This window comes from Novosphingobium sp. KCTC 2891 (assembly GCF_025938155.1).
Taxonomy (GTDB): domain Bacteria; phylum Pseudomonadota; class Alphaproteobacteria; order Sphingomonadales; family Sphingomonadaceae; genus Novosphingobium.
Window position 1 is genome coordinate 1 of sequence record NZ_JAPCZG010000017.1, and the last position, 52,957, is coordinate 52,957.

Here is a 52,957-nt window from a genome sequence, read left to right on the forward strand (position 1 = left end):
AATAACGCCATGTCCAACACTCCATGACCCCTCGCTCATCAAAGCAAGGGGCGAGTTCAACATGGGTCACTTCTCAGTGGAAATTTGTGCCCCTCCCGGGTCACTTCTCAGCGGCAATCAACATGATCGGCACATAGAGGTAGCGGAAGCGTCCGGCGGGTCCGCCCAGATCGGAATAGTCATGCCAGCGCAGGTCATAACTACCCGACACGATCAGCGGTTCGGCGCGTCCTTTTTGTTGTGCCCGCCCCTGCTGCCGCCCGCCCAGCCTCGGGTGCCAGTCAGATTGCTGAGATCCGACAAATCGAACGCGACATCGATCGTGTCCGCCCGGCGCCAGTTCGACCAGTACGCGGGCTCGTTGGTCAGAACCTGAACCGCGGCAGGTGCGCCGAACCGCGCGCAGGGCACGAGAAAGAACTGACGCCAACCTTGGGAGGCAACACCGATGAATTTGGACGATCCCCGCGCGCTGCTCGCCCGCGCACGAAAGCACTTTGCCGAGTTGAACGCATTGCTTCATCCGCAAGATGGGCCGCGTCTGTGGCAGACGCGCGAGCGGCGTGACCCGCAAACCGGCGAATGGTTCTACTGCCTTCACTTGGACCGGCAGCGGCTGATCGAGGCGAAACCAATCATCGCCGACAGCGCGACCAACATCGCGTCCGCTTTAGATCATGTCGCGGCCGCTATCGCTAAAGCCAACGGACATGACCGGTTGAAAACACTCTATTTCCCGTGGGGCCTCACCGACGAAGATTTCGACAAGAAGTTGAGAAAGGTCGAAGACGTGCTTGGGGCGGAGATGTCCGGTGTGCTTGCCGCCGCCCGTACGAGGCACCGCCACGAAGTTCACCACGTCGAGGCGGCCAAGCAGATATCCAATTCGGGGAAACATTGGGAATTGATGGCGTCGGATGGGACCGCGCATGGCATTGCCTTAAACGTGCCCGGTAGGCAGCGGATATTCCAAATCCCCGCCGACGCCTTCGCTGAGGCCGATGCTTTCGAGTTTCACCGCGGAGCAGTGCGTCTGCCCAGCGTTCCGATCAGCATTGTGATCGGTCAGGCGATTGACGGCCTAGACGAAGGGCTGCCGAGGTCACCGGATTCGATCCTTGAGTGTTCCTTCCGGTTTGTTGAGGGGGTGATCGCCGCCGTCGCGGAGGCCGCTGCCTAAGCGAGATCGACGGTCAGGACACCATCGAGCCGGTCCACGAGGGAGCCGACCGTCAGCAGGAAGTCGTCCGCCGTCAGCAATCGACCAAAATGGCGATATTTGCTTCAGCCACGCGCACGTCCGACCTTGAGAATTGCTGTCATTCGAGTCGAGGGGGTCTGTGAATGCTGGAGCCGCTGACGTAGCGGATCTCCTACCCCGCATGCGGGTGAGAGCGCAGATCGACTATCTTCCACCCTCCTACAAAGGCTTGGACCCAACCCCACGACGCGCGCTCGCAGTGTGAAGGTCAGTGTCGCTCCCCATCGGTCAAATCCCCAGCTGCTGCCAGATTGGCATCGGCAGGCGGACAACTGGCGTAAACGGCGGCACCTACCTTTCTCCAGCAGAATGCGGCTGACCAGAAAAAAGAAATCTTGTTCATTTACGGCTGATCTTGCCGCCACTCACATGCTCCCGATAAGGCGGTGACTCAGCAACCGAGAAACGGGATTATGCAATGAGATTACAGTTCAACAGAACTCACCTCTCGGTGACAAGCTTTCCCACAATAGAGTTGCCCGGCTTCGCCGTGATCACCGGACCGAACGGAGCCGGAAAGAGTCACCTTCTTCAAGCGATCACCAACGGCTCGATCCAAACGGACGTCGCACAGGCCAACACGCCAACCCAAGAGATTAGAATGTTCGATTGGAACACGCTGGTGCCCCAGGACACTGGCGCGTTCTCCAGCGAACATCTTCGCAATGAACGCGAACAAGCGCGGAACAATTTCCTCGGGTTGCGGCAGCACCCCGAGGCAATGGAGCCGCTACGTGCAATTGGGCGGCAGTGGAACTTGCCAAGCGACTACATTGACAATCCGACCAAGTTGCTTGGGCTTCCATCTGAGGTTCTAGCGACAATGGTACCCGCTGGAATGGACGTCGTTGTGGTCGAAGAGCAAATCGCCGCTGCTGCAAATGCCTCTAGCAACTGGATCCTCCAGCATACGGACGACAACACCAAGGCCACCCTGATAGCGATGAGCACAGCCGCCAAGCGTCCGATTATCGCAATGAACGATAAGCACCTTGACACATCGGGGATCCCGAACTGGGGAAGATCAGACCTCTTCCAGCAATCGTTTGCACGGCTGTTCGTTGCATATCGAGACGCAAAAGTTGCGAACCTACTGGCCGAACTGCAGGCCAGTAAGGGTCAGACGGGCGTAGAGTTCCTGTCCGAAGAGGAATTTTCGAAGGAGAATGGGCCCCCGCCTTGGGATTTCGTGAATCAAACGGTTAAGTCTGCCGGTCTTGATTTCGAGATAAATAGCCCAAGTCTGTACGATTTTTCACCGTACACGCCGCAATTGACCAAGAATTCCAGCGGTTCCGTAGTGAATTTTTCCAGTCTTTCTTCAGGTGAGAAGATCCTTATGTCTTTTGCATTTTGCGTATATTACGCGAATGACAGGCGGCAGCTGGCAGTTTACCCTAAGTTGATATTGTTGGACGAGATCGACGCCCCGTTGCACCCTGCAATGACAAAAAGTCTGGTTGACACCATCACCGGCACGCTCGTGGGGGAGTTCGGGATCAACGTTCTGGCCACCACCCACTCGCCTTCCACGGTTGCTATGTCGCCGGAAGATTCATTGTTTATGATGCGGCCAGGACGTCCGGGCCTAACGCAGGTGAAGAAGGCAGAGGCGCTCAACATACTAACTGTCGGTGTGCCCACGTTGGCAATCTCCTTTGACGGGCGCAGGCAGGTGTTTGTTGAAAGCCCCGCCGATGCAAAAACCTACGACGCTCTTTACAAGTTGTTGAAGCCGAGAATCGTCTCGGAACGATCGCTTGAATTTGTGTCAACCGGTGGGCAAACCAACGTTGGGTGTGACGTCGTAAAGCGACTCGTTGAGAGCCTTGTTGGGGCAGGAAACCAGTCCGTCTTTGGGCTGATCGATCACGATGGTCACCACCAAGGCTCGGCGCGCATCGCAGTCCTTGGTGACGGCAAGCGCAATGGTCTCGAGAATTTTATTTTCGATCCTTTACTTATCGCCGCGCTTATCTGTCGTGATGTTAAAGAGCACAGGTCTGCGATCGGAATGGTAGACTCACTCACCTATCCTTCATTCCTCTTGCAAGGGCCTTCGGATATGCAAGAGATAGTTGACCGAGTAACCGAGGCTGTGTTCGGAGACTTATCTGAGCAGCGCATTGAGACTGAGTACTTCGGTTCCTATTCACTTTCGCTGGACCAGCGCTGGTTGCTTGAAGACGATCATAGTTTGGAGGCAAAAGTCATCGATGCATTTCCGTCCATTCAAGCTCTGACAAAGAGGCAAGCGGGGAAACTGATGCAGCACATCGTTGGAAAGGTCTTGTCCGACCGGATCGAACTGCTTCCGCGAGCGATTGCCGACACCATAGTTAATCTGCTGGAGCGGGACTCCCACATTTAGGAGTGGGTGAGGAGCGAATCAAAACAAAACAAGTTCATTTATGCTTTCTTCCGCGAACTGGATCATGCGCAGAGCTGGCGAGTTCAGCTGAGTGGGGCGTCTGTGTCGGTCTTTCTATTTGCCTGCGACATAGGCGGGCCGACGCGTAACCAGCACTTCTGGCAAGAGCTGCCGTTCGGCATGTCGGTCACATACGTCGGCCTTGTCCCAGACCAAGTCCTTCAACCTTTCCGAAAGCGTAATGAACGAACGGCAGGAATCGATAACCCCAAACTGAAGCGCGAATGTCCGGGTTTACGGCGGCACTTGCCGCGCTGTCGTTGCCGTTCAAAGGGGCGGCAGCCGACCAACGCTAGCCGTTCCCGACAGACTTTTAGGACGTCCGCTCATGCCAAAACTTGTCGTTGACATGTTTCCGAGCATCCAGGCTGCGGATGCCGCGACAGCTGCCTTCCACTCTCCCAATACCCTTCCTTGATAGCCGCCCGTCGTTCACCCCGGGGGTGTGACATTCCTCCGATCGCTGGGATACTCAATCGGAGGAATGTCGCCGTAAATTCTTGATAGGGAGCTTAGTGGACCATGCGATCAGTCACGCCGTTTAGGCTAGTTCCGGCGTAAACTCGACGGGCATCCGGATGATCGCATTGAACCACACCGAGCGGAGCCATTCGGGTTCGCCGACCGGGTGAATGTCCGGGATGCGCGAAACGATTTGCGCCAGCAGCGCGCGGAGTTGCATCTTTGCAAGGCGGGCACCGACGCAGATGTGCGGCCCGGCACCGAAAGCGAGATGGCGCTTGGCATTCTCGCGCGTGATATCGAAGCGGTGCGGGTCCTGGAACATGGCAGGATCGCGGTTCGCCGCGGCGTAAGACATGTAGATCTTGTCCCCTTTCCTGACGGGGTGCCCACCGATCTCTGTGTCGGCCAGTGCGGTGCGGGTAAAGTTCGTGGTGGTCGAGGTATAGCGCAGTACTTCGTCGATCGCGTTGTCGATGTGCGCGTCGAAATCGCTGCGCAACAAGGCATATTGATCCGGGAAGCGGTTCATCAGGTTGATGAAATGCACTGCGGTAGAGCGGGTCGTCTCATGACCTGCCATGGCGAAGACCAGGAAGAACTGATTGATCGCCATCGGATCGAGATTGAGCGTCGTGTCGTTGACCATCGCGCTCAGCAACCGGCCATCGGGATTGCGCCGCTTTTCCGCCGCCAGTTCCTGCGCGATGCCGAACAGCCCGATGGTCGGATCGAGCGAGTGAGTAGAACGGCTTTCCACATCGGCCAGGGCATTGCCGTAATCGGCCACCTGGTTGCGATAGTGTTCGGGAATGCCCATCAGTTCGCAGAAGGTGGCGATCGGCAGGCGTGAGGCGACGTCGAAGACGAATTCGCAGTGACCTCTGCTGGCCACGGAGTCGATGATCTCGGCGGCGAGCCGTTCTATCTGCGGTGCGATCTCGTTCAGGGCCTTGGGCATGAACGGGGGCATGATGACCTTCTTGACCGCCGTATGGTCGGCGGGCTTCATCGACATGAAGTTGGCGCGCTGGCGCTCCAGTCCCTCGCCTTCGAAATCCCACACGACGATGCCGTTCTCGTGACTGCTGAACAGCTCCTGGTTCATCGAGACGTCGTAGACGTCCTTGTAGCGGGTGAGCACCCAGAAGCCCTTGACCCCCGACGACCCGGGCATGGCGTTGACGTAATGCGGGTTCGGGGGGTTCCAGTGGACCGGATCGGTCGCGCGCCACTTGTCGAACAGGTGGTGCGGCGGGCCCTGTTCGGCGGGGAACAATCCGGGGTCGAGCAGGTTTTCGGTCATGTCCGCAACGGTCATCGCATTCTCTCCCGTTATGTGTTCAGGCTTTGGCCTGATCTTGCCTAGCCCACCAGTCACCGCCGAGCGCGACCCGCGTGACGGCATCGGTGTTGGTCGGTCCGTGGCCAACCTTGTGCGCAGGAGCCGGTATTTCCTGAACCGTGTTGGTCAGGCGGCCCACCCCGGTCACTTCCACCTCGACCACGTCGCCGATGTTCATCGGACGGCTGTTGGCGGGGGTGCCGGACAGGATCAGGTCGCCCGGCAGCAGGGTGATATGGCGGCACAGATCGGCCAGGATGTAGGGGATGTCGAAGGTCATTTCCCCGATCGCGCCTTCCTGAACGACCTTGCCGTTGATGTAGGTGCGCAAGGTGGAATCGCGGATGTCGACGCCGCGGACGATCCCCGGCCCGATCGGGCAAAACCCGTCCATGCCTTTCACGCGCAGCATCGAGCCGGCGTCGGTATCGCGGAAATCCTGTGCGCCGACATCGTTGACCGGGGCAAAGCCGGCGATGTGGTCCCAGACATCGGCTGGCCCGACATTGCGCATCGGCTTGCCGACGACCACGCCGACTTCGCCTTCATAGTTGAGGTACTGGCAGTCGGCCGGGCGCGAGAGCTTGCCGCGATGCGCGTTGAGCGTGGTCAGCGGCTTCTGAAAATAGGTGGGCGTGACCAGCTCCGGCGCGCGGAATTCGACGCGGCGGGAATCATAGTTCAGATGGATGCAGATGATCTTGGTCGGATCGCAAGGCGGCAGATAGACTGCCTCGGACTCGGCCACACTGCGGCCATCACCCAGTCGTAGCTGGTCGCCCTCGGGCCGCACCCATTGCGGGGTCCCTTCGAGCAGAATGCGGCGCCACTCTTCGCGCGGTCCATCGAGTACTGACATCGTTCTCTCCCAAATCCATTGCGCTGGTGCCGCTCAGGCCGGAATCATGAAGCCCTTCATGTTTTCCATCACCGGGGCGTGGCCGAAGGCGTCACGCTGGTAATATTCGGATTGCCCGGTTGGTTCGCGTCCGCCCCAGCCGATCTCGTTCATGAAGCCCGAGGGGTTCTTGAAGTAGAACGAGTACATCTGGTCGTTGGCGTGACTGCCTGGCTCGATGATCACGGGAATTCCGGAATGACGCACAACGTCATAGGCCAGCCCGACATCCTGCATCTGTTCGACTTCGAACATCAGGTGATTGATGCGTTTTTCGGCGGGCTGACCGAACGCCAGGGTGTGCTGGCGCTGGTTGCAGTGCAGGAACATCAATTCGACCGGGCCGGGCGCGCCGGGCAGCATGATCTTGTATTCCACCCCGCCGCGCAGGCCCAGCAACGCGTAGAACGCGTGGATCGCCTCGAATTCGGCCCGGCGATTGAGCATCATGTGGCCAAAGCCGCCGCCGGCGGTCTTGAACCCGCCATGCATCCGCCGCCCCGGGTGGAACGGCAGGTCATATTGCACCAGCGGCCCGTGAAACAGTTCGATGGGATAGCCGTTGGGGTCTTCAAGGAACAGGATTTCGAGGACCTTGCGCGCTTCTGCCTCGGCGGGCGTGCCAATCCGGTAGGGAACCGAGGCCGCGTCGAGACGGCGGGCGATCTCGCGGAATTCCAGCACGCCAGCGACGCGCAGGCCCAGCGCCATGAGATCGTCCGCGCCGTCTTCGACCAGCGTGATCCGGTGATGCCAGTAGTCCATCCGAAGATAGCGCGTCCCGGCATCTTCGCCCGGCACCACTTCGAGCCCCAGCACCTGCGCCGCGAATTGGTCCCAGGCGGCGAGGTCGCTGACGCCGATGGTGACGTAACCCAGTTCGGTAACTTCGCTCATGATCACGCCCCCTTGTTCGCGAACGAGCCCTTGCGGACCGCGATGTTCTTGATGTCGCAATAGAAGTCGAAGCTGTGCGTCCCGCCTTCCCGGCCGATGCCGGACAGGCGGCTGCCGCCGAACGGTGCGGCAAGATCGCGCACGAAGAAGCAGTTGACCCACAAGGTGCCCGCCACGACCTGTTCGGCGATCCGCATCGCGCGGGCCTCGTTGCCGCAGAACAGCGTGCCCGCGAGGCCATATTCGGTGCCGTTGGCGATCGCGATGGCTTCCTCGTCGGACGTGAACGTCTGCCAGGTCAGGACCGGACCGAACACTTCCTTCTGCGATATTTCGTCTTCGAGCTTCACGCCGGCGAACATGGTCGGCTGGAAATAGAGATCGCCCGCGTCCGATTGCGCGCCACCCCACAGCACTTGTGCGCCGGCAGCCTTGGCCCGCTCGACGAAGCCGGAGACGCGCGCGAAATGTTCGGGATGGATCAGCGGGCCGACCCGGGTGGTCGCCAGACGCGGATCGCCCACGGTCATCTGGGCGGCGGCGGCGCGGACCTTCTCGAGGAATTGCGCCTCGATCGACGCTTCGACCAATATGCGGGTTCCGGCGAGGCAGACCTGGCCGGCGTTGATGTATTGCCCGGCGACGGTTTGCGCGGCGGCATCGAGATCGGCATCGGCGCAGACGATGAAGGGCGACTTGCCCCCCAGTTCCGAACTCATCGCGGTGATCGAACGGGCCGCTGCCTGGCCGATGATCTTGGCGGTGTCGGTCGATCCGGTGAAGCTGATCCGGGCGAGATCGCGGTTGTTGACCAGCGCATCGCCGGCGTCCTCGCCAATGCCCTGCAGCACGTTGAGCACGCCTGCCGGCACGCCTGCCTCGTGCGCGATGTCGGCTAGCAGCGAACAGGTCAGCGGGGCCCATTCCGGCGGCTTGATCACGATCGTGTTGCCCGCAGCGAGCGCCGGGCCGACTTTCCAGGTCGTCAGCATCATCGGCGCGTTCCACGGCGTGATCAGTGCGGCCACGCCCGAGGGATCGTAGCGCACGTTGTTGACCACTTCGTCATGGTCGATCACGTGATCGTTGAGGCCGAGCGCCCATTGCGCGAAGAACGAGATGTTCTGCGCGGCGCGCGGGACCATGCGGTGCAGGTTGCCCATCAGCAGCGAACCGTTGTCGGCGCTTTCGACCGCCGCGATGTCCTTGCCGCGCGCCAGGATGCCTTCGGCAAACTTGCGCAGGATCGGCAGGCGCCCTTGCGGCCCCAGTGCGGCCCAGGCGGGATAGGCGGCGCTGGCCGCCTCGACGGCCATGTCGGCTTCGGCCTGCCCGCCAGCAGCAACCGCGCCGAGATCGGCGCCATCGATCGGCGAAGCGTTAGCGAAACGGTCTGCGGACGAAACGCGTTTGCCGCCGATCCAGTGATCAAGCGACACTTCGACGCCAGCAACGACGGCCCTTGTATCGGTCATCTGTTCTCTCCCAACCGGCACTCGCTCGATTGCCCGAGTCGAAAAACCGATTAACATCATTTTTGACTGCAGTCAGTTTATGCGCTATCAACGACTCGTCAAGCAGGCTTTTGCGGCCTTGCCATTTGGCGCGATTGGCCACAGCCAACGCACGAGAGGAGAGATGCCAGTGGCCGGTACGGCAGTGCGAAAGTCAGAAGCGGGGAGCGAAACGCCAGCGGATACCGCGCCGGGACGGCGCGAGCGCAACAAGCTGCAGAAACGGCAGCGAATCGTGATGGCTGCGCGCGAACTGTTCCAGCGACAGGGCTTTGCTGACACGACGACGCAGCAAATCGCCGCTGCCGCCGACATCGGCACCGGCACGCTGTTTCTCTATGCCAAGTCGAAGGAAGACCTCCTGGTCATGGTCTTCAAGGACGAGATGCTGGCAACGGTGCGCGCCATTTATGCCAGCCTGCCCGAAGCGGCCACACCGGCCGAAAAACTGATGTCGGTGTTTGGCCAGATGGCCGATTATCACGCGCGCGATGCCGAACTTTCGCGGGTGCTGCTCAGGGAACTGGTAACTCCCAGCTCAAGCGAGCGGATCGGAGAAATCAGCGAGTTGATGGACGCCATTTTCGGTGGCCTGACCGGGATTGTCGCCAGCGGCATGCCGGACGAGGGCGGCAATGCCGCGCTGATCGCCCGCTCCGCCTTTGCGCTCTATTACTTTCAGCTGATTAGCTGGCTGGGCGGCGCCTTCGACCGCACCCGGTGCATGCACCTGCTGCGCGATCAGCTTGCTCACCTGATGTCGAGGGAAGCTTCGCATGATTGAACCGCTCAAGGCGCGTTGGCAGCGCGATGAAGTGACGCTGGGGGCCTGGTGCATGATCCCCAGCAGCCTGACCGCAGAGATCCTGGCCAAGGGCGGGTTCGATTGGGTACTGGTCGACATGCAGCACGGCTGCATGGGCTATGAGACCGCGGTGGAGATGATCCGCGCGATCGACCTTGCCGGAATCACGCCGCTGGTGCGCGTGCCGTGGAACGAGCCGGGAATCGTCGGGCGGATGCTCGATGCCGGCGCCATGGGTATTGTCGCGCCGATGATCAATTCGGTCGAAGCGGCGCAATCCTTGGTCGATGCCTGCCGCTATCCGCCGCTCGGCAAGCGCAGTCTCGGCCCGGTCCGGGTCGGCGCGCGCGACGGGATGGGCTATGTCGGCGCGGCCAATGCCCGCGTTGCCGTGATCCCGATGATCGAGACGGCAGAGGCACTGGCCGCAGTGGACGATATCGCCGCGGTTCCGGGGGTCGATGCGCTGTTCGTCGGCCCGTTCGACCTGTCGTTCTCGCTTGGCCTGCCGCCCGGCGACAACGATGAAAAGCCCCCCTTCGATGACGCCATCGCCCGGATCAATGCCGCGGCGCGGGCGCGGGGGATTGCCACGGCCGTGCTGTCGACGGCGGCGCTTGCTCCTCTGCGCAGCAGGCAGGGTTTCAGGATGATTTCGGTCATCACCGACGCCCCGGCGCTCGGCGCTGCAGCCGGTGCCAGTCTCTCTGCCGCCCGCGCGGGCATTTCGGAAAGTTCGACTAATGCTTGATACTGCGACCCGCGACCAGATCGTCTCCGATCTCCTCGCCACTTACCAGACCCGCAAGGCGCTGCCCTTGCTGACCCAGACCTATCCGCAGATCGACATGGGCGATGCCTATGCCATCCAGCAGGCTTTCCTCGCCCATTCGCTTGCCCAGGGACGGACAGTTCGCGGCTACAAGGTCGGGCTGACATCGAAGGCGATGCAGGCGATGTCGGGCGCGACCGAGCCCGATTTCAGCGCGATGACCGACGATCTGTTCCTCCCCGAAGATACCCCGCTGGAGGCCGCGCGGTTCTTCCGGCCGCTGATCGAGATCGAGATCGCCTTCGTGATGAAAAGCGCGCTGAAAGGTCCGGGCGTGCTGCCGGTGGACGTGCTGCGCGCTACCGATTTCATCCTGCCCGCGATCGAGATCGTCGATTTCCGCGTCGGGCCGGGACCGGGCATGACCGTTGTCGACACGGTGGCGGATCTGGCCGCCTGCGGTGCAGCCGTGCTCGGCGCCAACCCGTGCAGGTTGCACGACATCGACCTGCGTCGGGTCCACGGCCAGATGCTGATCAACGGCAAGGTCGAACAGGAAGGCTATGCTTCGGCCGTGCTGGGCAACCCGGTCACCGCGGTGGCCTGGCTGGCCAACAAGCTGGGGGAATTCGGCATCACGTTCGAGCCCGGCCAGACCATCCTGACCGGGTCCTTTGTCCGCGCCATGCCGGTCAAGGCCGGAGACGAGGTGGTGGCGCGCTTCGATTCCGGGTTGGGCGACGTGCTCACGTCATTCGTGTGATCTGGTGAAGGAACACCCAGGCATGTCATCAGCATCGATCTGGCAGCGAACCGATCTGGACTTGGCGGCGATCAACCGCGGGGAAGAAAGGTCGCTGGTGCAGCATCTCGGCATCGAGATCGTCGAAGTAGGCGACGATTTCGTCAGCGCCACCATGCCGGTGGACGAACGCACGCTGCAGCCGCACGGCCGCCTCCACGGGGGCGCTTCGGTGGCACTGGCAGAAACCGTGGGGTCGCTGGCAGCCAACCTGACACTGAATCCCGCCGAAGAGATCGCGGTGGGGCTGGAAATCAACGCCAACCACGTCCGCCCGGTCAAAGCCGGACTGGTCCACGCCACGGCACGACCCGAATCCCTGGGCCGCACAACCCAGATCTGGAGCATCCGCATCGTGGACGACCAGCAGCGGCTGGTCTGCATCTCGCGTCTGACGATGGCGGTGATCGGGGTGGAGCGCAAATGATCACTGCCACCAATGCCCTGATGCAGATCGACGTCGCGGTCGCACCGCCAGTCGAGGTTTCGGCTCGCCGCCGCTGCATTCCGATCGTCGGCGGCGTGGTGACCGGCGCTTTCACGGGCGAAGTCCTGGCCGGCGGCGCAGACTGGCAGCAGATCGGCGCAGACGGCACGCTGGAGATCGAGGCGCGCTACGTGCTGGCCCTGGCCGAAGGACGGGTCGAAGTGGAATCGCGCGGGCTCAGGGCAGGCCCCGCCGATGTCCTCGCCCGCCTGGCGCGCGGCGAAGCAGTCGACCCGGCGCTCTATTACTTCCGCACCGCAATCCGCTTCAAGACCGCCGCCGCTGCGCTGGACCGGCTCAACCGTGTGCTGGCCGTGTCGCACGGTCAGCGCCTCGCCAATACCGTGCGCCTGACCGTCTACGAGGTGACGTGACATGGACAGAACGCTCGATATCGCGATTGCCGGCGGCGGGATTGTCGGCCTGACGGCGGCGCTCAGCCTGCACGCGGCCGGGTTCAAGCCGGTGGTCTACGAAGCGGTGCGCCAGCCTGCCCCGCTGGGGGTCGGGATCAATCTGCTGCCGCACGCGGTGCGCGAATTGACCGAACTGGGCCTGCTCGACGAATTGCTGGGCCTGGGCGTGGCCATCGAGGATCTCAACTACCTGACCAGTGGCGGCGAACTGGTGTGGCACGAACCGCGAGGCTTGGTGGCGGGGTATGCCTGGCCGCAAATCGCGATCCACCGCGGCGCCTTGCAGATGTTCCTGCTGGACAAGGTGCGCCAGCGTCTGGGGCCGCAGGCGGTGCGGATGGGGCAGGAACTGGCCGCCGTCGCGACGATCGGCCAACGCGCCCAGGCGCGTTTTGTCGATCGTGCGAGCGGCCAGGCAACCGCTATCGAAGCCGATGTGCTGATCGGCGCGGACGGCATCCATTCCGCAGTGCGCCGTCAATTCTACCCCGATGAAGGCTCGCCGCGCTGGAATGGCATCACACTGTGGCGCTCGACCTCGCTTGTGCGCGCGCCGATGGGCGGCAAGGCGATGATCTGGGCGGGCCGTTCGGCCCAGAAGTTCGTCGCCTACCCGATCGGCAGGGACGCTGAAACCGGCCTCGACCAGTTGAACTGGATCTGTGACCTCAAGGTGATCGAAGATGGCGCACCACCGCCGCGCGACTGGAACCGGCTGGGCAATCGCGCCGACTTTCTGCCCCGCTTTGCGGATTGGCGATGGGCCGGGGTCAATGTGCCCGAAATCGTCAACGCCTCGGGGCCGATCTACGAATTCCCGATGATCGATCGCGATCCGGTGCCGCAATGGACCTTCGGCCGCGCCACCCTGATGGGCGATGCCGCGCATCCGATGTATCCCATCGGATCGAACGGCGCGACGCAGGGCATCATCGATGCCCGGGTTTTTGCCTGGCACCTGGCCCGGGCAGGATCGGTCGAGGAAGCCTTGCGCGGCTATGAAGCAGACCGCCGCGAAACTACCGCGCGGATCGTGCTGATGAACCGCCAGCAGGGGCCAGACAGGGTGCTCGACCTCGCGGCAGAAAGGCTGGAGGGCATGGCAGGCACACTCGAGGGGGTGCTGCCAATGGCCGAGCGCGAGGCGATCGCCCGGTCCTACAAGAAGACGGCGGGGTTTGATCCGGCGGTCCTCAATGCAAGCCCCAGCTACTCGGTACCCGGTTAACATCCGACCTCGACAGATGCTCCAGCGTCGGTCGACCGCGCTTCTGTCGAGTGCGCAGAGTGGCGGAGCAAGTGCACGTTCGCGCCATAGCCAGCTAACCAAAGCGGGCGTCTATTTCCGAAGATCTGCGTTGAGGCCTCGCACACCCGAAATCAGCGCTTCAAATAGCCATTTGCTGTGGCATCTGGATAAAGGGGCGCTTGGCGCGGGTCCGCTCTCCGAAGCTCCCTTTCCAGATAATCTGCAAGCTCGGCATTCGACAAAAGGGCTCAAGCCGATTCAGGAGGTGGCGGGTTTCGGAAAACCGGACGGTCCCGAGCGCGGCAACGGTGAACGACCGGCAGCTTCCGACGCCGGCACCGAGGACACTGAATGTCGCCTTTTAGGGCGGCACTTGCCACCCCACCGGCGGCGATCGCCATGGCAGCACCCGACCACATTAAGCCGCTCAGCAGCCGGCGGCTGAACGTCTGCTCACGCCGGAAAGCTGTCGTTGGCATAAGCCCGAGCGTACGGGAAAAGTGCCAACACAACAGTCATTCCGCAGGTTTACTATACCATCGCACGTTGCCGTCCGCTCACAGACACCCGTCGTTCTATCCCTCCACCACAAGTGCGAAGCTTCTCACACCGTCTTATGAGATAGCTGCCATCAGGGGCGCAATCGCCGCGCCAGTCAATAGGGCGCAGGCTGCGAGGACAACGCCGGTGGGTCCACCCGCAGACCACGCCCATGAGGACACGAGCGGCCCCAGCATGAGCCCGATCAGGTGACTGCTGCTGGTGTAGGGCGCAGCCCGCAAGGTGGCGTCGATCTTGACCAGCAGCGCCAAATGGAACGGGGGCACCAGCATCCACACAAACGAGAAGATCGTCAGCGCGGCAAGCAAGACGGCCCGTGGGGGCATGGCGCCTATCGTACCAGCGCAAACCACGAGAACCAAGGGGCCGATCACGCTGATCCGATAGGGGGACAGCCGCGAGGCAAACGCGGCGACGACACCGCCCAGAACGTGCATGCCCAATGCCAGCGGGGCGGCGAGCGCCATCGAGATACCGTTGGGCCCCCGCGTCAGCAGCAATGGCGCGTACGACCACAACGCCATCACGCCGCACAGGAACAGGCCGGTGCCGATCAATCCCGCCACGCCTGCCAGCGGCGGACGGGCTCGTGCGCGCTGCACCACCACTGCATCTGCCCCCGGCAAGGCCCGGATCAACAGGAACAACGCAAGGTCGATCACCGCCAGCACCACGTACGGCGCTTGCGGGCCCCATCTGGCTTGCGCAATCTGCGTGACTGTAACGGAGAAAGCCGTTCCCCACAGCGCCTGCAGCGTGACATAGATGGCAAAGTCGCGGGTCGGATCGGCCTGGCGACTGAGGCAGGTGATGAAAACGGACAGCAGCAGTCCGCCTCCCAGCCCTGCGACGGCGCGCAGGATTTCAAGGCCGATTTGCCCTCCCGCAAGGCCGGTCAGCGCGTTCGCAAATGCCAGTAGGGAGATTCCCACGAGCGCAGCCCGGGTAGGCTGGTGCAACGGCTTGAACGAGGGCGCAAGGATGATGGCCAGCGCCATGCCCAAGGCTTCAAGCGCGGCGATCCCGCCTATCTGACCCGCCTCCAACTGGCCAACCTCGTGCAACCCACCCAACAGTACGGGCTGCAATGAAGGCATCGCCCCCGCCGAAACTGGTAGCAGAATCAGCGCCACGCGCTCTCGCAGCGAGAGTTGCAGCCCTGCCGCGCGCCCCTGAAGCATCGCACGTCCCTCCCCGCAGGTCTTGGTCTGCCCGCTTCGCGTAACCTGTCAGGTGAGCACGCTGTCGTCGATAAAATACGACACGCGCGGTGCGGGCGCAGAAAGGCCGGCGGCGATGACGTTCAGGGTGTCGTCGACGATCGCGCGGAATGCGGCCGGGTCGGGCCGGTTTGCGCGGTTTTCGGTATGGATCAGCACCGCGAGGAAGGTTGCTGTCATCGACATGATCCGCTGGTCCGCCACGTCGAGCGGCAGGAAGGAAAGCCGGTTGAAGAGGTAATCCATCGTCCGTTGCAGGTTGGGCGCCAGCGTGCCGCCGTCGGCCGCGTGCACCATGCCCCTCGGGCGGTAGTTCAGCAGATATTGCAGCAGGAACGAAGCGTAGGGGAACCGCCCGTCGCTGTCGCGTAAGGTGAGGTGGGGCAAAACGATCACTTCCCAGAGCGATCGGACGTCGCCTGTCAGCCCCTTCTCCTCCACGGCGGTGATCAGTCGGGCCCGCGCTGGTTCCAACTGGACGATGCGATGCTGGAAAATGGCCTGGATCAGGCCTTCCTTGGATCCGAAGTGGTAGCGCACGGCATTGTTGTTGCCGTGCCCCGCAGCGGTGGCGATTTCGCGCAAGGAGGTGCCATCGATGCCTTGGTCGGCGAACAATCGCTCGGCCGCGAGCATCAATTGCACCTTGCTGTCACCCTGCCCTCCAGGCGACGGCGCCACCTCCAACCTCGCTCCGTCCACAACCGTTCTCCTTGCGCCCACCACATAACGCACCTGCGTTATTTTTTGAAATGCCAATTTCATAGTTTAACGCAACTGACTTCCTAAAATTCGCGGATTCAGGGGATTTCGTTACCGAATGGTCCGATTGACGCGTAAATTACCCCTGATCCAAAAGTCAGGTGCGTTACTCAAATGGTTAGGGCATCAAGCTGTCATGCCCGAGCAGCCCACCAGGCTGTCGCAACAGGGAGAGGGGAAAGTCATGTCTTCACATCGGAAAACCACGCTTCGTCGCGCCTTCGTCGCAGCGCTGCTGGCGGGCGCCGCCTTTGGCGATGCTGCTTATGCCCAGGAGCAGGCTGCCGACACCGGCGGCATTCAGGATATTGTCGTCACCGCGCGCAAGCGCGTCGAGACGACCCAGGATGTGCCGGTTGCCGTCACGGCCATCTCGGCCGAAAAGATCCAGCACTACGACCTGAGCAGCCTCGAGCGCGTGGCGGCGCAGACGCCCTCGTTCGTGATCGGTCGCGCTCCGTCGGGGTCGGGCGCGACGCTCGTGCTGCGCGGCATCGGCTCGAACACCACGTCGATCGGGCTTGAGCAGTCAGTCGCAGTGATCGTCGATGGAGCCTACTATGGTCAAGGCCGCACCATCAACGAAGGCTTCTTCGATCTCGGGCGCCTCGAATTGCTGAAGGGGCCGCAGGCGCTGTTCTTCGGCAAGAACGCGACCGCTGGCGTGGTGTCGATCACCACCGCCGATCCGGGCGACCGGCTCGAAGTGATCGCGCGCGCCGGATACGAGTTCAAGGCGCGGCAGGTGGTCGGCGAAGCGATCGTTTCGACCCCGATCAGCGATACCCTGGGCTTCCGCCTGGCGGTGCGCGCCAGCAAGATGGGCCGCGGTTACTACGACCAGCTCGGCGCTGATCAGGTCTACCCGACGATGGACCGCACCTCGACCGCGCAGGTCGTGATCCCGACCAAGCACACCTCCGGCCCGGCGGGCGACGGGCGCGGCGATGAGGTCTACGTGCGCGGCACACTGAAATGGCAGCCGACCACCGACTTCACCGCGACGCTTAAGGCCAACTACGGCGCCAACAACTCCAACAATCCCAGCGCATCGTCGGTGTACTACTATTGCCCGACCGGCAACGCGGCTGGCAATCCGGCCATTCCCTGCACCCGTGCCTTCCAATCGTCGGCCAATCGTTTCCCAACCGATATCGCCGCCGTCATGCCCTACGCCAATGCCGACGGTCAGACCGGGAACAAGTACCGCAGCTGGGCCGTCAACCTGAACCTGCAATATCAGCTCGACCACGTGACGCTCAGCTCGGTCACCAACTACAACTGGAACCGCAACATCTTCCAGTTCGACGGCGACAGCCTGTCGCGGGCTGGCGCGCCGGGTGTTTTCGCGACCGAGTATTCGACTTACCACGCCTTCTCGGAAGAAGTTCGCGCACTGACCTCGTTCGAGGGCCCCGCCAACCTGATGCTGGGCGGCTATTACCAGAAGACGCAGCGAGACTATCTCGCCTGGACCGCTTCGGGCGGGCTTGAAAACAGCGCCGCGACGCCGGGCTATCGCCGGTATCTCGCCAACAGCAAGGATAGCCAGACCAAGGGCGAAACCGTGGCGGTATTCGGCCAGGCCATCGTCAAGCCGGTCGAACAGGTCGAGGTCACCGGTGGCGTGCGCTACACGCACGAGACCAAGGACAGCTACTTCCTCGAACCGTACTCGCACCCGATCCGCGTGACGCAGGGTATCTTCCTGCCGGGCACGACGATCAATTCCAATCTCTCGTTCGATGACTGGTCGCCCGAAGCGACGATCAGCTACAAGCCGAACCGCAACATCAACATCTACGCGGCCTACAAGACCGCCTATAAGTCGGGCGGTTTCTCAAACTCGGGCATTCTCAGCCCCAACGCCGGCCTTGCCGATTTCGAATTCGATCCCGAAAAGGCTCGTGGCTTCGAGGTAGGCATCAAGACGATGCTGTTCGACCGTCAGTTGCGCTTCAATGTCAACGCCTACACTTACAAGTACACTAACCTGCAGCTCGACTTCTTCCGCTCGGACATCTTCGCCTTCACGACGATCAATGCCGGTTCGGCCCGCACCAAGGGCGTCGAGCTGGAATTCGAGTTCGCGCCGCGTGCGGTTGACGGCCTGAACTTGCACGGCACGCTCAACTACAACCGCGCCCGTTATGGCAATGCGATCGGCGCGCCATGCTATGCCGGTCAGACGCGCGATGCAGGTTGCAACCTTGTCTACGTCAACGACGGCACGCCCAATGGGACCGCCCGGCCGTTCAACGCGGCTACCGACGTATCCGCGAACCGCCAGAACCTGAAGGGCAAGCCGACGGCCAACGCGCCTGAATGGTCCGCTTCGCTCGGCGTCGGCTACGATACGCCCGTTGGTTCGGGGCTAAAGCTCGGGCTCTCGGTCGATAGCCGGTATTCCAGCTCCTACCTGGCCACGGCCTTTGGCAATCCCTTCACTCGGCAGAACGCCTACGTGAACCTCGACGCTGCGATCCGTATCGGCACCGAGGACAAGCGCTGGGAACTGGCGGTGATCGGCAAGAACCTCACCAACCGTTGGTACGCCACAGGCGGGACCGATGCGCCGAACACCGGTGCAGGCACCGGCACGACTGCAGGCGTGATCGCCGACCAGATCGGCTTCGCCACGCTACCCCGCACCGTGCAGGTGCAGGTAACCTTCCACTACTGAGCTCCTCCCTGATCCGGTCGGCCCGAACCTCCCTACGGGTCGGCCGGATCCTTTTCCCTTACCATCCGCCCGCCAATCCCGGAGAGTCCGATGCCCAGCCTCCAGCCGACCCCTCCCATCCTGCGCCGCAAATTCCGCCTCGTTTGCGCCAGCGCGCTGTGCGGCGTGCTCGTGCCTGCGGTCGCATTCGCACAGGTCGATCCGCTGGCGGGCAAGGTCGGGCGCACCGTGGCTGAAACGCACGCGCCAGCATGGCCGTCCAATCCGGCCGCCCCCAAGGGGGCTCCGAACGTAATCGTGATCATGACCGACGACGTCGGCTTCGGCGCGACCAGCACGTTCGGCGGTCCCGTCCCTACGCCCGCGTTCGATGCGCTGGGCAAGGAAGGGCTGCGCTACAACCGCTTCAACACTACGGCGCTGTGCTCGCCGACGCGCGCCTCGCTGCTGACCGGGCGGCTGCCGCAGAACGTGAACATGGGCAACGTGACCAATCTGCCCACCGGCTATGACGGGTACACGTCGGTGATCCCCAAGACCGCCGGGACCATGGCCCAGATCCTCAAGGAGAACGGCTACAATACGGCAATGTTCGGCAAGAACCACCTGACGCCGGACTGGGAAATGAGCCCGGCCGGGCCCTATGACCGTTGGCCGACGGGCCTCGGCTTCGAATACTTCTACGGCTTCATGTCGGCCGATACGTCGATGTGGGCGCCCAGCATCACCGAGAACACCCTTCCTGTCGAACCGCCGCACAACGATCCGGCCTACCACTTCGAAAAGGACATGGCCGACCACGCGATCCGCTGGATGCAGACGCAGAAGGCCGCCGCGCCCGACAAGCCGTTCTTCATGTATTACGCACCCGGCCTGTCGCACACTCCGCACCATGCGCCCAAGGAGTGGATCGACAAGTTCAAGGGCCAGTTCGACCAGGGCTGGGACAAGCTGCGCGAGGAGACCTTCGCACGCCAGAAGCGGCTGGGCGTGATCCCGGCGGGCACGCAGCTTACCCCGCGCCCGTCCTCGCTGCCGGCATGGAGCTCGCTCAAGCCCGAGCAGAAGAAGGTCTATTCGCGGTTGATGGAGATCTACGCCGCGACCGTCGCCTATTCCGACTACCAGACCGGGCGGCTGATCGATGCTGTGAAGGCCAGCGGCCAGTTCGACAACACGCTGATCGTCTACATTGAAGGCGACAACGGGAGCAGCGCCGAAGGCGGGCTCAACGGCCTGTCCTACGAGCAGTCGGCCATCACGGGGCGCAAGGAGAGCTTTGCTGAACTCGCCGCCAATATCGACAAGTTCGGCGGCCCGGACATGTACAATCATTTCCCTGCTGCCTGGGCTTGGGCGATGAACGCGCCGTTCCCGTATTGGAAGCAGGTAGCCTCGCAGGCCGGCGGCGTACGCAATGGCATGGTGATGTCCTGGCCTGCCCGCATCGCCGACAAGGGGGCGGTGCGCTCGCAGTATGCACACGTCAGCGACATCATGCCGACCGTGCTCGAGGCAGCGGGGATCGCCGCGCCCGAAACCCTCGATGGGGTGAAGCAGCAGCCGGTCGACGGCATCAGCCTGGCCTACAGCTTCACCAAGGGCGATGCGCAGTCCGCGCGCCGCCAGCAGATCTACGAGATGATGGAGAACTTCGGCATCTACAAGGATGGCTGGATGGCCGGCACCCTGCCCAAGCGCATGGCCTGGGAAGTGGGCGTGGGCGAGGATCACAAGATGGCGGTGGGTCCTGAACAGCGCAACTGGGTGCTGTTCAACATGGACAAGGACTTCTCGACCGCGAAGGATCTCTCCAAGTCCAACCCGGCCAAGCTCAAGGAAATGCAGGACCTGTTCTGGGTCGAAGCGGCGAAAAACCACATCCTGCCGATCCACGACTGGAGCGAGGGCACGCAAGGTAGGCCGAGCCTTGGCCGCACCCGCACGAGCTTCGTCTACAAGCCCGGCACGGGTACGATCAACGAGGACGCGGCACCGCACACGATCGGGCACAGCTTTGCAATCGACACGGACCTGACCGTGCCGGCGGCCGGAGCCAGTGGCGTGGTCATCGCCCAAGGCGGCAAGTTCGGCGGCTACTCGCTCTACCTCAAGGATGGCCGCCCCGCCTTCCATTACAACGCGCTGGGTCCCGACCAATATGCCATCCTTGCCGACGCGCCGCTCGCCCCGGGCGATCATACCCTGTCGGCTGATTTCAAGGCCGATGGCTCAAAGCTCCGCAGCGGTGGCACGCTGACCCTACTGGTGGACGGCAAGCCTGTCGCGTCGGGCCGAGTGTCGCAGACGGTCGCCGGCTGGATGTCCCACACCGAAGGGCTCGACATCGGCTCCGACCCGATCACGCCCGTCAGCCCGGACTACGCCAGCGCGACGAGCGCCTTTACCGGAACGATCAAGGAAGTACGCTTCAGCATCAAGTGAGGACGGCGTGAGCGGTGCAATGATCCATCTCGACGGCGGAACCTTCATCATGGGTTCCGACGATCACTATCCGGAGGAGCGCCCCGCCCGGCAGGTCAAGGTCGATGCATTCGCCATCGACGCCACACCGGTGACGAACGCGCAATTCTCGCGCTTCGTCGCCGAGACGGGTCATGTCACGCTAGCCGAACGCGCGCCTGACCCTGCGATGTATCCGGGCATTCTGCCCGAGATGCTGCACGCCGGGTCGCTGCTGTTCACGAAACCGGGCGGCCCGGTGTCGATGGACGGCCTTGGGCAGTGGTGGAGCTTTTGCTTCGGTGCCGACTGGCAGCACCCCGAAGGACCAGGCAGCACCATCGCCGGGCGCGAGGACCATCCTGTCGTCCATGTCGCCCACGAAGATGCGCTCGCCTATGCCGCATGGGCGGGCAAGGCACTGCCGACCGAAGCAGAATGGGAATTTGCCGCGCGCGGAGGGTTGGATGGTCGCGCCTACGCTTGGGGCGACGACCTGGCGCCCGACGGACGGATGCTCGCCAACACCTGGCAGGGGCAATTTCCCTGGCAGAACCTCGCGCTGGACGGTTTTGAAGGCACCTCTCCAGTCGGCAGCTTTCCGGCCAACGGCTTCGGCTTGTTCGACACGATCGGCAATGTCTGGGAGTGGACCGACGACTGGTATGCCGATCGCCCGAGCGAAGCGCGAAAATCGGCCTGCTGCATCCCAGCCAACCCGCGTGGCGGCGACGAGGCGGGCAGCTTCGATCCGTGTCAGCCCGAAATCCGTATCGGCCGCAAGGTGCTCAAGGGCGGCTCACACTTGTGCGCCGAGAACTATTGCATGCGCTATCGCCCTGCGGCGCGCTATGCCCAGCCGATCGACACGTCCACGTCCCATGTCGGGTTCCGCTGCGTCAGGCGGTAGGCGCGGTGGCACCCCCACCCTGCAATGCCGACACGTCCTGCGGCGCCATCGGCGCCAGCATCGTCGCGATCATCATTTCCATGCATTCGGCCAGTGCGGCAGCGGGCGGCAGGTTGTCCGTCAGGGTGGGTTCTGCAAAGAAATCCAGATTGTTGATGAACATGCCGAGGCAGGTGCTGCTCCGCATGCGCACGACGGCCGTCGGCATGTAGTGAAGGCGCTCATGCAGTAGCGCGATAGTCGCGGAAAGCGCCGGGACGATGGTCGGATCGTCATCCGCCGGATGCACGCGGAACCGCGGCCACATCCGGAACAGGTATTCGCCCAGAACACGCGCAAAGCTGCGATTGCCCTCGTCATCAATGATGTCCAGCAAAGGCAGGCACAGGATTTCCAGATGTCGTCGGACGTCAAGGCGCTGCCCATGCTCGATCGCATCGGCCAGCATCCGTTCGCGCATCGGCTCCATGGATATCGACCTCCATTTCAGGAGGTCCTTCAGAAGATTTTCCTTCGACTGGAAATGATACTGCACCGCGTTGGTGTTGGCCTTGCCCGCCTCTTGCGCGATCTGCCGCAGCGACACGCTCTCGATGCCGTGCCGCGCGAAAAGGCGCTCGCTCACGCGAAGCAGTTCCAGCCTCGTCCGGTCTGATCGAGAGAGCCGAGCCCCCTCGGAAGCGATGCTCGTGTCGCGCAACCTTGCCATGCCCTCCTCTAGCCCGCCCGCATCCGGGTATCCACTCCTGCGCCTAAATATATCGTGTGGCTTAAAATATGGCGATATCTCGCGCTTTAGCAGCGGAATATCCCTGATTTTTAAAACAGGTGACGTAAATATGATCGAAAGGCACACCCCGGGTGGGACGCGGCAATGGGCATTGGCCGCGCGCAGGGAGTGGAAGATGACAAAGTTCCAGAGTTTTCGTGGGAAGGCCTTTCAGGCCGGGCTGTGCGCTTCGGCGGCCGTCCTGCCGCTGCTGTCGACCACGGCCTACGCGCAGGCCGCCGATGCTGAAGCCATGGCGCAGGCCAACGCGCAGCACGATGGCGCAGAGGGCGAAATCATCGTCACCGCGCGCAAGCGCAACGAAAGCATGGTCGATGTGCCGGTGGCGATCTCGGCGCTGTCGGCCAAGGATGTCCAGCGTTACGCCGTCGCTGATCTGACCCAAGTCGGCCAGGTCGTGCCGCAGGTCATCATCGCGCGCTCCAGCGGGGCGGGCTCGGGCGCGTCCTTCATCATTCGCGGCGTCGGCTCCTCGCAGGGGGACACCGGCATCGAGCAGACCGTCACGCTGAACCTTGACGGTATCCAGCTCAGCCGAGGCCGCGCGGTCGGGCAGAGCTTCTTCGATGTCCAGCAGCTTGAAGTGCTGAAAGGCCCGCAGGCGCTCTTCTTCGGCAAGAACAGCCCGGGCGGCGTGATCTCGATCCGCAGCGCCGGTCCCACGAAGTCGCTCGAAGGCTACCTTCGTACAGGGTACGAGTTCCAGACCGACGAACGCTATGTTGAGGCGGCCATTTCCGGGCCGATCAACGACGCGTTCGGCTATCGCGTTGCTGTTAGGGGCAGCGGGTTCGACGGTTATGTGCGCAACGCCGCCAAGGCCGGGACCAGCCCCCTGTTCCCCAATGATCCGCTACCTGCCCCCGATCGTCGCCAGCCGGGCGGCGAGGAGTACCTTGGCCGGATCACGCTGCAATACGATGCCGGGTCGGACTTCCGATCCACGCTGCGACTGTTCGGCGCGACGAAGACGGAAAACGCGCTGGCACTGGCCGAAACCATCGGTTGCACGGACAAGCCCAAGACACTCGGGATTGTGGACCCGACCGGCGACTGCAAGCTGGACGGTGTGCGTTCGGTCGCCGCGATGCCGGCTTCGCTGGCCACCGATTTCGCGCGATCAGGTGGCGGTCAGCCTTATGCGAAGAACCGCTTCGTTCTTGCCTCGTGGAACAACGAGCTGGATCTGGGCGATCACGTGACGGTCACCGCCGTCACCGGCTATTACAACTACCGCTTCACCGCATTCGACGAGTTCAGCTACAGTTCAATTGGCGGACTTTGGACCAGCTTCCTCGAAAAGTACCACTCGTTCTCGCAGGAATTGCGCGTCGCCACCAAGTATGATGGTCCGGTGAACATCGTCGTTGGCGGTCTGTTCGAGGACTCAAAGCGTCACAACGAGGTCGTCAACCTCCAGCTGAACCGCCCGGCCGATCCTGCGAACGGGCGCCGCTACATCAGCTCCAGCCAGATCGAGAACCGCGGCCGAACCTATTCGCTGTTCGGGCAGGCGACCTGGAACATCCTCGAAAACCTCGAACTGGCCGGTGGTGTGCGCTGGACCCGCGAGACCAAGTCCACGGACATGGTCAACGATTATGTCCATCCTACCGCCAATGCGGTCAACCCGCTCAACCGCCGCGCGCAGGGGCTTGTCCTGTCCTCGGACTTCACGGACGAGAACTGGTCCCCCGAAGCGACCCTGAGCTGGCATCCGATCCGCCGGACGACGCTCTATGTCGCCTACAAGACCGGGTACAAGTCCGGTGGCTTCTCCACACCGCAGGGTGGTGTCCCCGGCACGTGGGACAGCACGACGCCGGCGTTCGGCTCCGAAACCGCCAAGGGCTTCGAACTGGGCGCGAAGGCTGAACTCATGGGCAACCGGCTGCGGCTCAACGCCGCGCTTTACGACTATCGGTTCAGTGATCTGCAGCAGACCTCGTTCAATGCGGCTACGTTCCTCTATTCGATCCGCAATGCAGCTTCCGCCCGCACTCGGGGGTTCGAGGTCGATGCCAACTTCGTGCTGTCCGACGCAGTGACGCTGCGCGCCAGCGCCGCCCACAACGATGCCCGTTATGGCACGTTCAAGCTGTCGCCGTGCTGGTCGGGTCAGACCGCCGCGCAAGGCTGCATCGGCGGCATCCAGGATCTGAGCGGCACGGCGCTGGCGCGGGCGCCGCGCTGGAACCTTGCGGCCGGGACGACGATCGAGCTGCCGGTTGGCGATCAGCTCAAGGTCGGCCTGACCGGCGATGTCACGCACAGCACGGGCTACTGGATGCAGGAAACGCAGAACCCGAGCAGCTGGCAGAAGGCCTTCACGAGGATCGATGCCAGCCTGCGCTTCGGCGACATCGACGATGTCTGGACGCTCGCGCTGATCGGGCGCAACCTGACCAACCGCTGGATCGGCGTTGCGTCCACCGACAAGCCTCTGGGGGCGGTGGGCGAAGTGTCCGTGTCGACCGCCCGCCCGCGCGAAGTGATGCTGCAGGCATCGTATCGCTTCTGAACCTTAGGCGGCCGGGCCGCGCAGGAGCGGCTCGTCCCCTCGACAACCGGTGGAGATCAACATGGTGATACGCGCATCGCTCGCCACGCTTCTGGCCCTGTCTGCCTCGCCTGTCCTTGCTCTCGATGCGCAGGCGGTGGCGCCATCGTATGATCCCACCCAAGCCGACCAGTACCAGTCCGCAAGTCTGCCGGACACAGTGCCTGCCGTGCCGGAGGCGCGGCAGGCACTGGCGCGGTCGCTCGCATTCCAGGCCACGCTGTACGGCACCGTTGCGGTGCTGGAATTTCGCCAGCTCTATCAGCAGGCCGTCGATCGCGCCGATCCGCAATTCGTCGGCTTCAACGCCTTTGCGCACGGGCGCTCGCTCGCCGGACCCGGCTACAAGCCGTTCAAGTCGCCCAACGCAGATACGCTTTATTCCAACGCCTACCTCGACCTGCGGGACGGGCCGGTGCTGTTCGAGGTGCCCGATACCGCCGGCCGCTATTTCACCGCCAACTTCCTCGACATCTATGGCAACGCGACCAACATCAGTGCGCGCCTTCACGGCACGAAGGGCGGTCGGTTCCTGATCGCAACTACCGACTGGAAAGGCGATGTGCCCGAGGGCGCGACGCTTTTCCGGGTGACCACGCCGCTTACCTGGATCCTGCTGCGGGTGCTGGTCCATTCTAACGCGGATGTCGGCGCTGCCGTCGCGTTGCAGGATCGCTTCCGGCTCACACCGCTCGCTGCGACCGCGCGCCCCACGCAATGGCCAGATGGCCGTGATGAAAGCGCTGCCGGGTTCATGCGCATCCTCGATTTTCTCCAGCGCACCTGCGGGCACCCGCTGCGCGAGGATGCGCTGGTGCACGGTTTCCAGCCTATCGGCATCGTCGGCGCGCGACCGTTCGACGAGGTCATGGCCGATGGACCGACGCGCGCCGGGATCGAGCAAGGCTTTTCCGAAGCGCAGGGCGTGATCAAGGCGTCGATGGCGCAGAACGGCCGAAGGGTGGGCGCCTGGTCCGATCCGCTCGACATCGGCCGCTATGGCTTCAACTATCTCTATCGCGCGGCGGTGAACACGCTTGGCACCGGCGCCAACGTGGTCGATGAAAACCACCCGTTCACATCGTTCGTCGATGCCGCGGGCGAGCGCCTCGACGGATCTCGGTCGGAGTATCGGCTGAAGCTCGCCCCGCCGCCGCCCGCGCGCTATTTCTGGTCGGTCACGGTCTATGATGCGACGACCCGGGAACTCTATCCCAATGCCCTCGGGCGCTATCTCATCAACGATCGGACACCCGGGCTGAAGCGTGAAAAGGACGGCTCGGTGTCGATCGTCTTCACCCATGCCACCCCGAAAGGACGTGGTGAGGCCAACACGCTCCCCGTCCCTGCGGGTCCGTTCTACGTGGCCATCCGCGCACAGGGGCCGGAAGAGGCCATTCGCAATGGCACTTGGCACCCCTCTGCGATCGAACGGATGGCAACACCTGCAGCGGGAGCGAAATAATGCGCACGGACATGCTACTTCTCGCGCTTGCCCTCAGCACCGCCATCGCGGCGCCTGCCCCCGTGCTGGCGCATGAACCGGCCCACGTATCGCGGATGGACGTCACCGCGGTCGAGCAACTGGCGCTGTGCGCCTATATCTGGGGCATGCCGCTCGTCGAGGCGGCCCTGATCCGCGAACGCTTCACGCAATCGCCGCCACCCGGAGGCGCCGCAGCCACGCCCATCAACCAGTTCAAGCACCGGCGAACGCTGGCCGGACCGGAAATGCGGGTTGGCGTGGGGCCGAACAACGACACCATCTATTCGCTGGCATGGGTGGACCTTGCAGGCGGCCCGCTGGTGGTAACGACACCGGATTTCGGCAGCCGCTATTACACGTTCTCGATCAACTTTGCCGATTCCTCGGCCGAACAGTCGCTGGGCCAGCGGACCCATGGCGGCCAGCTTCCGCCGCTGTTCCTGCACGGGCCGGGCTACAAGGGCCCCGTTCCTGCCGGGATGGTCGATGTTCCCAGTCCCACCCGCTACATGAATGTCGCGGGGCGCATTCTGGTCAGATCCCCAGAGGAATACCCGCAGGTCCACGCCCTTCAGGACAAGCTCGCGATCTATCGGTGGGAAGACTGGCGCAAGGGCCTTAAGGTTCCGGCGCCGGACGTCCCCGCCCGAGACATCGCGCGGGGACCGGAAGGTACGCCGCCTGCCCTGCAATTCTATTATCAGCTGGGATCGGTGCTTCAGGACTGGGTGGTCCGCCCACAGGAGCGGGCCATCGTCCACCAGCTTGGACGCCTCGGCATCTCGACGCGCGGCGGGTTCAATCCGGCTCGGCTCACTGCATCTGAAGTGGCCGCCATCGTGCGTGGCCATGATCGGGCCAAGGAGGAAGTTCGCCAGGCGTCGCTGCGGCTCGGCCTCGAGCGCAATGGCTGGACGACGAATTATCGCGGTCCACGGTTCGGGACGGATTATCTGCTGCGCGCTGCCGTGGCCAAGGACCAGATCTATGTCGCCGTGTCCGAGGAGGCGGTCTATCCCATCGCCAGAGTAGACGCCAACGGGCGCAAGCTGGATGGCACGCACCGCTATCGCATCCATTTCCTGCCCGGCCAGCTCCCCCCGGTGGATGCGTTCTGGTCGATCACCGCCTACGACGATACGGGGTTCATGATTCCCAACTCGGCGGGCCGTTATTCGGTAGGGGACCGGACCCATGGACTGGCGATGGATCGCGATGGCGGGGTAACCATCGAACTGTCCTCGGCGCCGCCCGCCGCAGGGGCCGCGGTGAACTGGCTGCCCGTTGCCCCCAAAGCGCCCTTTTATCTGATGATGCGGCTCTACCGGCCCAGACCGGACGTGCTGGACCGGACCTGGCTGCCGCCTGCAATCGAGCGGATAGACGGCTAGGACCGGATGTTCCCTGACCTGCACGCATCTTAGTGCGTGCGGCTCCGCACCCAGTCAGTCCAGTCGGGTGGCGAAGTTGTCGTATAAATTTATTATTACTATTCAGAGGTATATTTTGGGAAAAGGGTACTTGCAACAGTGCTGGATACCCTCGTTCTTACCAATGGATCAGCGCTGCTCTCATCTGTCCTGCGTCAACGGGCTGGCAGCGCGACACGCTAGGGACCAGACGCTTGCTCTCAGAGGCCGATCTTATTGGTGGGGGGATATGCGGACGAACCTGCCAGCTGCGGGTAAGTCCCAATGTCGGCCCTTCACGACTTCAAATGCGCTCGCCCCACCGCTTGCACAGAACGATTTATCGCAAAATGGAATCGAACCGAGTTTAAATTCTTGTTCGCTGGTACTTTTGATGGATTTAAGCTAGGAAATGGAAATAATTTCAATTTAAAAACAATATCTTAAACATTCTATTCGACTCCGTCCCCGGCACCATTGGACCTCTCCCAAGCATTAGCAGCGGTTCAACGGCCTTTCGGAATATTCTGAATTCGCTCCTTGGCCGAACGTCCGAGGCCAAGGACGTCCTCGGGCGACCGATTGCGGCAGCGGAGATTGTCAGTACCGGCAGACGCCAGACATCGCGGCGAGGGTTGCGCCGGCATAAGGGTGCCAGAGTCGCCAAGCACAGCCACCACCGCTAAGGTGGGTCATGCTCCAGATTTTGATCGATGCCGATGCGTGCCCGGTAAAGGATGAAACCTACACGGTGGCAGCACGCTATACCGTGCCAGTGGTGGTCGTCAGCAACAGCCCGATCCGCGTGCCACCCAGCCCCTCGATTACGCGCAAGGTGGTGGGCGATGCGTTCGACGCCGCCGACGACTGGATCGTCGAACATGCGCGGCGGCACACCGTCGTCATCACCGCCGATATCCTGCTGGCGGATCGTTGCCTGAAGCTGGGCGCTGTCGTCATTGCCCCCAACGGCCGGCTGTTCACCGATGCGACAATCGGCAATGCGGTGGCCGTGCGGGCGATTATGGCGGACCTTCGCGCCGGCGGCGAACGGATCGGCGGCCCGGCCCCGTTCAGCGCTGCCGACCGTTCGCGCTATCGATCGAGCCTCGACGAAGCACTGGTCAAATTGCGCAGGTCGGTTTGACGCCGCTGCAGCATACCGTGCAGCATTCCCGTCGTGCCCTTCCATTCGCCGCATGAAAGCCGATCATCGCCATGGACCAAGATCACCTGCTGAGCCCGGTTTCTCTCGACACGGTGATCGCGCGTGCCAGGGCGCAATCGCTATCCGCCATGCTGCGCCGCGCTGCCGAACGGCATGGTAGCCGCACCGCGATCATCTGCGGCGATGTGACATGGAGCTATGCTGAATTCACCCGGCTGGTCGATGCCCTCGCCGCAGGGCTGCGCGGGCTGGGCGTGGCGCCGGGCGACCGCGTCGCGATCCTGGCGCGCAACAGTCATGCCTTCATCGCGCTACGTTTTGCCATTGCCCGTGCTGATGCGGTGCTGGTGCCTGTCAACTTCATGCTCAATGCCGAAGATGTCGGTTACATCCTCGATCATTCGGGCGCGCGCGTACTGTTCGCTGATGCCCAGACCATAGACACCGCACGCGCCGCACGCGTTTCCGGGGTCGAACACCTGTTCGGAATGGATGGCGAAAACGCGCCGCCGCCCACAGGCGTGCCATCATGGCAGACCCTCGCCGTCGATGCCGTGCCCGAACCTGAACAGCGCGGCGGCGAAGAGCTGCTCCAGATTGTCTATACCAGCGGCACCGAATCCCGGCCCAAGGGCGCGATGCTGTCGCACAATGCGGTGTTGTGGCAGTATCAGGGCTGCGTCATCGATTGCGAATGGACGTCCGGCACGGTGGCACTGCACGCCATGCCGCTATTCCACTGCGCCCAGCTTGACGCGATGATCGGCCCTGCGCTGCACGTCGGCGCGACCAATATCATCACCGGATCGCCCGCCGCCGACAATATTCTCCGCCTGCTCTCCACGCACCGGGTCACGTCCTTCTTCGCGCCGCCGACCGTGTGGATTTCGCTGCTGCGGGCACCGCAGATCGACCAGAGCGATCTGTCGCAACTGGTGAAGGGATACTACGGCGCATCGATCATGCCGGTCGAAGTGCTGCGCGAACTCCGCGAGCGCTTGCCCGCATTGCGCCTGTGGAATCTCTACGGCCAGACCGAGATCGCACCCGTCGCCACCATCCTGTTCCCCGAGGAACATGCCCACCGGCTGGGCTCCGCAGGCCGGCCGACGCTGCATGTCGAAACCCGGATCGTCGACGATGCCATGGTCCCTGTGGCGCCGGGCGAAATCGGCGAGATCGTCCACCGCTCGCCGCAATTGCTCAGTGGGTACTGGAACGATCCCGAACGCACCGCCGATGCCTTTGCCGGCGGCTGGTTCCACAGCGGCGACTTGGGTACGCTCGATGCAGAAGGCTACATCACCGTGATCGATCGCAAGAAGGACATGATCAAGTCCGGCGGCGAGAACGTCGCTTCACGCGAAGTGGAAGAGGCACTCTACCGCCATCCTGCGGTCAGCGAGGTCGCGGTGATCGGCCTCCCCGACCCGCGCTGGATCGAGGCGGTGGCAGCCGTTGTCGTCGTGCGCGACGGCCACTTCCTGACCGACGCGGACATTCTCGCCCATTGCGGTTCGCTGCTGTCGAGCTTCAAGATCCCCAAGCGGGTGATCTTTGCCGACACCCTGCCCCGCAACGCCAGCGGCAAGATCCTCAAACGCGAATTGCGTGACAGGATTTCAGAGGAACAGCGTCACAACGCGTAAAGCACATCACGCCACCTGCGGACGCTCAACGGGACGTAGGTCCGGTAGAATGATGTTGCCGAGGCGATCCTTGGGGCTCCCATGCGGCAACGCGTTCGGCGCCGGTGACGAACCTCGTCCCCCAGGAAGCTCCGCTTGCCCTGTCGATTAAGGTCTCTGGCGGAAAGGGGGAAGTAAGCCCGCGGTCAGGCCATGTGGCCGCCGCAATTGGCATAGAGGACCTGGCCGGTGAACACGGCCGCACGGGGCGACGCCAGAAACAGTACAGCTTCGGCGATTTCATCGACTTGCGCCAAACGCCCCAGTGGCAAGCTTTGCGTGACAGCCCGCACGGCGCCCGTCGTATCGCTCGCGATCAGGTCGCGCACCGACTCGGTCAACGTAGGCCCCGCCGCCACCGCATTGACGCGCACTGCCGGGGCAAGCTCAGCGGCCAGGCTGCGCGTAAAGGCTTCCACCGCCGCCTTGCTGGCGCTGTACGCCGCAAGGCCGGGTGTGGGAAAGCGTGCTGCGGTGGACGACATGTTGACGATGGCCCCGCCACTACGTCCAAGCTCGCCAGCAGCGGCCCGGCACATACGGAAAGTCGCGCCGATATTTGCGGCCATGGTCTGTTCAAAATCGGCATCGCTCGTCTGTTCGACCAAAGCTGTCGGATACCAGCCCGCGATATTGGCCAGGATATCAAGTCGGCCGCAGACATCCACAGCGGTGGCCACGGCGTGTTCTGCCGTGTCCGTGCCATTGGCGTCCCCCACCACCACGCGATGCGACTGGCCTTGCTCTTGGGGAAGGGATTGCACCGCCGATTCCAGAGCAATCCTATCGCGCGCAACAGCAATGATCGACGCGCCTCGTGCGGCAAAAAGGCGCGCAACTCCCAGTCCGATGCCACGCGAAGCCCCGGTAACAACGGCCACCTTGCCGGCGAATTCCAATTGCATCACCTGTCAGATTTCCCGGCTCGTAACCGCACCGTTACGATCAATGGCGATACGCACAGTGCCCAAGCCCCCATTGCGCGTGCAAAGCCCGACATACCGGATCGTCTTGCCCTGCAGAGCGCCCATCGCCCTATCGCCCAGCTGGTAGAGATGCTCGCCATGTGCAACCCCGACCCACGTGCCCCCGACTGCCAATTCCAGCGCGACGGCCAGCGTTACGAACCGCCTGACCTTCGGCCGGCGCAAGAAGGCGCTCAGGCGGCGATAGATCGTGTCCGGATCTTCATCCGGGCGAGGACGCGCCAGCCCCAGAAAGACAAGCCAGCCTCGCACGATCGCCGTGATGTGCGCCATGATCAAGGCCGCGATCATGCAGCACAGCATGGCTCAGGCGACCGGTGTCAGGGTGAGCGTGCTGCGCTTGTCGAGGTCGAATTGCAGGCTGGCATTGCCTGCGGCGTCGGCAGTCAGCGATTGCCCGGTCTCGCGCACGCGATAGGTGCGCCCCGGCACCAGCCGCCCGAAGCCCAACTGCGTCCGTACCGGTTCGCCTCCCGCACGAAGCACGAGATCGAGCGACTGACCGTCGCTGACCGCCCGGGTGACGATGACATCGGGATAAACCGCCCCCGTCAGCAACGGCCCGTTTTTCCAGGCCTCCGGCAGTCCCTTGTTGACCATGTCGCGCATCGTGTTGCGGCGGGTCCAGGTCAGCATATCGGGCATGTCCGGCCCATGGCGTTCGATCAGCGAAGCGCGCGTGGCGGCGATGATTTCCTCGTCGCCCATTTCCAGAGCGGCCCACAGCACCATCGTCAACGGGTTCATCTCGGGCCACTGGTCGAACGAGAAGTTCGCCGGCTTGCGCGTGTCCCAGCCCAGCGGGAGCAACTTGAAGTCCAGCGTGCCGTCGGCCCTGGGCTTGATGAAGTCCTGCTTCAGCACCTGCCACAGGCGCTCCGCCTGGTCGGGAGCGTGCGGGGTCAGGAAGCGGATGCCCCAGGTTTCGCCGAACAGGCCCGAAAGGCTGGGCACGGTGAAGCCGAACGGAGAGGAGGTGCACACCTTGATGCGACCATCGGCCATCATCATTTCATCGCGCATGGTCTGCTCGAAACGCTGGTCCACCGGCCGCAGCAGATCCGTTCCGTGCCGCGCGTCGTGCAGCGCCAGCGATGTGCGGCCCACCAGGTTGCACATCGAATAAATCCAGCGCGGCTCGCACGGGAACCAGCCGAGGTCATAACGACCGAAGTTCTTCTGCACTTCCTTCAGCATCGTCTCGTGGCTGTAGGGAAACGCGGTCTTCTCGTCCCAGCGGAAGGTCAGCGCGCCCGGCGCGGAAAAGGGCGACGTACCGCTGGCGGTCTCGAACAGCCCCAGCGACACGCCAAGGAAGCCCGACAGCATGATGTTGTCGATCTCGACCGGGTTCTTCGAGATGCTGAAGTTGCCCCACAGGCTTTCCCAGAACCAGTAGTTCCAGGTCTTGCGGTCGATATGCTTGCGGATCAGGTTTTCCTGCGCCGTGTTCAGATAGCCGTGGAACGCGGGCAATTGCGTGTACTGGCCGAATGCGAGATTCCAGCTCATCGTGCAGATCTGGTAACGCAGCGCGCCATCCTGCCAGGTGTCGTTCATCGCGAACCCGGTCCAGTCGTCCACGTCCTGCAAGGCAAGGTCGAGCATCCGGCGGTATTCGATGATCTGCCCGTCGGGCATCTCGGGCGAGGCTTCGATCGACGCCTCGCGCAGCACCGGCTCGGCCTTGGCCAGAACCGCATTCAGCTGCGCGCCGCGCGCTTTCTGCTCGGCAAAACGCTTGCGGCGGCCCAGCGCCAGCCAGCCGTAGAACGCTGCCATGCCAGCCGGAACCGCATATTCCATCACGGCCACACCTTCGCGGCCCTCGATCCACGCGGCCGAGAGCAGCGCAGTGCCCACCAGCACGCCCGGAGGCCCGACGATAACCCCGCGCGCCCACCAGATGAACAAGATGACGGCAAAGCAGACCATCGAGACGAGCGCGCCGATCACGCCGACGATCCCGCCGGCATAAAGGAACCCGCCGCCCGGCATGACCAGGCCAAGACCGAACGCTTTCCACTGCGCGCTCATGCCCAGCAAGACCGGGGCAAGGCCGGCAAGGAACACAGCCGCCAAAGCCAGCTGGAACCGCCGCAGACGATAGGTCGTAAGGGGCCCATGCGGCTGCGTTCGAGCCGGAATGAGCGGAATCTTGTCGACGATCAACCGCGCCTCTGCGGCGGATTCCCGGCTGGATGACGTCTGGCCAAGGCCAAGGGTTGCTTCGTCGACTGCCTGCGTGGCCATCGTCCATCTCCCGAAGAGCAAGGGTCGCCACCTTTCCGGCAGCCGTGATTCGCTCAGGTATATTTGGTACTACGATCCCGTCGAACGACAAACCCCCGGAGGACCAAGGTCATCCGGGGGCGTCGCGACCTCGTCAGTAGCGGTAGCTGACCTGTACGCCGTAGGTCCTCGGCATCCCCGCGTAGCGGACGATGGAGGCCAGGGTATCCTGCGTGTTGGTCCAATAGTAAGTGTTGCCCACGTTGCGGACATAGGCGCCCACGCGGACCTTCCCCTCGTTGAACTCCACACCCGCGCGCAGGTCGACCAGCGTGTAATCGCGCATTTCAAAGCGATTGTCCGCCGTCACGCCCAGCGATGTATTGGTGTTGGCCAGCGCCGTCGTCGAGCTGCTGTTATGGGTCACCGAGGTACCGAAATAGGCCTTGGCCGTGTCGGTCACCGGAACCTTGTATTCAAGGTCGCCGGTAAGCGTGAACTCAGGCGCATAGGGGAAGTGCTGGCCGGCAAAGTCCTGCAACTGGCCCAGAGCGTCGTATCCGCTGAAATCGGTCACCTTCGTCTTGATGTAGGTACCGCCAAGGCTCAGCGTCAGGCCTTCCACGGGGCGGGCCAGCAGCGAGGCTTCGACACCCCACAGGTGGCTCTTGGGAACCTGCACAAGGCCATCGAGCGTGCCGAACACCGGATCGGGCAGGCGGCCGCGAAGCTGCTTGTCCTTGTAATCGTAGTAGAACCCCGCAGCGGTCAGTTCGAGCGCATGGTTGGCAATCGGCGCCTTGAAGCCGGCTTCATAGGCCAGCACCGATTCCTGCTTCACAGGCGCATAGCCACGGTAGCTGGCGACCGAAGCCGTCGGGAAGCTGCCTTCCTTGTAGCCCTTGCTGACGCGAACATAGAGCAGCGTGCCGCCGTCGGTCTTGTAGTTGAGACCGGCGTTCCACGAAACGTTGTGCTCGTTCAGCTTCTGGTGCAGCGCGTTCGGACCATAGGGCACGAAGTTCGGATCGAAGGTGATGCACTCGCCTTCCTTCACGCTGGTGCCGAAGATCGTGTTCCACCACACCGCCGTGTCGCCGCCGAAATCGTGGGTGCAGCCCACGAAGTTGCGCTTGCTGTCGGTGTAGCGTGCGCCGCCGATCAGGGTCAGGCGCGGCATGATCTCGTATTCCGCGTTGAAGAACACGCCGAGGTTCCGGGTGTCCTGCGCGGAATCGTTGTAGGTCAGAACGCCGCGTGGTGCGCCCGGAATGAACCACAGCGGGTTGGACGAAGGCCCTTCGCTGAAGTTGTAGAACAGACGGTCATACGTGTCCGCGCGGTTGTAATTGGCACCGATGATGAAGTTCAGCTTGTCGTACTTTCCGCTGATGCGGAGTTCCTGGTTGAAGTTCTTGATATGGCCGGTGGTGTTGGTGTCGGCCGTGGCATACTTCGAACCGTCGAAATCCTGAACGGAATCCGTCTTGTAGTGCGAATAGGCCGAGATGCTGGTCAGCGTCAGGTGATCGTCGATTTCATAATCGGCGCGCACGCTGGCCTGCCAGAAGTCGTCGTTGCGGCGCAGCGGGCGGCCGAAGATGCCATAGCTCCAGTCGGCTGCGCGGGCGTTCTGCGGCGCGCGCGGATAGTTCTTGAAGTTGGTGGCGTCGGGGCTGCCGCAGGTGCCCGCGGTCGAACCGGCGCAATCGTCCGATTGCAGCTGCGCCGCCTGGGTGTCGCCGCGATCGCGCCAACCGTTGAGATTGATCTGCAGCTTCAGCTTTTCGCTCGCCTGGATATCCACCAGGAAGCGGCCCTGCCACAGGTTCTGCTTACCCAGCTCGTCATGGCGGGTGTAGCTGTACTGCCAAGGGCCGGACTGCACCGTGCGCACGGCAAGGCGCGCCTTGATATTCTCTGAAATCGGGCCGCTGACAAAGCCCTGAATGTCGCCGGTGTTGAAGCGGCCGAAGCTGGCGTCGACGCCGGCGGCGAAGTGGTCGGTCGGCTTGGCGACGACGTAGTTGATCGCGCCGCCAGTGGTATTCTGGCCGAACAGCGTGCCCTGCGGACCCTTCAGCACTTCGACGCGCTCGATATCGAAGGCCGCGCCGCGCGTGGTGGCCGAGAACGGCAACGCCACTTCGTCGGTGTAGACCGCCACCGTGGGCGAAGCCGAGAGCGTGGTTTCATAGAAACCGATGCCACGCAGGGTATAGACCGGCGTGTTGAACGGCGAAGGCTGCACGGTCAGACCAGGCACGATCTTGCCAAGGTCGGTCGGCGAACTGATCCCGCGCGCCACCAGCGAATCGCCCGAGGCAGCCGTGATCGACAGGCCCACGTCATTGATCGACTGCGCACGCTTGTTCGCGGTCACGATGATTTCGGCATAGCCGGAATCCGCCGGTTGCGCCGAAGCCTGCGGCACGGCTTCCTGCGCATGCGCAGCAGAGGCAATCCCCATTGCCACGAACGACACAGTCGCGGCCAAGAACCAGTTTTTGTGCGCCATTTCAGCACCCTCCCATTTTCTTGTTGCCCAGTCCGACTTGGATTCCAGACCGCATTCAACCTGATCGATATCTATCGGCCAATTCCATCTGTCAATATCGTTCGACGATTTCGTGATATGGAAGTGCCGGATAATTTTGCGCGCGGCGTGGACGCGTCACCAAAGAATAGCTAGGAATAGCGCTAGGCAGGACGCGTGAAAGGCTTGGAATGGCCACGAAAATACCGACCAAGGACATTGAGGTGGCGCTCGAACCAACCCCCGAAGGCGCAAGCGAATCATCCGGCAGCGCGGCGGACAAGGTGTCCGACACAATCATTCGCGGCATTCGCAGCGGAACATTTGTGCCCGGCCAACATCTCGTGGAGCCCGACCTGACCCGACGCCTCGGCATCAGCCGCGGCTCGCTGCGCGAAGCCTTGAAGCACCTGGCCGCCGAAGGCATCGTCACGCTCAATCGGTTTCGCGGTGCCTACATCGCCTCGCTCGACCGCAAGGCCATTCTCGACCTGCTGCAGACGCTGGAACCGCTTTGCTCGCTGGCCGCGCGCCTTGCCGCCGAACATTGCCAAACCCCCGAACAGGTCCGCCAGGTTCTCCAAATCGCGGCCGAAATCGAAGATGCCAACCGCGCCAAGAACCGCGGCCTCTATCTTGAACGTCGCCGCCAGTTCTATTCGGTGATCGTCGAAATCGGCGGCAACCAGGAACTGGAGCGCGCCATGCCTCTGACCCGCACCGATCTGTTCCGCGCCCAGATCGAGCCCATCCAGTCAGACCGCCAGCGCAACCGCCATGCATCGGGCTACAGCAAGATCGCCAAGGCGATCACCGATCGCAACCCCGCCGCTGCCGTGCGGGCGGTGCAGCGCCACTTCGCAGGCACGCGCCAAACAATCGAAGAACTTCCGGGCGAGGCCTTCCACGACGTCGCCCCCTGATTTTCATGCAATTTTACTAGACGAAATCGTCGGACGCTTTTACCACCCTGACCGGGAGTAAAAACCGAAAGGCGGTGGCATGATTCTGATCGCGGCGATCTGCCCGAACACGGCCAACAGCCGGTTCCGGGCGGCTTATCATATCAATCGGCCTGCCCCGCTCGCACACGAGTTGCTTGAACGCCGCGGCCGGCCGGGGCTCTCCGCCTCCATCGGCGTCGCCGCGATCGATGGCGCAGCGCGCCCTTTCCGCGCCAATTCCGAGATACCCTGTCCCACGCGCAACGCATTCGACGCCGCCGTCGTCGAGTGCGGCGATGCGCTGTTTGGCGACATTCCGAACCACACCAAAGTCACGCCGGTGCTGCAAACGTGCTGCACGGCCATCTGAGCACGCAAATAAAAAATGGGAGCCTGAAAATGGAGAATGTCCTGCGCAACGATTCGCCCAGGTACGTGCGCAATGCGATGGAAGACATCGGCATGATCACCGCGCTCGATGAATTCCTCAACCACCAGATCGTCGATACTTTCGCCTCGGTCAGTACTTCCGAACACAGCTGGACCGAAAAGATCTGGACCGCCATCGTCCGAAAGGACGGCACCATGGGCATCGATTTCGGCCTTGGCCGCTATCACAATCGCGGCGTGCTTGATGCCTGGGGTGCCGTTTCGCGCGGGGCAGAGCAGTGGACCGTGCGCGCCAACCGCGAACTGCGCGACGACCCGCTCGTCACCGAAGTCGGCCCGCTGACCTACGAGATCATCGAGCCGCTGCGCAAAGTCCGCTACGCGTTGGCGAAGAACGACATCCAGCCCATCGCCTATGACATCACCTTCACCGCCGAAATGCCGCCCTTCTTCGAAGACCGGCACAAGCAGCGCGAAAAGGACGGCTTCCGCATCGGTTCCGACGTGGTCCGCTACCACCAGATCGGCGTGCCCTCCGGCTGGGTCGAACTGGAAGGCGAACGCATCGAGATCCGCCCCGAGGAATGGACCGAATACCGCGACCATTCGTGGGGCACCCGGCTCGACGTGGGCGCCAATGCCACCGACATCCGCCCCACCGCAGATTTCGGCGCCGCCCGCTTCGGCGAAGGCGAATTCATCCTGATCTGGAGCCCGTTCATGGTCATCTCGCCCAATGGCGAGAAGGTGGCCTACCACATCTATCACATGGCCAAGCAGGGCCGCGTGTTCTACTCCTCTGGCTATCGCAACCTGCCCGACGGCACGCAGGAAAAGATCAGCCGCGTCCGCCCCGAACTGCGCTATGACGATGTCACCCGGCGCCTGCTCGGCGGCAGGCTGCACTTCGACATGCAGCAGGGCGATACCCGCACCATCGAGGTCGAGGTCGCAGGCCCCGCCGGTGTCCACCTCGGCCCCGGACTTTACCTCGGCTTCGACGGGCGCAAGCACGGGTCTTGGCACGGCGAGTTCCTGACGGAAGGCGAATACTTTCCCAACACGCTCGACCGCGAAACCTTGAAGCGCATCCGCCAGGTGCGCGATTGCCCGATCAAGGTGCGCGAAGGCGACGCCACTGGCTATGGCATCATGGAAACCATGATGCACGGCGCCCATCCCGAACTCGGCCTCACCGCCGAAAACACGCTGATCTGACGCCATGGCTCGCGACACCAACGCCCTTGCCGAAGGGCTTCGCGGCTGGCTCAAGGACCGGGGCGAACGCATTACCGGCGTTCGCACCCTGTCCGCCGGCCATTCGAACGAGACCTATCTCGTCGAAGGGATCAACGAAATACTGCGCATGCCGCCATCGGAGGAAGGCCTGCTGCCGCCTTACGACATGGTCCGCCAGCACGAGGTGCTGACCGCCGTGGCAGGCGCCGCACCGGGCGTGCCCCTGCCCCCGATCCTGGAATTGTGCACCGATGCGGACGTGCTGGGCGACCAGTTCTTCCTGATGGGCTGCATCCCGGGCGAGGCGTTCGAATACGCCGTCCCCGATTGGCTGGCCGTCGATCCGGTGGACGGGGCGAACAGCGTCTGCACCCAGTGGTTCGATGCGCTGGCCGCGCTCCACGCCATGCCGGTTTCGGCCATGCCCCCGGGCGGCCGCACTGTGCAGGAAGAGGCGCAGCACTGGCTCACCGTGTCGCAAGGATCACAGGCCGATCCGCGGCTCATCGCGATCCTTGAAAACCTGGTGAAGTCCCCGCCGCGCACGTCGGGCGCGCCAACGCCGGTGCATGGCGATCCCAAGCACGGCAACTGCCTGTGGCAGGACGGCAAGCTCACCGGCCTGCTCGATTGGGAAATGGCGCAGATCTCCGAACCGCTGCTCGATCTCGGCTACATCCAGCTGTTCCACGATCAGGGCGATGCGGCGCTGGCCAATGCCGGGTTCGAACTGCCCGGCTGGTGGTCGCCGCAGCGCATGACCGACGAATGGGAAAAGCGCACCGGCCGCACCGCCGTGGACGTTGACCGCTACGTTGTGCTGGGACAGGCCAAGATCTCGGCGATCATCTCTGTCGGCGCGCACCTGTTCAACAGCGGCCGCATTGCCGATCCACGCTTCCAGGCCTTCGGGGCGGTGCTCCCCGCCTACGTCACTTTGCTTGACAAGCGCGCGCAGGCCGCCGGCTGAGCCGACCGACGACCAACAAAAAGGGGGGCGGACCACCAAGGTCCGCCCCCCTTTCTTATTGCTCCGATCACCCTTCGCGGGGTGATGGACAGAAACCGCTCAGGCCGCTGTCAGCTCAAGCAGGCAATCGCCGAATTCCACGAGATCATTCGCCGCAAAGCCCAGCGACACCACGCGGCCACCATCGCGCGCAACCACGTCGGTCTTGCGCCCCAGCACGTCGATGCGCGCCACGATCGCGCCCGGCGCCATCGTCTCGCCCACCGCGCAGCACGGCTCGAACAGCCCCAGATGCGGCGCAGAAACACCCACGGCCGGCTCCGCGACAGCGGCAGGCGCGATCACCACGTCCGCCGCCAGCATCGGGTTCGCACCACCATCGGGCCGCGCCAGGAACAGCCGCAGGCCATGCTTGCGCCAATAGAAGTCCTTCAGCCCCGCCTTGCGAAACTGCCACAGCAGCGCGCGGATATCCTGAATTGCCGTGTCCATCGGTTCAACCCTCCAGCGCGACCAGAAGCGCCGGCAGAACCGGCTCGGTAATCATTGTCGTCACCCCGGCCTTGCGCACAGCGCGGGCGATGTCGACATTGGCCAGCGCCGATCCGCGCGCGGCCGACTTGCCCGAAAGCGCCCCCGCCAGATCGTCGGCAGAGCCTTCGGCCAGCAGCAGGTCCACGTCGACCGCGTCCGCCTCGCCGCCCGCACCGGGGTGCAGCACGGCGATCGGGCTGCGCTCGCGCGCCCAGTCGATCAGACGGGAAAGACGCGGGTCTTCCGCTTCACGCGGAGCCTCGGTCGGCAACGCGCCGGCATAGACCTTGCCCGTGGCGCCATCCACGGTGACGAGCTGGCCCGCCAGCGCCAGCGCGCCAGCGCCCACGCCCACCACGCACGGACGGCCCAGCGCCCGGCTGACCACCGCCGCGTGCGAAGTCGATCCGCCCTGCTCGGTCACCACCGCGCGCGCGGCGATCATGCCGTGCACATCGTCGGGGCTGGTCGTCGCGCGCACCAGCACCACGGCCTCGCCGGCCGCCGCGCGGCGCTCGGCTTCGTCGGAATCGCCCACCAGGATGCCCGTGGCCACGCCGGGGCAAGCGCCCTCGCCGGAAGCCAGCAGTTGCGCACCCTCGCTGGCCCCCGCCGCCAGATGCGGCAGCAGCAGTGTGGAAACTTGTTCCGCGCTCACCCGCGAAAGCGCGGTGGCGGCATCGATCCGCCCTTCGTTGACCATATCGACCGCGATGCGCACCGCGGCAGCGGGCGCACGCTTGGCCGAACGCGATTGCAGCAGGTAGAGCTTGCCCGTCTGCACGGTAAACTCGATGTCCTGCACGTCGCCGTTCTCGGCTTCCAGGAGAGCGGATGCCGCCAGCAGCGCGGCGTGCGCTTCGGGCACATGGTCGTGCATGGCCTCCAGCGAAAGCGGCGTGAACTTGCCCGAAACCACGTCCTCGCCCTGTGCGCGCGGCAGGTACTCGCCATAAGGCACGGGATCGCCGACCAGTGGGTTGCGACTGAACAGCACGCCCGTACCGCTCAGGTCATCGAGGTTGCCGAACACCATCGCCTGCACGGTCACCGCCGTGCCCAGATCGTGCGGAATGTTGTTGTGCTCGCGATAGCGCTTGGCGCGCCGCGTGTTCCAGCTGTCGAACACCGCCTGCACCGCACCGAGCAGCTGCGCCCGAACGTCGTCCGGCACATCACCGCCAGCTTTGGCAACTTCGCCGCGCCACGCGGCCGGATCGCCATCGTGGTGCAGTTCCACCGGCGTCTTGAGCACAATGGCGCTGTAAAGCTCGATGAAGCGGCGGTGCGTATCGCGGGCAAAGCCGGGAAGGCCGGTTTCGCTGGCGAGCGACGCTTCGCCCTCGTCATCGATGCCAAGGTTCAGCACCGTGTCCATCATGCCCGGCATCGAAATCGCAGCGCCCGATCGCACCGACAGCAACAGGCGCTTGTCGCCCTTGCCAAAGCTGCGCCCGTTCTGCGTTTCAAGCCAAGCCAGCCCGGCAGCAATCTCATCCTCCAGCCCCACCGGAAACGCGCCTTCGGCCAGATAGGCAAGACAGGCTTCGGTGGTGATGACGAAGGCGGGCGGCACATGCAGGCCCAGCGCAGCCATACGCGCCACGGACCAGGCCTTGCCGCCGATCAGCTTGCGGTCGGGCAGCGAGGCCCCGTCGAGGGGCAAAATCCAGCGGTTCATCGTTATTCCTCGCGCTCGCGGCCCATGATCCGCAGCAGTTCTTCGTGCAGTTCGAACCACACGGTGTGATAGCTGTCGCGCCGGATATCGCTGACCCATTCGTGGTCGCCATCCTCGGATGCTTCCAGCGCCGCCAGCAGCTTGTCGGCATAATACTTCAGGCGCGGCAGCTTGGCCGACAGGCGATTGAGGATGCCCTCGGCCTGTTCGTGAAGCCCCCCCAGGCGGTCGATCACCGCCTCGTCGTGCGCCTTGTCGCTGTGATCGTTGGCCACTTTCGCGCCGCCCACGTCCAGCGTCTGCCAGTCGGTGATGATCTGCTTGAGCGTGCGATTGATCCGCTCGAAGCCTTCATAGGCCGCCACGAATCCTTCGTCCGCACGCAGCGGTGCAAAGTGCCGGGCATAACGCGCCTGCAGCGCAACCCCTGCCAGCGGCGTCAGCGCATAGGCGTCCTTCGCCTCCACCGCCCGGCCGCCGGCCACGGCCTGTTCCAGCACGGCCTTCGCGCTCGCTTCGGGCACGCCGGCAAGGTGCGCAATGGCGGCCGCCGGCGCGTGGCGCTTGATCGCGGTGGCATGGAGCACAAGATCGCGCTCTGGCATGGTAACGCTCATCGTGCGGCCTCCTCGATCAGCCAGACGCGGCCAACGCGCTCGGTGCCCTGCTGGTAATCCTCGGTGGTCTTGGCCTGCGCGGTGGCTTCCAGCACGATGCGGTCGCCCTCGCGAATGCCCGTCACCTTGGCGTTCATCAGGCACGGAATGTTGTATTCGCGCGTCAGGATGCCGAGGTGCGAGCGGATCGAGCCGCCCGCGCAGATCACGCCGGCAAACTGGTCGATGATCGGCGCGGTCAGTGTGCCGCCCGAATCGTCGATGATCGCGATCGAACCTGCGGGAACGCCGCCCGAAAGCAGCTCCATCACGCGTTCGTTCGACCGCACGTAAAGCGCGGTTCCGGTCACGTCGGCGGGATAACGCACCACGTTGTCGCCCACGCCGCGCAAGGCCTTTCCGTCGCCGTCCGGCTCACCAGTCGGTGCGTCGGGATGGGCAAAGCCCTCCCCACTTTCGGCCGCGCCGTCGGCAGGCTTGTAGGCATCAGGCCGTTCGGCAACAGACGCGCGCGACGACCAGTCGAAGCGGTAGCCGCTCGCCAGAATCGTGCGCTCGACGTTCTCGATATCCGCCGCTGTCACCGCGTCGGACCCTGAAAAGACGAACGATTCCCAATCCTGACCCGATTCGGCAAAGCGCTTGCGCACTTTCTCACGCACCAGGTCCAGCACGGCCTCCACCAGCGGGGTCGCTGGCGGTGCGGCGTACAGGACATCGTCTATCGGCAGTTTCTCGGAGACCACGTAACCTCCCATGCATCCTCTTCCGCACAGATTGCCGATGCCGGCGAGGGTGTCAAGAAGATTGGATGAAATCGTCCGACGATCTTGACGCGTTTAAACAGGTCGCATACCTCGGGCGCATCACAACCTTGCCCCTTGGGAGGGAACGCAAATGCTCAAAGCCAATCCCCGCGTCCTGCTGGTGAACGACGACGGGATCGACGGCCCCGGCCTCGTCATGCTGGAAAAGATCGTCCGCACCTTCACCGACGATGTCTGGGTCGTTGCGCCCGACGAGGAGCGCTCGGGCGCTGGCCATTCGCTGGCCACCACCTTGCCGATCCGCGTGCGCCAGCGCGATGAGCGCCACTTTGCGATCAAGGGTACGCCCACCGATTGCGCCCTGCTCGGGATCTATGAACTGATCGAGGGCAAGAAGCCCGACATCCTGATTTCGGGGATCAACCGCGGGCCCAACCTTGCCGAAGACATCACCTATTCCGGCACCGCGGCCGCCGCGATGGAAGGCGCGCTGCTGGGTATTCCGGCGATCGCGCTCAGCCAGTATTTCCGGCCGCCCGCCCCGGTCCAGTGGGACACGGCCGAAAAATATGCCGGCGAAGTGATTGAAAAGCTGCTGAAGCTGGAATGGACGCCGGGCCTGTTCGTCAACGTCAACTTCCCCGGCTGCCCGGCCGATGAAGTGACTGGCATGCGCGTGACCACACAAGGCCAGCGTCCGCCGGGCGCGTTCATCCCGGAACGCCGCGTCGACGTGCGCCACTTCCCGTATTACTGGATCAAGATCATGCTTCCCGAAGGCGGGCACGCGCCGGGCAACGACCTGCAAGCGATGCTCGACAAGGAAGTCTCGATCACCCCGATGCAGCTCGACATGACCTGCCGGCCCGCGATTCCAGCGCTGGAAAAGCTGTTCGGCTGAAAGCGGCCTAAAGCCACCTAAAGCCACCTAAACCCGGTCTGGATCGACCCAAGCCGATCTGGACCGGGTTGCCGGGGATCAGGAACGGGCAAGAATGGTGACGGCGGACATGCCGTCTTCCACCCCGTAGAACCCGCCCGAGTTCTCCGCGATGGCGACTTTCGCGCCTTCCACCTGACGCCCGCCGGCACCCCCGCGCAGCTGCGTGACCAGTTCGTGAATCTGCCCGATCCCGGTCGCCGCCAGCGGGTGCCCCTTGGACACCAGTCCACCCGAGGTGTTCACCGGAATCCGTCCGCCCAGCGCGGTTTCGCCGCGTTCGGCTGCTGGTCCGGCTTCGCCCGGACCGACGAGGCCCAGCGCTTCGGTCTGGATGATTTCGCCGATGGAGCTGGCGTCGTGGACTTCGGCCAGGTGCATGTCCCGCGGGCCGAGACCGGCCTTTTCATAGGCGATGGCCGAGACGCGGCGCGTGACGTGCTTCGCGTAGTCATCGGGCGCGCGGTCGGTTCCGCTGCGGTTTTCCGCCGCCAGCACGCGAATGGGCAAACCGCTGAAACGCTTCGCCATTTCCGCCGAACAGACGATTGCGGCCGATGCACCGTCGCTGATCGGGGCGCACATCGGATTGGTCAGCGGCCAGGCGACCTGCGGCGCGGCAAGGATCTGCTCGACGCTCATCGCCTCGCGATATTGCGACAGCGGGTTCCACTGCGAATGGGTGTGATCCTTGGCGGCAACGGCCGCGATCTGGGCCTGCGTGGTGCCATAGGTTGCCATGTGCAGGCGGGCCTGCGCGGCATAGGCTTCCATCAGGACGTTGGGACTTTCGCTTTGTTTGCCTTCGGGAACCGGCTGCAACAGGTGTGCAGTCTTGCCGATGAAATCGCGCGCCTCCACCAGATCGCGCGGCTGCTGGAACACCGCGAACCGCTTGGCCCGGTCATCGCTGTAAAGCTTCTCCACCCCGACCACGAGGGCGATTTCGGCAAGGCCGGCCTTCACGTAGTCGATGGCGAGATGCAGGCCGACGGTGGAACTGGCGCAGGCCTGCTCCACATGGAAACTGCGCGCGCCGCTGATGCCCAGCGGGCGCAGCGCATATTCGCCTGGGATCGACATTTCGCCCGCGAAAAAGCCCTGGATCACGTTGGCATAGACCGCCATGTCGATCTGGCTGCCCTCCACCCCGGCATCGGCCAGCGCGGCGCGAACGGCCATTTGCGTGAGCTGTTCGTGGCTCTTGTCGAGATGCCGGCCAAAGGGCGTCATGCCGACGCCAAGGATCACCACGTCACGCATCGTCAGATCGTCCGTCCTGCCTGTTGCCAGCGCGCCTTGCGCAGTTCCGCGCGGAGCACCTTGCCGGCGTTGGAGCGCGGCAGGCTGGCCATGACCTCCACCGCCTTGGGTGTCTTCACCGCGCCCAGCTTTTCGCGCGCGGCGGCCAGCAGCGCATCGACATCGACCGTGCAACCAGCGCGCGGTTCGACCACCGCGACCACGGCTTCGCCCCACTTTTCGTCCGGAACGCCGATCACCGCGCAGTCCTGCACTTCTGGCCAGGCCATCAGCACCTGTTCGACTTCCGCCGGATAGACGTTGAAGCCGCCCGAAATGATCATGTCCTTCTTGCGGTCCACCACATAGAACCAGCCGTCTTCATCGCGCACGCCGACGTCGCCGGTGTGGTGCCAGCCGAACGTCGAGACTTCGGCCGTCGCAACGGGGTTCTTGTAGTATCCCTTCATCACCAGCGGACCGCGCACCACGATTTCGCCGCGTTCGCCGGGGCCAAGGATCTTGCCGTCATCGTCCATGATCTCGACGATGGAAAGCAGGTTGGCGCGGCCGCAGCTTCCGGGATGGGCGAGTTCGCCCGCTGCATTGAGGTGTTCGTGCGGCGGCATGGCGGTGACGCACATCGGCGCCTCGGTCTGCCCGAAGCTGGCGTTCATCACCGGGCCGAGCACTTCGATCGCCTCCTTCAAGCGGTCGAGCGACATCGGCGCGCCGGCATAGGAGATGTATTCGAGGCTGGAGAGATCGGCATCGCGCACGCGCGGGTGGGCGAGCAGCATGTAGATCGCCGTGGGAGGCAGGAACATGTAGGTCACGCGTTCGCGCTCGATCGCGTCGATGACGTCGCCCGCGTCGAACTTGGGCAGGATCACCACCGAGCCACCCAACGCCATGCTGGCGAGCGCCAGCGGGCCGGCGGCATGGGTCATCGGCGCGGCCACGAGGTTTACCGGCGGGGCCTTCATCGGCATCGAGGCGACGAGGCTGGAGACGAGCGCCTGCCAGTTGCCGTTTGACAGCATGACGCCCTTCGACCGCCCCGTGGTTCCGCCGGTGTTGGCAAGGAAACCGAGTTCGTCAGGATGGCCTTGGCGGCGCTGGGGCACGGGCTCGTCGCCCGCCACTTCCAGATCGCCAAGGAACACGTCAGCTTCGGCCAGCGGCTTGTCGAGCGCGACATAGCGGCGGATGTTGGGGCATTCCTGCCGGAAGGTGGCGATGCGGTCCGCCACCTCGGAATGGACGAACAGCGTATCCACATCGAGCAGGTCCAGCAGGTAGGCGTTTTCCGCCACCGCAGCGCGGTTGTTGGCCATGACCCACACGCCATCGGCGCGCAGGATGCCCAGGATCGCCTCGAACGCGCGGGCGCTGTTGCCGCTGAGCACGGCGCCGTGGCCCCCCGCCGGGAAGCCATCGGCGATCAGCCCGCGCGCGATCGCATCGCTGCGCGCCTTGACCTGCGCATAAGTGCTGACCGTGCTGCCTTCGATCATGCAGGGCCGGTTCTGCGCCATGCGCGCGCCCCGGTCGAAGAAGTCGATCATACGCATATGATCAGCGCCGCATCGACAGTTCGAGTTCGCTCGACCGGATCTGCACGACCGGCAAGGTCGCCACCTGCATCAGCTTTGCCACCTGATCGAGTTCGCTCGACGACAGCGTGGGGAAGTCCTGCCGGACGGGACCGGCGGCGCGCATCCGTTCAATGTCGGCAGCCGGGACCAGCGCGCGCAGCAGCAGTTCGTCGTCGTCGCCGTTGGTGCCGTGCCGGCGATGCAGTTCGGCGCGATCAGGCTGTTCGGGGGGCGTGGCGATGATTTCCCTGGCACGCGGCGCAGACATGATCCGGTCCATCGCTTCGGCGTCGATCGGCGCGGGCGGCTGGCCATAATAACCGGCGGCGTACTGGATCACCTCGTCCGGCACCGCCGAATAGCGCTTGCCGGTGACGATGTTGAGCACCGCAACGGTGCCGACCAGCTGCGCGAAGGGCGTGGCCATGCCGGGATAGCCCAGTTCGCGGCGTACCAACGCCACTTCCTCAAGCACCTCGGGCAGCTTGTCGAGCATGTTCTGCTGGATCAGCTGGTTGCGCAGCGTGCCCATCATGCCGCCCGGAATCTGCGTGGTCAGAGAGGTCACGTCGTATTCGTAGTGCTGGTCATGGAGGTAGCCCGCCGCCTTGGCCACGCTGCGGAAATGGTCGGACACCACCTTGAGCTTCGAGGTGTCGATGTTGTGGGTGTGGCCCAGCGCTTCCATGTTCTTGACCATAATGTCGATCGAAGGGATCGACGGGCCATTGGCCATCGAACGCGCGGCGGTGTGCAGCACGGTGACGCCGAACTCCACCGCGTCGCAATAGGCCTTGGCCGACTGGGCGAGCATGTTGTTCGAATGCAGCTCGATCGGCTTGCCGCGCGCCTTCGCCTTGATCGCGGGGATCAGCGTCTTGATCCGGTCGCGGTCGAGGACGCCGCCGGTGTCGTACAGCAGCAGGCTGTCGACTTCGGGCAGCGCGGAAAGCTTGTCCGCCTTGTCCGCCCAGAACGCATCGTCGTGCACGGGTGAGAGCGTGAACAGCATCGTGCCCGCCACCTGGCAGTCATAACGCTTCGCCACCTTGGCCAGCCGGTGCATCTGTTCGATGTTGAACAGCACGTCATAGAGCCAGAAGCTGCGCAAGCCGTGGACGCAGAGCCGGTCCACCCAGATGTCCATCAGCGCATCGGGCGTGTGCCCGAACGTGACCGAACCGTTGGAGCGGCAGCCCGCACGCAAGGGCGTGTTGGGCATGGACTTCACCAGCATGTCCAGCCCGGCCCAGGGATCTTCCTGGCAGTGGCGGATCAGCACTTCGAACAGCGACGAGCCGGCAAGGCTGATGGTGTTGTAGCCGGTCTGGTCGATGATCGGCGTAACCGGCAGCGCCATGCCGGCCTGCATGCGCATCCCCCACAGGCTCTGCTGGCCATCGCGCAGGGTTTCGTCGAGAAAATTGATATGGGCCATGGGGGGCTTACTCCGCCGCCATGCGCTGGGGAGCGAACATGTCCTGTTCCAGCCAGCGCGTGTGGATCGTGTTGTTGCGGAACGCTTCTTCGCGCAGGATCTGGCGATGAAGCGCGATGGTGGTGGGCACGCCTTCCACCTCGAAGCTGTCGAGCGCGGCGGTAAGGCGGTCGATCGCCTTGTCGCGCGTTTCGGCGTGGACGATCAGCTTGCCGATCATGCTGTCGTAGAACGGCGGGATGGTGGCGCCTTCGCTGATGTGGGAATCGAGGCGTATGCCTTCTCCCTCGGGCGGGCGCCAACGCGTGACGGTGCCGGGCACGGGCACGAAATCGCGCGTCGGGTCTTCGGCATTGATGCGGCATTCGATGGCGTGGCCTGACAGGACCACGTCTTCCTGCGTCACCGAAAGCCCCTGCCCGCCGGCGATGCGCAATTGTTCGCGCACCAGATCGCGGCCAGTGACCATTTCGCTGACGGGGTGTTCCACCTGGATGCGGGCGTTGACCTCGATGAAATAGATTTCGCCCCGCAGCACGTCGTAGAGGAATTCGGCGGTGCCGGCGTTGCGGTAGTTCACGCTCTTGGCGAGGTTTACCGCAGCGCCATGCAACTGGGCACGCAAGGCATCGGGCATGGCCACGCAGGGCGCTTCCTCGATCACCTTCTGGTACCGGCGCTGCACCGAGCAATCGCGTTCGCCGAAGTGGATCACCTGCCCCTTGCCGTCACCGACAAGCTGGACTTCGACATGGCGGGCTTCGGGCACGAAGCGCTCCATGAACAGGGTGCCGTCGTTGAACGCGGCCTGCGCTTCGGCGCTGGCCTTGTGGAAGCCGGCCTCGACTTCGCCGGCATCGCGCACGATCACCATGCCGCGCCCGCCACCACCTGCCGCCGCCTTCAGCAGCACAGGGTAGCCGATGGAATCCGCGATGCGGCGCGCATCGGCGGCCGAGGCGATCTCGCCGCTGCCGGGCACGAGCGGCACCCCTGCGGCGGCGGCCATTTCCCGTGCGCGCAGCTTGTCGCCCAGCGCCTCGATCATGTCGCCTTCAGGGCCGACGAAAGTGATGCCGTGGGCATCGCACAGCCGGGCGAGTTCGGCCCGTTCGGACAGGAAGCCATAACCGGGATGGAGCGCATCGCAGCCGCTGGCCTTGGCGGCCTGAACCACCAGCTTCGCGTCGAGATAGCTTTTCGCGGCGGGACCGGGTCCGATCACCAGCTTGCGATCGGCAAGGCGGGCGGCGGCGCTGTCGCGGTCGGCATCGGAAACGCCGATCACGGTTTCAAGGTTCTCCGCCTGCGCGGCGCGCAGCACGCGCAGGGCGATTTCCCCGCGATTGGCGATGAACAGGCGCGAGATGGCCATCGGTTCAGCCCGCCTTCACGGCAAAGAGCGGCTGGCCGGCCTGCACCAGATCGCCATCGCCCGCCAGGATCGCCACCACGGTACCCGAAACCCCGGCACGAACGGCGGTGAACAGCTTCATCACTTCCACAAGGCACAGCTCGGTTTCGGCCGTCACTGCCGCGCCGATCTCGACATAGGCGGGCGCACCAGGCTTGGGGGCGCGGTAGAATGTGCCAAGATAGGGCGCGACGACCACGCTGGCGCCTTCGGGAACGGCGGCGCCAGCGGCCTTCGGAGCGGCAGCGGGCGCTGCCGGGGCGGCGGTGGGCGCCGCAGCAGGATGGACCTGCGCCGGCTGCGCAGCGGTGGAAACACTCACCTTCGGACCATCAAGGCCGATGGCATTAGGGTCCTGCGACAGGTAGATTTCCAGATCGCCGGCGCGCGCGTGCAGTTCACGCAAGCCCGACTGGCGGAAATCCTCGACCAGCCGTTCGAGGTCCTTGAGGGGATCGCCCCCTTTCACGCCTGCGCTGCTCATGCACGTGCACTCCTGATACGTTCGATGTCGGCCTGGGTGAGGCCCGTGCCCTTGCCCTCAAGCGGAGTGCCCGCCTGTTCGAGCCGATAGAGCTGCTGCACCCGTTCATCATCGGGGTGGAACTTGGCCGTGGTGTCGCACACGAAGCGGAATTCCTCGCTCATCTGCGCCGGGCGGAACGCGGCGGCGCGGGCGTTGAATTCGGCCAGCGGCAGGCGCCCGGCGGTGGTGGTGTAGATGTCCTGCTTGTGCGGGAATGCGCTGGTGCCCTTGGGGATCGGGCCGAGCGTGGGCGCGGCATCCTTGCGTTCGAGCACCGAATAGGGAACCTGCGTGATGTAGCGCGCCGGCTTGTTGTTGTGCTGCATCATCACATAGGGATTGAGCTGCTGGCTGGGCAGCGAGGTCAGGCCCACCATCTCACCCAGGAAATCGCGCCCGAACTCGTCGTTGAACAGCGAACGGAAGCGGTTGGCGCGCGGGTCGATGGCCATCCAGTCGTCGTGTTCATAAACGCCGGCGAGGTGCGCGAATTCCTTGGCCATCGAGAAATAGACGAGGCAGCCCGCGTCCATCATCTCGTCACGCGACCACCCTGCCATGCGCTTCCACAGCGCGACGGTGGCGGCGCGGATGCGCTCGGTGAGGTCCTCGAACGTTGCGGCGAGTTCCTCGGCGCTCCCCATGCCAACGGGGATGAAGCCGTCGGACAGCGCGTCGGAGGTGTAAAGCCCCACGCCGGTAAGCTTTTCCGAGGTAAATTCGGGGCGGGATTCGAAGCTGCCCCAATCGTCCATCAGGTAGAAGTGGCAGCCGGTGGCCTCCATCGTCACCGTCAGGTTGCTGAACGGGATGTCACCCGCCACGCCGTCGAGCCAGGGGTAATCGCCCTCGGCCAGATCGGAGAAGTCGCGAATGATCATCTCGCGATCCTCGCCCACCTTGTAGGGGCCGGAGTTGTTGAGCGCGCAACGGCTCTCGCACGAGACGAGAAAGCCGTATTGCGAGATCGTGGCGAGGAAGGCCTGCGCGGCGTTGTTCAGGCGGTCGCCCGGGGCGCAGCGCTGAAGTTCGGCGTGGAAGCGCTGGACGCGGCGCTCGGGCAGGAGCTGCACGCGCTGGCCGAATTCGCGGGCGTTGAGGTGGCCGTCCTCACGCTGCTGGGCCAGCTTGAAGCGGCGCCAGAAGTCCGTGATGTAGGCCACGTCCTCGGCCGCATCCTCGGCGCTCAGCATGCCGAAGTTGATCAGCATCTCGCGCCCCAGCAGGTAGAACGTGGGGAACGCCCAGCCGACGAGGTTGCCAAGCTTGCCGCCCATGGCGCGCGAGCGATCGCCCAGCTCCTCGGCCTTCATGCGGGCCTCCACCTTCCGGAGCAGCTCCGGATAGCGGTAGAACGCGCAAAGGTACGAGAGCAGCATATACGAGGGCACGGGGAACAGCTTGGATTCCTGCACCGTGCGGGTGACGCAGAGCCAGTAGGTATCGTCGCCGATCGATTGGATCGCGTTGTTGGCCTCTAGAAGCCGAACGTAATCGGGCATCATCCCCATCCTTCTTGTGTTGCAACCCTTGTGGCGCAACCGGTTCTCATCTGTCAATATCGTCCGACGATTTTGATTGCGCGAGATCCGGATTCCCTGTCACAAGGGCATTTGACGGAAGTGCAAGGGAGTGCGCGCAAATGCAGGTAAATCAAGCCATCGACGCGCGGCAGTCGGCCTATGCAACCCTTGGCGGGAATCCGTCAGCGGCGCTGGCAAACCGGAGCGAATCAGCAGCTCGCAATGACTGGACGCGCGAGGAGATCGCCGCGCTGTTCGACCTTCCGTTCCCCGAACTCGTGTTCCGCGCCGCCGAAGTGCACCGCGCGCATCACCGCGCGGGCGAAGTGCAGCTGTGCACG

42 protein-coding genes and 1 pseudogene are annotated in these 52,957 nt (G+C 63.7%); 22 read left to right on the forward strand and 21 right to left on the reverse strand.

Going from position 1 to position 52,957, the window contains the following annotated elements:
* Window positions 1-448: 448 nt before the first annotated feature.
* Window positions 449-1,180, forward strand: a complete 732-nt coding sequence (locus tag OLX02_RS18940) for a hypothetical protein (RefSeq protein WP_264425383.1) — start codon at window positions 449-451, stop codon at window positions 1,178-1,180.
* A gap of 499 nt (window positions 1,181-1,679) precedes the next feature.
* Complete coding sequence (locus tag OLX02_RS18945; RefSeq protein ID WP_264425385.1) at window positions 1,680-3,632, forward strand: AAA family ATPase; 1,953 nt, start codon at window positions 1,680-1,682, stop codon at window positions 3,630-3,632.
* Between the two features lie 601 nt (window positions 3,633-4,233).
* On the opposite strand, the gene OLX02_RS18950 is transcribed toward OLX02_RS18945, so the two are convergent.
* From OLX02_RS18950 to OLX02_RS18965, 4 genes are read right to left on the reverse strand one after another with little or no spacing between them, the layout of a single operon-like run.
* Window positions 4,234-5,475, reverse strand: a complete 1,242-nt coding sequence (locus OLX02_RS18950; RefSeq protein WP_264425387.1) for a cytochrome P450 — start codon at window positions 5,473-5,475, stop codon at window positions 4,234-4,236.
* Between the two features lie 22 nt (window positions 5,476-5,497).
* Entirely contained in the window at window positions 5,498-6,358 is an 861-nt protein-coding gene (locus OLX02_RS18955; protein WP_264425388.1) for a fumarylacetoacetate hydrolase family protein, read from the reverse strand.
* Between the two features lie 33 nt (window positions 6,359-6,391).
* The gene (locus OLX02_RS18960) at window positions 6,392-7,294 is read right to left on the reverse strand and encodes a VOC family protein (RefSeq protein ID WP_264425389.1); all 903 of its coding nucleotides are present in this window, start codon (window positions 7,292-7,294) and stop codon (window positions 6,392-6,394) included.
* A 2-nt stretch (window positions 7,295-7,296) separates the two neighbouring features.
* Complete coding sequence (locus OLX02_RS18965) at window positions 7,297-8,769, reverse strand: aldehyde dehydrogenase family protein (protein ID WP_264425390.1); 1,473 nt, start codon at window positions 8,767-8,769, stop codon at window positions 7,297-7,299.
* 169 nt (window positions 8,770-8,938) lie between these two features.
* On the opposite strand from OLX02_RS18965, the gene OLX02_RS18970 reads away from it, so the two are divergent.
* From OLX02_RS18970 to OLX02_RS18995, 6 genes are read left to right on the forward strand one after another with little or no spacing between them, the layout of a single operon-like run.
* A complete protein-coding gene (locus tag OLX02_RS18970) occupies window positions 8,939-9,592 on the forward strand; it encodes a TetR/AcrR family transcriptional regulator (protein ID WP_264425391.1) in 654 nt (217 codons plus the stop codon).
* Entirely contained in the window at window positions 9,585-10,364 is a 780-nt protein-coding gene (locus OLX02_RS18975) for an HpcH/HpaI aldolase family protein (RefSeq protein ID WP_264425392.1), read from the forward strand. The genes OLX02_RS18970 and OLX02_RS18975 overlap by 8 nt, the downstream gene beginning before the upstream one ends.
* Window positions 10,357-11,148 carry a 2-keto-4-pentenoate hydratase gene (locus OLX02_RS18980; RefSeq protein ID WP_264425394.1) on the forward strand — a complete coding sequence of 264 codons (792 nt, stop codon included), beginning with the start codon at window positions 10,357-10,359 and terminating at the stop codon, window positions 11,146-11,148. The genes OLX02_RS18975 and OLX02_RS18980 overlap by 8 nt, the downstream gene beginning before the upstream one ends.
* A 22-nt stretch (window positions 11,149-11,170) precedes the next feature.
* Window positions 11,171-11,614, forward strand: a complete 444-nt coding sequence (locus OLX02_RS18985; RefSeq protein ID WP_264425395.1) for a hotdog fold thioesterase — start codon at window positions 11,171-11,173, stop codon at window positions 11,612-11,614.
* Complete coding sequence (locus OLX02_RS18990; RefSeq protein ID WP_264425396.1) at window positions 11,611-12,048, forward strand: DUF3237 family protein; 438 nt, start codon at window positions 11,611-11,613, stop codon at window positions 12,046-12,048. Before OLX02_RS18985 ends, OLX02_RS18990 begins: the two co-directional genes overlap by 4 nt.
* 1 nt (window position 12,049) lies before the next feature.
* Window positions 12,050-13,318: a flavin-dependent oxidoreductase gene (locus OLX02_RS18995; protein ID WP_264425398.1), complete on the forward strand. Its 1,269-nt coding sequence runs from the start codon at window positions 12,050-12,052 to the stop codon at window positions 13,316-13,318.
* Between the two features lie 635 nt (window positions 13,319-13,953).
* Here OLX02_RS18995 and OLX02_RS19000 read toward each other — a convergent pair.
* Window positions 13,954-15,081, reverse strand: coding sequence for a hypothetical protein (locus tag OLX02_RS19000; RefSeq protein WP_264425400.1), 1,128 nt, complete (start codon window positions 15,079-15,081; stop codon window positions 13,954-13,956).
* A 48-nt stretch (window positions 15,082-15,129) separates the two neighbouring features.
* Complete coding sequence (locus tag OLX02_RS19005; RefSeq protein WP_264425401.1) at window positions 15,130-15,885, reverse strand: TetR/AcrR family transcriptional regulator; 756 nt, start codon at window positions 15,883-15,885, stop codon at window positions 15,130-15,132.
* A 181-nt stretch (window positions 15,886-16,066) separates the two neighbouring features.
* On the opposite strand from OLX02_RS19005, the gene OLX02_RS19010 reads away from it, so the two are divergent.
* The 3 genes from OLX02_RS19010 (at window position 16,067) to OLX02_RS19020 (ending at window position 21,938) form a co-directional block, all read left to right on the forward strand.
* Complete coding sequence (locus tag OLX02_RS19010) at window positions 16,067-18,565, forward strand: TonB-dependent receptor (protein ID WP_264425403.1); 2,499 nt, start codon at window positions 16,067-16,069, stop codon at window positions 18,563-18,565.
* Window positions 18,566-18,655: 90 nt separating this feature from the next.
* Window positions 18,656-21,010 carry a sulfatase-like hydrolase/transferase gene (locus tag OLX02_RS19015; RefSeq protein ID WP_264425405.1) on the forward strand — a complete coding sequence of 785 codons (2,355 nt, stop codon included), beginning with the start codon at window positions 18,656-18,658 and terminating at the stop codon, window positions 21,008-21,010.
* Window positions 21,011-21,029: 19 nt separating this feature from the next.
* Window positions 21,030-21,938 (forward strand): formylglycine-generating enzyme family protein, encoded by a 909-nt coding sequence (locus OLX02_RS19020; RefSeq protein WP_264425447.1) that lies wholly within the window; start codon window positions 21,030-21,032, stop codon window positions 21,936-21,938.
* Here the strand turns inward: OLX02_RS19020 and OLX02_RS19025 are convergent.
* The gene (locus OLX02_RS19025) at window positions 21,928-22,647 is read right to left on the reverse strand and encodes a TetR/AcrR family transcriptional regulator (RefSeq protein ID WP_264425407.1); all 720 of its coding nucleotides are present in this window, start codon (window positions 22,645-22,647) and stop codon (window positions 21,928-21,930) included. The two genes, OLX02_RS19020 and OLX02_RS19025, sit on opposite strands and share 11 nt — an antisense overlap.
* 196 nt (window positions 22,648-22,843) lie before the next feature.
* On the opposite strand from OLX02_RS19025, the gene OLX02_RS19030 reads away from it, so the two are divergent.
* The 5 genes from OLX02_RS19030 to OLX02_RS19050 all read left to right on the forward strand — a co-directional run bounded on the left by OLX02_RS19030 (window position 22,844) and on the right by OLX02_RS19050 (window position 31,000).
* The gene (locus tag OLX02_RS19030; protein WP_264425409.1) at window positions 22,844-25,249 is read left to right on the forward strand and encodes a TonB-dependent receptor; all 2,406 of its coding nucleotides are present in this window, start codon (window positions 22,844-22,846) and stop codon (window positions 25,247-25,249) included.
* 61 nt (window positions 25,250-25,310) lie between these two features.
* The gene (locus OLX02_RS19035; protein ID WP_264425411.1) at window positions 25,311-26,753 is read left to right on the forward strand and encodes a DUF1254 domain-containing protein; all 1,443 of its coding nucleotides are present in this window, start codon (window positions 25,311-25,313) and stop codon (window positions 26,751-26,753) included.
* Complete coding sequence (locus tag OLX02_RS19040) at window positions 26,753-28,165, forward strand: DUF1254 domain-containing protein (protein ID WP_264425413.1); 1,413 nt, start codon at window positions 26,753-26,755, stop codon at window positions 28,163-28,165. Before OLX02_RS19035 ends, OLX02_RS19040 begins: the two co-directional genes overlap by 1 nt.
* 712 nt (window positions 28,166-28,877) lie before the next feature.
* Complete coding sequence (locus OLX02_RS19045) at window positions 28,878-29,330, forward strand: YaiI/YqxD family protein (protein WP_264425414.1); 453 nt, start codon at window positions 28,878-28,880, stop codon at window positions 29,328-29,330.
* 71 nt (window positions 29,331-29,401) lie between these two features.
* Window positions 29,402-31,000, forward strand: a complete 1,599-nt coding sequence (locus OLX02_RS19050) for a fatty acyl-CoA synthetase (RefSeq protein WP_264425417.1) — start codon at window positions 29,402-29,404, stop codon at window positions 30,998-31,000.
* 185 nt (window positions 31,001-31,185) lie between these two features.
* Here the strand turns inward: OLX02_RS19050 and OLX02_RS19055 are convergent, their stop codons facing one another.
* From OLX02_RS19055 to OLX02_RS19070, 4 genes are all read right to left on the reverse strand, one after another.
* Complete coding sequence (locus OLX02_RS19055) at window positions 31,186-31,944, reverse strand: SDR family NAD(P)-dependent oxidoreductase (RefSeq protein ID WP_264425418.1); 759 nt, start codon at window positions 31,942-31,944, stop codon at window positions 31,186-31,188.
* A 6-nt stretch (window positions 31,945-31,950) separates the two neighbouring features.
* Window positions 31,951-32,316: a hypothetical protein gene (locus tag OLX02_RS19060; RefSeq protein WP_264425420.1), complete on the reverse strand. Its 366-nt coding sequence runs from the start codon at window positions 32,314-32,316 to the stop codon at window positions 31,951-31,953.
* A gap of 15 nt (window positions 32,317-32,331) precedes the next feature.
* Window positions 32,332-34,278 (reverse strand): hypothetical protein, encoded by a 1,947-nt coding sequence (locus tag OLX02_RS19065; RefSeq protein WP_264425421.1) that lies wholly within the window; start codon window positions 34,276-34,278, stop codon window positions 32,332-32,334.
* Between the two features lie 133 nt (window positions 34,279-34,411).
* Window positions 34,412-36,775, reverse strand: a complete 2,364-nt coding sequence (locus OLX02_RS19070; protein ID WP_264425423.1) for a TonB-dependent receptor — start codon at window positions 36,773-36,775, stop codon at window positions 34,412-34,414.
* 209 nt (window positions 36,776-36,984) lie between these two features.
* Between OLX02_RS19070 and OLX02_RS19075 the strand changes: the two genes are divergently transcribed.
* The 4 genes from OLX02_RS19075 (at window position 36,985) to OLX02_RS19090 (ending at window position 40,336) form a co-directional block, all read left to right on the forward strand.
* Complete coding sequence (locus OLX02_RS19075) at window positions 36,985-37,716, forward strand: GntR family transcriptional regulator (RefSeq protein ID WP_264425425.1); 732 nt, start codon at window positions 36,985-36,987, stop codon at window positions 37,714-37,716.
* Between the two features lie 79 nt (window positions 37,717-37,795).
* Window positions 37,796-38,107 (forward strand): hypothetical protein, encoded by a 312-nt coding sequence (locus OLX02_RS19080; RefSeq protein ID WP_264425428.1) that lies wholly within the window; start codon window positions 37,796-37,798, stop codon window positions 38,105-38,107.
* Window positions 38,108-38,136: 29 nt separating this feature from the next.
* A complete protein-coding gene (locus tag OLX02_RS19085; protein WP_264425429.1) occupies window positions 38,137-39,345 on the forward strand; it encodes a hypothetical protein in 1,209 nt (402 codons plus the stop codon).
* A gap of 4 nt (window positions 39,346-39,349) precedes the next feature.
* Window positions 39,350-40,336: a phosphotransferase family protein gene (locus tag OLX02_RS19090; RefSeq protein WP_264425430.1), complete on the forward strand. Its 987-nt coding sequence runs from the start codon at window positions 39,350-39,352 to the stop codon at window positions 40,334-40,336.
* A 99-nt stretch (window positions 40,337-40,435) separates the two neighbouring features.
* Here the strand turns inward: OLX02_RS19090 and OLX02_RS19095 are convergent, their stop codons facing one another.
* From OLX02_RS19095 to OLX02_RS19110, 4 genes are read right to left on the reverse strand one after another with little or no spacing between them, the layout of a single operon-like run.
* On the reverse strand, window positions 40,436-40,828 hold the full coding sequence (locus OLX02_RS19095; protein WP_264425432.1) for a hypothetical protein: 393 nt from the start codon (window positions 40,826-40,828) through the stop codon (window positions 40,436-40,438).
* Window positions 40,829-40,832: 4 nt separating this feature from the next.
* A complete protein-coding gene (locus OLX02_RS19100; protein ID WP_264425434.1) occupies window positions 40,833-42,551 on the reverse strand; it encodes a pyruvate, phosphate dikinase in 1,719 nt (572 codons plus the stop codon).
* Window positions 42,552-42,553: 2 nt separating this feature from the next.
* On the reverse strand, window positions 42,554-43,168 hold the full coding sequence (locus OLX02_RS19105) for a hypothetical protein (protein WP_264425435.1): 615 nt from the start codon (window positions 43,166-43,168) through the stop codon (window positions 42,554-42,556).
* Window positions 43,165-43,926 (reverse strand): PEP-utilizing enzyme, encoded by a 762-nt coding sequence (locus OLX02_RS19110; protein WP_264425436.1) that lies wholly within the window; start codon window positions 43,924-43,926, stop codon window positions 43,165-43,167. The genes OLX02_RS19105 and OLX02_RS19110 overlap by 4 nt, the downstream gene beginning before the upstream one ends.
* Before the next feature lie 139 nt (window positions 43,927-44,065).
* On the opposite strand from OLX02_RS19110, the gene surE reads away from it, so the two are divergent.
* A complete protein-coding gene (gene surE / locus OLX02_RS19115) occupies window positions 44,066-44,836 on the forward strand; it encodes a 5'/3'-nucleotidase SurE (protein WP_264425438.1) in 771 nt (256 codons plus the stop codon).
* A 78-nt stretch (window positions 44,837-44,914) separates the two neighbouring features.
* On the opposite strand, the gene OLX02_RS19120 is transcribed toward surE, so the two are convergent.
* Genes OLX02_RS19120 through OLX02_RS19145 form a run of 6 tightly spaced genes read right to left on the reverse strand, consistent with a single transcriptional unit; the run spans window position 44,915 to window position 52,595 of the window.
* Window positions 44,915-46,138, reverse strand: coding sequence for a thiolase family protein (locus OLX02_RS19120; protein WP_264425439.1), 1,224 nt, complete (start codon window positions 46,136-46,138; stop codon window positions 44,915-44,917).
* Between the two features lie 2 nt (window positions 46,139-46,140).
* Window positions 46,141-47,691, reverse strand: a complete 1,551-nt coding sequence (locus OLX02_RS19125; protein WP_264425440.1) for a class I adenylate-forming enzyme family protein — start codon at window positions 47,689-47,691, stop codon at window positions 46,141-46,143.
* A gap of 4 nt (window positions 47,692-47,695) precedes the next feature.
* Window positions 47,696-49,153 (reverse strand): pyruvate carboxylase, encoded by a 1,458-nt coding sequence (locus tag OLX02_RS19130; RefSeq protein ID WP_264425442.1) that lies wholly within the window; start codon window positions 49,151-49,153, stop codon window positions 47,696-47,698.
* A 7-nt stretch (window positions 49,154-49,160) separates the two neighbouring features.
* Window positions 49,161-50,528 carry an acetyl/propionyl/methylcrotonyl-CoA carboxylase subunit alpha gene (locus tag OLX02_RS19135; protein WP_264425444.1) on the reverse strand — a complete coding sequence of 456 codons (1,368 nt, stop codon included), beginning with the start codon at window positions 50,526-50,528 and terminating at the stop codon, window positions 49,161-49,163.
* 4 nt (window positions 50,529-50,532) lie between these two features.
* Window positions 50,533-51,051: an acetyl-CoA carboxylase biotin carboxyl carrier protein gene (gene accB / locus OLX02_RS19140; RefSeq protein WP_264425445.1), complete on the reverse strand. Its 519-nt coding sequence runs from the start codon at window positions 51,049-51,051 to the stop codon at window positions 50,533-50,535.
* On the reverse strand, window positions 51,048-52,595 hold the full coding sequence (locus tag OLX02_RS19145) for a hypothetical protein (protein ID WP_264425446.1): 1,548 nt from the start codon (window positions 52,593-52,595) through the stop codon (window positions 51,048-51,050). Before OLX02_RS19145 ends, accB begins: the two co-directional genes overlap by 4 nt.
* A gap of 140 nt (window positions 52,596-52,735) precedes the next feature.
* Here OLX02_RS19145 and OLX02_RS19150 point away from each other — a divergent pair.
* Window positions 52,736-52,957 (forward strand): annotated as a pseudogene (locus OLX02_RS19150) (hypothetical protein); the annotation flags it as partial.

What these genes read in the sequence shown, in the direction of transcription:
- OLX02_RS18940 (WP_264425383.1), top strand. Translation starts at nt 449, where the DNA reads ATGAATTTGGACGATCCCCGCGCGCTGCTCGCCCGCGCACGAAAGCAC.
- OLX02_RS18945 (WP_264425385.1), top strand. Translation starts at nt 1,680, where the DNA reads ATGAGATTACAGTTCAACAGAACTCACCTCTCGGTGACAAGCTTTCCC.
- OLX02_RS18950 (WP_264425387.1), bottom strand. Translation starts at nt 5,475, where the DNA reads ATGACCGTTGCGGACATGACCGAAAACCTGCTCGACCCCGGATTGTTC.
- OLX02_RS18955 (WP_264425388.1), bottom strand. Translation starts at nt 6,358, where the DNA reads ATGTCAGTACTCGATGGACCGCGCGAAGAGTGGCGCCGCATTCTGCTC.
- OLX02_RS18960 (WP_264425389.1), bottom strand. Translation starts at nt 7,294, where the DNA reads ATGAGCGAAGTTACCGAACTGGGTTACGTCACCATCGGCGTCAGCGAC.
- OLX02_RS18965 (WP_264425390.1), bottom strand. Translation starts at nt 8,769, where the DNA reads ATGACCGATACAAGGGCCGTCGTTGCTGGCGTCGAAGTGTCGCTTGAT.
- OLX02_RS18975 (WP_264425392.1), top strand. Translation starts at nt 9,585, where the DNA reads ATGATTGAACCGCTCAAGGCGCGTTGGCAGCGCGATGAAGTGACGCTG.
- OLX02_RS18980 (WP_264425394.1), top strand. Translation starts at nt 10,357, where the DNA reads ATGCTTGATACTGCGACCCGCGACCAGATCGTCTCCGATCTCCTCGCC.
- OLX02_RS18985 (WP_264425395.1), top strand. Translation starts at nt 11,171, where the DNA reads ATGTCATCAGCATCGATCTGGCAGCGAACCGATCTGGACTTGGCGGCG.
- OLX02_RS18990 (WP_264425396.1), top strand. Translation starts at nt 11,611, where the DNA reads ATGATCACTGCCACCAATGCCCTGATGCAGATCGACGTCGCGGTCGCA.
- OLX02_RS18995 (WP_264425398.1), top strand. Translation starts at nt 12,050, where the DNA reads ATGGACAGAACGCTCGATATCGCGATTGCCGGCGGCGGGATTGTCGGC.
- OLX02_RS19000 (WP_264425400.1), bottom strand. Translation starts at nt 15,081, where the DNA reads ATGCTTCAGGGGCGCGCGGCAGGGCTGCAACTCTCGCTGCGAGAGCGC.
- OLX02_RS19005 (WP_264425401.1), bottom strand. Translation starts at nt 15,885, where the DNA reads ATGAAATTGGCATTTCAAAAAATAACGCAGGTGCGTTATGTGGTGGGC.
- OLX02_RS19010 (WP_264425403.1), top strand. Translation starts at nt 16,067, where the DNA reads ATGTCTTCACATCGGAAAACCACGCTTCGTCGCGCCTTCGTCGCAGCG.
- OLX02_RS19015 (WP_264425405.1), top strand. Translation starts at nt 18,656, where the DNA reads ATGCCCAGCCTCCAGCCGACCCCTCCCATCCTGCGCCGCAAATTCCGC.
- OLX02_RS19020 (WP_264425447.1), top strand. Translation starts at nt 21,030, where the DNA reads ATGATCCATCTCGACGGCGGAACCTTCATCATGGGTTCCGACGATCAC.
- OLX02_RS19025 (WP_264425407.1), bottom strand. Translation starts at nt 22,647, where the DNA reads ATGGCAAGGTTGCGCGACACGAGCATCGCTTCCGAGGGGGCTCGGCTC.
- OLX02_RS19030 (WP_264425409.1), top strand. Translation starts at nt 22,844, where the DNA reads ATGACAAAGTTCCAGAGTTTTCGTGGGAAGGCCTTTCAGGCCGGGCTG.
- OLX02_RS19035 (WP_264425411.1), top strand. Translation starts at nt 25,311, where the DNA reads ATGGTGATACGCGCATCGCTCGCCACGCTTCTGGCCCTGTCTGCCTCG.
- OLX02_RS19040 (WP_264425413.1), top strand. Translation starts at nt 26,753, where the DNA reads ATGCGCACGGACATGCTACTTCTCGCGCTTGCCCTCAGCACCGCCATC.
- OLX02_RS19045 (WP_264425414.1), top strand. Translation starts at nt 28,878, where the DNA reads ATGCTCCAGATTTTGATCGATGCCGATGCGTGCCCGGTAAAGGATGAA.
- OLX02_RS19050 (WP_264425417.1), top strand. Translation starts at nt 29,402, where the DNA reads ATGGACCAAGATCACCTGCTGAGCCCGGTTTCTCTCGACACGGTGATC.
- OLX02_RS19055 (WP_264425418.1), bottom strand. Translation starts at nt 31,944, where the DNA reads ATGCAATTGGAATTCGCCGGCAAGGTGGCCGTTGTTACCGGGGCTTCG.
- OLX02_RS19060 (WP_264425420.1), bottom strand. Translation starts at nt 32,316, where the DNA reads ATGATCGCGGCCTTGATCATGGCGCACATCACGGCGATCGTGCGAGGC.
- OLX02_RS19065 (WP_264425421.1), bottom strand. Translation starts at nt 34,278, where the DNA reads ATGGCCACGCAGGCAGTCGACGAAGCAACCCTTGGCCTTGGCCAGACG.
- OLX02_RS19070 (WP_264425423.1), bottom strand. Translation starts at nt 36,775, where the DNA reads ATGGCGCACAAAAACTGGTTCTTGGCCGCGACTGTGTCGTTCGTGGCA.
- OLX02_RS19075 (WP_264425425.1), top strand. Translation starts at nt 36,985, where the DNA reads ATGGCCACGAAAATACCGACCAAGGACATTGAGGTGGCGCTCGAACCA.
- OLX02_RS19080 (WP_264425428.1), top strand. Translation starts at nt 37,796, where the DNA reads ATGATTCTGATCGCGGCGATCTGCCCGAACACGGCCAACAGCCGGTTC.
- OLX02_RS19085 (WP_264425429.1), top strand. Translation starts at nt 38,137, where the DNA reads ATGGAGAATGTCCTGCGCAACGATTCGCCCAGGTACGTGCGCAATGCG.
- OLX02_RS19090 (WP_264425430.1), top strand. Translation starts at nt 39,350, where the DNA reads ATGGCTCGCGACACCAACGCCCTTGCCGAAGGGCTTCGCGGCTGGCTC.
- OLX02_RS19095 (WP_264425432.1), bottom strand. Translation starts at nt 40,828, where the DNA reads ATGGACACGGCAATTCAGGATATCCGCGCGCTGCTGTGGCAGTTTCGC.
- OLX02_RS19100 (WP_264425434.1), bottom strand. Translation starts at nt 42,551, where the DNA reads ATGAACCGCTGGATTTTGCCCCTCGACGGGGCCTCGCTGCCCGACCGC.
- OLX02_RS19105 (WP_264425435.1), bottom strand. Translation starts at nt 43,168, where the DNA reads ATGAGCGTTACCATGCCAGAGCGCGATCTTGTGCTCCATGCCACCGCG.
- OLX02_RS19110 (WP_264425436.1), bottom strand. Translation starts at nt 43,926, where the DNA reads ATGGGAGGTTACGTGGTCTCCGAGAAACTGCCGATAGACGATGTCCTG.
- surE (WP_264425438.1), top strand. Translation starts at nt 44,066, where the DNA reads ATGCTCAAAGCCAATCCCCGCGTCCTGCTGGTGAACGACGACGGGATC.
- OLX02_RS19120 (WP_264425439.1), bottom strand. Translation starts at nt 46,138, where the DNA reads ATGCGTGACGTGGTGATCCTTGGCGTCGGCATGACGCCCTTTGGCCGG.
- OLX02_RS19125 (WP_264425440.1), bottom strand. Translation starts at nt 47,691, where the DNA reads ATGCGTATGATCGACTTCTTCGACCGGGGCGCGCGCATGGCGCAGAAC.
- OLX02_RS19130 (WP_264425442.1), bottom strand. Translation starts at nt 49,153, where the DNA reads ATGGCCCATATCAATTTTCTCGACGAAACCCTGCGCGATGGCCAGCAG.
- OLX02_RS19135 (WP_264425444.1), bottom strand. Translation starts at nt 50,528, where the DNA reads ATGGCCATCTCGCGCCTGTTCATCGCCAATCGCGGGGAAATCGCCCTG.
- accB (WP_264425445.1), bottom strand. Translation starts at nt 51,051, where the DNA reads ATGAGCAGCGCAGGCGTGAAAGGGGGCGATCCCCTCAAGGACCTCGAA.
- OLX02_RS19145 (WP_264425446.1), bottom strand. Translation starts at nt 52,595, where the DNA reads ATGCCCGATTACGTTCGGCTTCTAGAGGCCAACAACGCGATCCAATCG.